Source organism: Acinetobacter sp. SWAC5, from assembly GCF_003419885.1.
In the GTDB taxonomy this organism is placed as follows: Bacteria; Pseudomonadota; Gammaproteobacteria; order Pseudomonadales; family Moraxellaceae; genus Acinetobacter; species Acinetobacter cumulans.
The window spans coordinates 1-57671 of sequence record NZ_QUWR01000003.1; the positions used below are offsets into that span (position 1 = coordinate 1).

The 57671-nt window shown below is 39.6% G+C and carries 56 protein-coding genes, 1 other RNA gene and 2 pseudogenes (1 of these 59 running past the window's edge); 33 read left to right on the forward strand and 26 right to left on the reverse strand.

All coding sequences use genetic code 11. The features are described 5' to 3' along the window. Positions 1-144: 144 nt before the first annotated feature. Both DYI81_RS02805 and DYI81_RS02810 read left to right on the forward strand, forming a co-directional pair. Positions 145-1170: pseudogene (locus DYI81_RS02805) on the forward strand (MFS transporter); the annotation flags it as partial. A 157-nt stretch (positions 1171-1327) separates the two neighbouring features. Then, positions 1328-1654, forward strand: coding sequence for a hypothetical protein (locus DYI81_RS02810; RefSeq protein ID WP_117006650.1), 327 nt, complete (start codon positions 1328-1330; stop codon positions 1652-1654). Positions 1655-1723: 69 nt separating this feature from the next. Here the strand turns inward: DYI81_RS02810 and glnG are convergent, their stop codons facing one another. Both glnG and glnL read right to left on the reverse strand, forming a co-directional pair. Beyond that, entirely contained in the window at positions 1724-3202 is a 1479-nt protein-coding gene (gene glnG, locus DYI81_RS02815; protein WP_117006651.1) for a nitrogen regulation protein NR(I), read from the reverse strand. Further along, entirely contained in the window at positions 3189-4298 is a 1110-nt protein-coding gene (gene glnL, locus DYI81_RS02820; protein WP_117006757.1) for a nitrogen regulation protein NR(II), read from the reverse strand. Before glnL ends, glnG begins: the two co-directional genes overlap by 14 nt. A gap of 352 nt (positions 4299-4650) precedes the next feature. Between glnL and rimO the strand changes: the two genes are divergently transcribed. The 12 genes from rimO (at position 4651) to lpxA (ending at position 16973) form a co-directional block, all read left to right on the forward strand. Next, on the forward strand, positions 4651-5988 hold the full coding sequence (gene rimO / locus DYI81_RS02825) for a 30S ribosomal protein S12 methylthiotransferase RimO (protein WP_117006652.1): 1338 nt from the start codon (positions 4651-4653) through the stop codon (positions 5986-5988). A gap of 40 nt (positions 5989-6028) precedes the next feature. Beyond that, a complete protein-coding gene (gene pyrH, locus DYI81_RS02830) occupies positions 6029-6757 on the forward strand; it encodes a UMP kinase (protein ID WP_106984833.1) in 729 nt (242 codons plus the stop codon). 82 nt (positions 6758-6839) lie between these two features. Continuing rightward, complete coding sequence (gene frr, locus DYI81_RS02835; RefSeq protein WP_106984832.1) at positions 6840-7394, forward strand: ribosome recycling factor; 555 nt, start codon at positions 6840-6842, stop codon at positions 7392-7394. Positions 7395-7400: 6 nt separating this feature from the next. Continuing rightward, positions 7401-8153 carry a polyprenyl diphosphate synthase gene (gene uppS / locus DYI81_RS02840; RefSeq protein ID WP_117006653.1) on the forward strand — a complete coding sequence of 251 codons (753 nt, stop codon included), beginning with the start codon at positions 7401-7403 and terminating at the stop codon, positions 8151-8153. Positions 8154-8156: 3 nt separating this feature from the next. Beyond that, positions 8157-8981 (forward strand): phosphatidate cytidylyltransferase, encoded by an 825-nt coding sequence (locus DYI81_RS02845; protein ID WP_117006654.1) that lies wholly within the window; start codon positions 8157-8159, stop codon positions 8979-8981. Then, positions 8982-10178, forward strand: a complete 1197-nt coding sequence (gene ispC / locus DYI81_RS02850) for a 1-deoxy-D-xylulose-5-phosphate reductoisomerase (RefSeq protein WP_117006655.1) — start codon at positions 8982-8984, stop codon at positions 10176-10178. 1 nt (position 10179) lies between these two features. Next, positions 10180-11535, forward strand: coding sequence for an RIP metalloprotease RseP (rseP, locus tag DYI81_RS02855; RefSeq protein WP_117006656.1), 1356 nt, complete (start codon positions 10180-10182; stop codon positions 11533-11535). Positions 11536-11576: 41 nt separating this feature from the next. Next, positions 11577-14084: an outer membrane protein assembly factor BamA gene (gene bamA / locus DYI81_RS02860; RefSeq protein WP_117006657.1), complete on the forward strand. Its 2508-nt coding sequence runs from the start codon at positions 11577-11579 to the stop codon at positions 14082-14084. A 36-nt stretch (positions 14085-14120) separates the two neighbouring features. Further along, positions 14121-14621: an OmpH family outer membrane protein gene (locus tag DYI81_RS02865; RefSeq protein ID WP_106984842.1), complete on the forward strand. Its 501-nt coding sequence runs from the start codon at positions 14121-14123 to the stop codon at positions 14619-14621. 3 nt (positions 14622-14624) lie between these two features. Continuing rightward, complete coding sequence (gene lpxD / locus DYI81_RS02870; protein WP_117006658.1) at positions 14625-15698, forward strand: UDP-3-O-(3-hydroxymyristoyl)glucosamine N-acyltransferase; 1074 nt, start codon at positions 14625-14627, stop codon at positions 15696-15698. A 4-nt stretch (positions 15699-15702) separates the two neighbouring features. Continuing rightward, entirely contained in the window at positions 15703-16188 is a 486-nt protein-coding gene (fabZ, locus tag DYI81_RS02875; RefSeq protein WP_171356300.1) for a 3-hydroxyacyl-ACP dehydratase FabZ, read from the forward strand. Next, positions 16185-16973 carry an acyl-ACP--UDP-N-acetylglucosamine O-acyltransferase gene (lpxA, locus tag DYI81_RS02880; RefSeq protein WP_117006659.1) on the forward strand — a complete coding sequence of 263 codons (789 nt, stop codon included), beginning with the start codon at positions 16185-16187 and terminating at the stop codon, positions 16971-16973. Before fabZ ends, lpxA begins: the two co-directional genes overlap by 4 nt. A gap of 91 nt (positions 16974-17064) precedes the next feature. On the opposite strand, the gene DYI81_RS02885 is transcribed toward lpxA, so the two are convergent. Continuing rightward, a complete protein-coding gene (locus DYI81_RS02885; protein WP_106984823.1) occupies positions 17065-17961 on the reverse strand; it encodes a YbgF trimerization domain-containing protein in 897 nt (298 codons plus the stop codon). 291 nt (positions 17962-18252) lie between these two features. On the opposite strand from DYI81_RS02885, the gene ffs reads away from it, so the two are divergent. Continuing rightward, positions 18253-18349, forward strand: an RNA gene (gene ffs, locus DYI81_RS02890) — signal recognition particle sRNA small type. 67 nt (positions 18350-18416) lie between these two features. Here ffs and DYI81_RS02895 read toward each other — a convergent pair. The 4 genes from DYI81_RS02895 to DYI81_RS02910 form a co-directional block, all read right to left on the reverse strand. Continuing rightward, a complete protein-coding gene (locus DYI81_RS02895; protein ID WP_117006660.1) occupies positions 18417-19040 on the reverse strand; it encodes a regulatory protein RecX in 624 nt (207 codons plus the stop codon). 76 nt (positions 19041-19116) lie between these two features. Further along, entirely contained in the window at positions 19117-20160 is a 1044-nt protein-coding gene (gene recA / locus DYI81_RS02900; RefSeq protein ID WP_106984821.1) for a recombinase RecA, read from the reverse strand. A 140-nt stretch (positions 20161-20300) separates the two neighbouring features. After that, a complete protein-coding gene (locus tag DYI81_RS02905; protein ID WP_106984820.1) occupies positions 20301-20747 on the reverse strand; it encodes a S4 domain-containing protein in 447 nt (148 codons plus the stop codon). Continuing rightward, positions 20740-21426, reverse strand: coding sequence for an HAD-IA family hydrolase (locus DYI81_RS02910; RefSeq protein ID WP_117006661.1), 687 nt, complete (start codon positions 21424-21426; stop codon positions 20740-20742). Before DYI81_RS02910 ends, DYI81_RS02905 begins: the two co-directional genes overlap by 8 nt. A gap of 14 nt (positions 21427-21440) precedes the next feature. Between DYI81_RS02910 and DYI81_RS02915 the strand changes: the two genes are divergently transcribed. Both DYI81_RS02915 and DYI81_RS02920 read left to right on the forward strand, forming a co-directional pair. After that, positions 21441-22289: a 3'(2'),5'-bisphosphate nucleotidase CysQ gene (locus DYI81_RS02915; protein WP_117006662.1), complete on the forward strand. Its 849-nt coding sequence runs from the start codon at positions 21441-21443 to the stop codon at positions 22287-22289. Between the two features lie 53 nt (positions 22290-22342). Further along, positions 22343-23077: a phosphoglycerate mutase family protein gene (locus DYI81_RS02920; protein ID WP_106984817.1), complete on the forward strand. Its 735-nt coding sequence runs from the start codon at positions 22343-22345 to the stop codon at positions 23075-23077. Between the two features lie 102 nt (positions 23078-23179). On the opposite strand, the gene DYI81_RS02925 is transcribed toward DYI81_RS02920, so the two are convergent. Both DYI81_RS02925 and rpsT read right to left on the reverse strand, forming a co-directional pair. After that, positions 23180-23620 carry a hypothetical protein gene (locus tag DYI81_RS02925; protein WP_106984816.1) on the reverse strand — a complete coding sequence of 147 codons (441 nt, stop codon included), beginning with the start codon at positions 23618-23620 and terminating at the stop codon, positions 23180-23182. 189 nt (positions 23621-23809) lie between these two features. After that, on the reverse strand, positions 23810-24076 hold the full coding sequence (rpsT, locus tag DYI81_RS02930) for a 30S ribosomal protein S20 (protein WP_106984815.1): 267 nt from the start codon (positions 24074-24076) through the stop codon (positions 23810-23812). A 215-nt stretch (positions 24077-24291) separates the two neighbouring features. Between rpsT and DYI81_RS02935 the strand changes: the two genes are divergently transcribed. The 5 genes from DYI81_RS02935 to DYI81_RS02955 all read left to right on the forward strand — a co-directional run bounded on the left by DYI81_RS02935 (position 24292) and on the right by DYI81_RS02955 (position 29267). Further along, the gene (locus DYI81_RS02935) at positions 24292-24957 is read left to right on the forward strand and encodes a nucleoside-diphosphate sugar epimerase (protein WP_106984814.1); all 666 of its coding nucleotides are present in this window, start codon (positions 24292-24294) and stop codon (positions 24955-24957) included. 11 nt (positions 24958-24968) lie between these two features. Next, entirely contained in the window at positions 24969-25481 is a 513-nt protein-coding gene (rraA, locus tag DYI81_RS02940) for a ribonuclease E activity regulator RraA (protein ID WP_106984813.1), read from the forward strand. A 205-nt stretch (positions 25482-25686) separates the two neighbouring features. After that, positions 25687-26463: a glutathione S-transferase N-terminal domain-containing protein gene (locus DYI81_RS02945; RefSeq protein WP_117006663.1), complete on the forward strand. Its 777-nt coding sequence runs from the start codon at positions 25687-25689 to the stop codon at positions 26461-26463. A 209-nt stretch (positions 26464-26672) separates the two neighbouring features. Continuing rightward, positions 26673-27362, forward strand: coding sequence for a response regulator transcription factor (locus DYI81_RS02950; RefSeq protein ID WP_117006664.1), 690 nt, complete (start codon positions 26673-26675; stop codon positions 27360-27362). Beyond that, complete coding sequence (locus tag DYI81_RS02955; protein WP_117006665.1) at positions 27363-29267, forward strand: ATP-binding protein; 1905 nt, start codon at positions 27363-27365, stop codon at positions 29265-29267. Between the two features lie 141 nt (positions 29268-29408). Here DYI81_RS02955 and DYI81_RS02960 read toward each other — a convergent pair whose 3' ends face one another. From DYI81_RS02960 to DYI81_RS02980, 5 genes are all read right to left on the reverse strand, one after another. Continuing rightward, a complete protein-coding gene (locus DYI81_RS02960) occupies positions 29409-30578 on the reverse strand; it encodes a cupin domain-containing protein (protein ID WP_117006666.1) in 1170 nt (389 codons plus the stop codon). 82 nt (positions 30579-30660) lie between these two features. Next, positions 30661-31905, reverse strand: coding sequence for a PD-(D/E)XK nuclease family protein (locus tag DYI81_RS02965; RefSeq protein ID WP_117006667.1), 1245 nt, complete (start codon positions 31903-31905; stop codon positions 30661-30663). 225 nt (positions 31906-32130) lie between these two features. Then, entirely contained in the window at positions 32131-32922 is a 792-nt protein-coding gene (locus tag DYI81_RS02970) for a serine/threonine protein phosphatase (protein WP_117006668.1), read from the reverse strand. Positions 32923-33068: 146 nt separating this feature from the next. Continuing rightward, a complete protein-coding gene (locus DYI81_RS02975) occupies positions 33069-33662 on the reverse strand; it encodes a Maf family protein (protein WP_106984806.1) in 594 nt (197 codons plus the stop codon). Continuing rightward, on the reverse strand, positions 33662-34045 hold the full coding sequence (locus tag DYI81_RS02980) for a DUF2237 domain-containing protein (protein ID WP_106984805.1): 384 nt from the start codon (positions 34043-34045) through the stop codon (positions 33662-33664). Before DYI81_RS02980 ends, DYI81_RS02975 begins: the two co-directional genes overlap by 1 nt. Before the next feature lie 139 nt (positions 34046-34184). Between DYI81_RS02980 and DYI81_RS02985 the strand changes: the two genes are divergently transcribed. The 4 genes from DYI81_RS02985 to DYI81_RS03000 all read left to right on the forward strand — a co-directional run bounded on the left by DYI81_RS02985 (position 34185) and on the right by DYI81_RS03000 (position 37918). Next, on the forward strand, positions 34185-35372 hold the full coding sequence (locus tag DYI81_RS02985; RefSeq protein WP_117006669.1) for a phosphoglycerate kinase: 1188 nt from the start codon (positions 34185-34187) through the stop codon (positions 35370-35372). 151 nt (positions 35373-35523) lie between these two features. Further along, positions 35524-35799 (forward strand): hypothetical protein, encoded by a 276-nt coding sequence (locus DYI81_RS02990; protein ID WP_106984803.1) that lies wholly within the window; start codon positions 35524-35526, stop codon positions 35797-35799. Between the two features lie 122 nt (positions 35800-35921). Next, positions 35922-36959, forward strand: a complete 1038-nt coding sequence (gene fba / locus DYI81_RS02995; RefSeq protein ID WP_106984802.1) for a class II fructose-bisphosphate aldolase — start codon at positions 35922-35924, stop codon at positions 36957-36959. A 101-nt stretch (positions 36960-37060) separates the two neighbouring features. Then, complete coding sequence (locus DYI81_RS03000; protein ID WP_106984801.1) at positions 37061-37918, forward strand: DMT family transporter; 858 nt, start codon at positions 37061-37063, stop codon at positions 37916-37918. Positions 37919-38042: 124 nt separating this feature from the next. Here DYI81_RS03000 and DYI81_RS03005 read toward each other — a convergent pair whose 3' ends face one another. From DYI81_RS03005 to DYI81_RS03020, 3 genes are all read right to left on the reverse strand, one after another. Then, positions 38043-38273, reverse strand: coding sequence for a hypothetical protein (locus DYI81_RS03005; RefSeq protein ID WP_106984800.1), 231 nt, complete (start codon positions 38271-38273; stop codon positions 38043-38045). 453 nt (positions 38274-38726) lie between these two features. Further along, complete coding sequence (gene nfsB / locus DYI81_RS03015) at positions 38727-39380, reverse strand: oxygen-insensitive NAD(P)H nitroreductase (RefSeq protein WP_106984798.1); 654 nt, start codon at positions 39378-39380, stop codon at positions 38727-38729. Positions 39381-39420: 40 nt separating this feature from the next. Then, positions 39421-39882, reverse strand: coding sequence for a super-infection exclusion protein B (locus DYI81_RS03020; RefSeq protein ID WP_117006670.1), 462 nt, complete (start codon positions 39880-39882; stop codon positions 39421-39423). A 167-nt stretch (positions 39883-40049) separates the two neighbouring features. On the opposite strand from DYI81_RS03020, the gene hpaI reads away from it, so the two are divergent. Continuing rightward, the gene (hpaI, locus tag DYI81_RS03025; protein WP_117006671.1) at positions 40050-40847 is read left to right on the forward strand and encodes a 4-hydroxy-2-oxoheptanedioate aldolase; all 798 of its coding nucleotides are present in this window, start codon (positions 40050-40052) and stop codon (positions 40845-40847) included. Between the two features lie 399 nt (positions 40848-41246). Beyond that, on the forward strand, positions 41247-41468 hold the full coding sequence (locus DYI81_RS03030; protein ID WP_106984795.1) for a transposase: 222 nt from the start codon (positions 41247-41249) through the stop codon (positions 41466-41468). Positions 41469-41577: 109 nt separating this feature from the next. On the opposite strand, the gene DYI81_RS03035 is transcribed toward DYI81_RS03030, so the two are convergent. After that, positions 41578-42972, reverse strand: coding sequence for an LLM class flavin-dependent oxidoreductase (locus DYI81_RS03035; RefSeq protein WP_117006758.1), 1395 nt, complete (start codon positions 42970-42972; stop codon positions 41578-41580). Between the two features lie 371 nt (positions 42973-43343). Between DYI81_RS03035 and DYI81_RS03040 the strand changes: the two genes are divergently transcribed. Further along, positions 43344-44591: an SfnB family sulfur acquisition oxidoreductase gene (locus tag DYI81_RS03040; protein ID WP_117006672.1), complete on the forward strand. Its 1248-nt coding sequence runs from the start codon at positions 43344-43346 to the stop codon at positions 44589-44591. Between the two features lie 12 nt (positions 44592-44603). Next, positions 44604-45859 (forward strand): annotated as a pseudogene (locus DYI81_RS03045) (acyl-CoA dehydrogenase family protein). Between the two features lie 162 nt (positions 45860-46021). Here the strand turns inward: DYI81_RS03045 and DYI81_RS03050 are convergent. Beyond that, the gene (locus DYI81_RS03050) at positions 46022-46747 is read right to left on the reverse strand and encodes a UDP-2,3-diacylglucosamine diphosphatase (protein ID WP_106984792.1); all 726 of its coding nucleotides are present in this window, start codon (positions 46745-46747) and stop codon (positions 46022-46024) included. Between the two features lie 107 nt (positions 46748-46854). Then, positions 46855-47364 (reverse strand): peptidylprolyl isomerase, encoded by a 510-nt coding sequence (locus DYI81_RS03055; protein ID WP_106984791.1) that lies wholly within the window; start codon positions 47362-47364, stop codon positions 46855-46857. A 236-nt stretch (positions 47365-47600) separates the two neighbouring features. Here DYI81_RS03055 and DYI81_RS03060 point away from each other — a divergent pair, with 236 nt between their 5' ends. Next, positions 47601-49328 (forward strand): glutamine--tRNA ligase/YqeY domain fusion protein, encoded by a 1728-nt coding sequence (locus DYI81_RS03060; protein ID WP_117006673.1) that lies wholly within the window; start codon positions 47601-47603, stop codon positions 49326-49328. A gap of 143 nt (positions 49329-49471) precedes the next feature. Next, the gene (locus DYI81_RS03065) at positions 49472-50386 is read left to right on the forward strand and encodes a bestrophin family protein (RefSeq protein ID WP_117006674.1); all 915 of its coding nucleotides are present in this window, start codon (positions 49472-49474) and stop codon (positions 50384-50386) included. Between the two features lie 71 nt (positions 50387-50457). Here the strand turns inward: DYI81_RS03065 and DYI81_RS03070 are convergent, their stop codons facing one another. Together DYI81_RS03070 and DYI81_RS03075 are read right to left on the reverse strand one after the other, a co-directional pair. Then, positions 50458-53166: a 3'-5' exonuclease gene (locus DYI81_RS03070; RefSeq protein WP_117006675.1), complete on the reverse strand. Its 2709-nt coding sequence runs from the start codon at positions 53164-53166 to the stop codon at positions 50458-50460. Between the two features lie 177 nt (positions 53167-53343). Further along, the gene (locus DYI81_RS03075; RefSeq protein WP_106984787.1) at positions 53344-53880 is read right to left on the reverse strand and encodes a lecithin retinol acyltransferase family protein; all 537 of its coding nucleotides are present in this window, start codon (positions 53878-53880) and stop codon (positions 53344-53346) included. A 117-nt stretch (positions 53881-53997) separates the two neighbouring features. Here DYI81_RS03075 and DYI81_RS03080 point away from each other — a divergent pair, with 117 nt between their 5' ends. Then, complete coding sequence (locus tag DYI81_RS03080; protein WP_117006676.1) at positions 53998-54774, forward strand: phosphodiester glycosidase family protein; 777 nt, start codon at positions 53998-54000, stop codon at positions 54772-54774. 69 nt (positions 54775-54843) lie between these two features. Here DYI81_RS03080 and DYI81_RS03085 read toward each other — a convergent pair whose 3' ends face one another. From DYI81_RS03085 to putA, 4 genes are all read right to left on the reverse strand, one after another. Continuing rightward, positions 54844-55092, reverse strand: coding sequence for a hypothetical protein (locus DYI81_RS03085; protein ID WP_147316026.1), 249 nt, complete (start codon positions 55090-55092; stop codon positions 54844-54846). A gap of 189 nt (positions 55093-55281) precedes the next feature. Continuing rightward, entirely contained in the window at positions 55282-55506 is a 225-nt protein-coding gene (locus tag DYI81_RS03090) for a hypothetical protein (RefSeq protein ID WP_117006678.1), read from the reverse strand. 241 nt (positions 55507-55747) lie between these two features. Continuing rightward, on the reverse strand, positions 55748-56833 hold the full coding sequence (trmA, locus tag DYI81_RS03095) for a tRNA (uridine(54)-C5)-methyltransferase TrmA (protein WP_117006679.1): 1086 nt from the start codon (positions 56831-56833) through the stop codon (positions 55748-55750). A 180-nt stretch (positions 56834-57013) separates the two neighbouring features. Next, positions 57014-57671: the 3' end of a trifunctional transcriptional regulator/proline dehydrogenase/L-glutamate gamma-semialdehyde dehydrogenase gene (gene putA, locus DYI81_RS03100; RefSeq protein WP_117006680.1), read on the reverse strand. The gene runs 3089 nt beyond the window's last position; 658 of the gene's 3747 nt are visible here — the last part of the coding sequence; its start codon lies off the right edge, out of view; it ends in the stop codon at positions 57014-57016.

A 57671-nucleotide genomic window follows, 5' to 3' on the forward strand; every position in this document is an offset into this window, starting at 1 on the left:
CGTCTCAAGAAAAGTATGCCGAGTCGTAAAGCTCAGAAAGCTGTTATTGAACAAAGATATTTAAATCCTGTTCTTGACTCTTGCAGTTAAAAACAGGACATTTTAAATGGTTTATCGCATAGACATTTTAATTGGTGAATAGCAGGTATGTTATTCGGTGCATTTTTTGGTGGCCGTGTAGCAGATTATTTAGGGCAAAAGAAAGTATTAATGCTTTCAATCGCGATCTTTGGCGTATTTATGACAGTAACTGCATTGGCGCCAAGTGTAGAAATATTATATGCAGCCCGCTTTTTTACAGGCTTAGGTTTGGGGGCTGCAATGCCAACCATGATTTCAGTGGTGGGTGATGAAGCAACTGAAGCAAACCGAGGTAAATTAAACAGCTTGATGTATTGTGGCTTGCCTGTAGGTGCAATCTTTGTTGCGGGCTTGGCTATCATTTTTAAAGATATTTCTTGGCATACACTATTTTTAATTGGCGGTTTAACGCCTTTGGTATTGCTTCCATTTATGGCTGTTATCTTAAAAGATAAGCGCAAAGAAAAGGTCGAATCACTAGCGGTAGAGGCTGTGCCACCAATGGCACAAGTGTTGTTTGCAGAAAATCGCTACAAATACACATTGCCGCTTTGGGTGAGTTTCTTCTTTACCTTGATGGTGAACTACATCTTAATCAGTTGGTTGCCAAACTTACTTATGGAGCAAGGCTTAGAAAAATCACAAGCATTTATGATTATGCTGATTTTCCAAGTAGGTGCAGTGATTGGTACGCTGGGTTTAGGTTACTTACTTGACCGTTTAAAATTGTGGCAAATGGCTGTGATTATCTATATCGGTCTATTTATTGCGGTATTAATTTTATTCACAACCAAATCTATTCCATTGTTGGTATTTGCGGGCTTAATTGGTGGTATTTTCTCTACAGGCGGTCAATCGATTCTGTACGGCATTTCACCAATTTTCTATAACTCAGCGGGCAAAGTAACAGGTGTAGGTAGCGCAATTTCTCTTGGTCGTTTAGGTGCTATGACAGGTCCATTACTTACAGGTAAGATTTTGGCTTTAGGTCTTGGTACTACAGGTATCTTACTTGCAAGTGCACCAGGGATTGTATTGTCAGCGGTTGCTGTGGCAGCGTTATCTGCTTATAAATCGAGTAAAAAATAACGCGAATTATTGTTGTAAAAATAGAGATATAAAAGGAAGCTTCGGCTTCCTTTTTTTGTGGAATCTGACATTCAGGCTAAGTTAGAATATAAAAATAGCATCAGCAAATACTGAGTTTTTGCTAAAATCATTTGATTCACTCAAGATATAAATATTCATGGCTTATCAACTTATTCAACTTCCTATTCAGGCAACCGATAATATTAACTGCCCACATTGCCAGCAAGCCGTGATCAATTGGTCAGAAGAGCAATATGTACAGCCGTGTGAGCATACGTTGTTTATTGCGATGGATATTGGCTTTGAATACATTACGGATGAATTTGAGCATACTTTGCGCCGTACTGTAGATGATATGCATGCCAATGACGATCAAGTGGTGGTGATTGAGGAACTAACAGCATCAAGTTATCCAGATTTTGTTATTTATCAGTCAGATTTAGGTATTGAAGGTTACTCGCGCTATGTGGGGATTACTGCTTAATGCATTAAGGTTTCAATCAAAAAGGCTAATCCGAAGATTAGCCTTTTTTTATTGCATGAGCCGAGAGAATTAGCTTTCTAATTCTTCTTCAACTTCATCGTCGGCACTATCCATGCCTAACTCTTTTAGTTTACGTGTGAGTGTATTACGGCCCCAACCTAAAAGTTCAGCTGCATGACGTTTACGCCCACGAGTTTGCTGTAGTGCAGCATTAATCAATGTACGCTCAAACATTGGCGTAGCAATGTCTAAAATCTTCATTTCGCCATTTTTAAGTTTTTGTACCGCCCACTGGCCCAATAGTTCGTCCCAATGATGAATTGAAATACGGTCCAAAGTATTTGGCGCAGGTGAGCCTTCACCACTTTGGTGAATTGGAATCTGCTTTAACTCGGAAGGTAAATCCTCAGGATAAACTTCACGGCCTGTAATCATAACCGTTAGCCAGCGACAGGTATTTTCCAGCTGGCGCACGTTACCTTGCCAAGGCAATTTTTGCATATATTCTTGCGTTTCTGGGCGCAAGATTTTTGGACTAACACCCAGCTCTTTACCTGCACGCGCCAAGAAATGTTGCGCAAGCATTGGAATGTCTTCGCTACGATGCGCTAATTTTGGAATATGAATGCGAATCACGTTTAGGCGGTGATATAAGTCTTCGCGGAAGCGACCTTCATGGACTAATTTTTCTAGGTCCTGATGGGTGGCAGCCACAATACGTACATCTACCTTCACAGGAATATGTCCGCCTACACGGTAAAACTCGCCATCGGCCAATACACGCAATAAACGTGTTTGGGTTTCAAATGGCATATCACCAATTTCATCTAGAAATAGCGTACCACCATTGGCTTGCTCAAAGCGACCTTGGCGTTGCGTGTTCGCACCCGTAAAGGCGCCTTTTTCATGACCAAATAATTCAGTTTCAATTAAATCTTTGGGAATGGCTGCCATGTTGAGTGCAATAAATGGCTTACTGCCACGTGGTGAGTGGCGATGTAGCGCATGTGCGACCAATTCTTTACCTGTGCCCGATTCACCATTAATAAGTACAGTAATATGCGATTGTGATAGACGACCAATGGCACGAAACACTTCCTGCATAGCAGGTGATTCACCAATGATTTCTGTCGATTGAATAGGTTGAACCGTTTTTGCAGATTCTTGTTGTTGAAGCTTGGCAATGTGCAAAATCGCACGATTCACTAAGGCTAATGCTTCATCAATGTCGAAAGGTTTAGGTAGGTATTCAAAAGCACCTGTTTGATAGCTTGATACAGCAGACTCTAGATCTGAGTGGGCTGTCATGATAATCACAGGAAGATCTGGATGACTGCCTTTTACTTTTCCGAGGAAGGTCAAACCATCAATACCTGGCATACGAATATCAGTCAAAATGACATCAGGTGCATCTACGCTGAGTTGATCAAGTGCAGATTGAGCCTCTTCAAAGCTGGTAACATCAAAACCTTCTTCTTTAAATGTTTTTTCTAAAACCCAGCGCATCGCGCGATCATCATCAATGACCCATATTTTATTTCGCGACATGTCCTGACTCCCAAGGTAAATATAAGCTAAAAGTTGTTTTGCCTGGAACGGATTGGCATTCAATCATTCCGTTGTGTTGATGCATAATATTTTGCGCAATACTGAGGCCTAAGCCTGTACCTTTAGCACGTCCAGTCACTAAAGGATAAAACACAGATTCCAAGATTTCTTCAGGCACACCAGGGCCGTTATCTTCAATATCAATGCGTACTGCAGAGCGTTTAAGTACACCATTAATTGTGACAAGGCGTTGAATACGTGTGCGAAGCGTCAATTCTGGCTGATGCTCTACAAAGAAATCTTTATTTTCAGTCATGGCTTGTACAGCATTCACGCTAATGTTCAGCATGACTTGAATTAGTTGATCACGGTCTGCCATGACATCAGGTAAAGAAAGGTCATAGTCACGTGTGATCTTAATTTTCTTTTTGGTTTGGTTAGCAATCAGTGCGCGTACACGTTCTAAAGGTTCGTGTACGTTGGTTGGTTCATAGCTTGGCAGTTGTCGCGAACCTAACATGGTGTCAGCAAGATTACGTAAACGATCAACTTCACTAATAATAATGTCGGTAAATTCGCTGTACTGCGGATCGTTTAAACTACGTGCTAAAAGCTGTGTTGCACCACGGATGCCACCCAAAGGATTTTTAATTTCATGTGCAACGCCACGAATGAGTTGGCGCGCTACCTGATGTTGTTGAATGAGATTCTCTTCTTTAGAGATTTTAAGCATTCGGTCAATAGGGTTGAGTTCAATTATCAGCAACGGGTGATAAGGTTTACCTGAGCTCAATAGAGATACGGTGTAATCAACATGAATGTCTTTAAAGTTGACATTAATTGTTGCTTCGCGTCGTGTATAAGGTTGCCCTGACTGTAGTGTGTTGTTTAAAGCTTCTTCTGTATTAAATTCATCATTTGGCATGTGCAGTAAATGAAGAACAGGGAGGCCTTCAGCCCGAAGTAAACTGATATCAAAAAGTGCTTCACATGATGAATTTAAGTAATAAATATTGAGATTACTATCGACCAGTAAAATCGCTGTGGTTAAATTATCTACTAATAGCCGATAATCGATGGTCATAGGTTGATCCATTAGCGGTGGGTGTTCTGTTTTAAAATGGCGCAATGGCATCTTCATAAGGCATTCTGTTTTCAGTAAACGGACTGAATTGATGCAGAGTAAGCAAAATGCACGCCAACTTTTCTAAAAGAACGCCAAATTTGAGTGCTGAATTAAAAGAATGTGCCGAACTTGGCCTTTAATTTAAATGTATAGCGAATAAAAAAAGGGCTGTAAATAAAATATGGTTCAAAATGGTGCATTTTTAATTATATGAGTGAATTTATAGCATTATTTTGGTGCGTGATATAAAGAGTAGCCTTTTCACCTATTTTTATGTAAAGAAAAGACATACAATACGCGCATTCTAGTGGAGCGCAGATTCATGAAATCCCCCAAAGTCGGTTTTGTTTCTTTAGGTTGTCCTAAGGCATTGGTTGATTCCGAACGAATTTTAACTCAGTTAAAAACTGAAGGTTATGATGTTGCATCAGATTATGATGGTGCAGATTTAGTTGTTGTAAATACCTGTGGTTTTATTGAATCTGCAGTACAAGAGTCTTTAGACGCCATTGGTGAAGCAATGAGCGCGAATGGTCGCGTGATTGTGACAGGTTGTCTAGGTAAAGACGAAGACAAAATTCGCCAAATGCATCCAAATGTCTTAAAGGTGACAGGTGCTGCGGCATATCAGGAAGTCATGGAAGCAGTACATGAGTACGTTCCAGAGCCACCAAAACATAATCCATTCATTGACCTTGTTCCAGAGCAAGGGATTCGTTTAACACCAAAACATTATGCATATTTGAAAATATCAGAAGGATGTAACCACCGTTGCACATTCTGTATTATTCCAAGCATGCGTGGTGATTTAGTTTCACGTCCAGTGGGCTCGGTGTTAAGTGAAGCACAAGCACTCAAAAATGCGGGTGTAAAAGAAGTTCTTGTAATTTCACAAGACACTTCTGCATACGGTCTAGATACGAAGTACAAATTGGACTTTTGGAATGGTCAACCTGTAAAAACTAAGTTTTACGATATGTGTGAAGCTTTAGGGCAGTTGGGCATTTGGGTTCGTTTGCATTATGTCTACCCGTATCCGCATGTAGATGCTGTGATTGATTTAATGGCACAAGGTAAAATTCTTCCATATTTGGATATTCCATTCCAACACGCAAGTCCGAAGGTCTTGAAGTTGATGAAACGTCCTGCGCATAGTGAAAATACCCTAGAGCGTTTAAAAGTATGGCGCGAAAAATGCCCTGATCTGGTACTTCGTTCAACTTTCGTGGTGGGTTTCCCGGGCGAAACTGAAGAAGACTTTGTGATGCTGTTGGATTGGCTAAAAGAAGCACAGTTAGATCGCGTGGGTTGTTTTACCTACTCACCAGTTGAAGGTGCGACAGCAAACGATTTGCCAGATCATGTGCCTGAAGAAATTAAGCAACAACGCTATGAACGCTTCATGGAAGTTCAACAAGAAATTTCTGCAGCTAAACTGCAAAAACGTATTGGTCAAACCATGACAGTGTTGGTTGATGATTTAGAAGATGAGTTCCCAGTTGCAGTTGCACGCTCTTATGCGGATGCACCTGAAATTGATGGTAATGTCTTTGTTGAAGATATCGATAAATCATTAATTAAGGCGGGTGATTTGCTTGAAGTGGAAATCACCGATGCAGATGAATATGACTTATATGCGAAATTAATTCGTATTAAATGATTCACGAAAATAATTGAAATTAAATAATTCGGAGTTGATGATGCTTGATTCTAAAAAACCGCGTTTTGGTCGCATTCTTCTAAAGCTTTCTGGTGAAGCTTTGGCAGGCAATAAAGATATGGGTATCGATGCACAAGTGCTCGATCAAATGTCACTCGCAATTGCGCACCTTGTTGGTTTGGGTGTTCAAGTGGGTATCGTTGTTGGTGGTGGTAACTTATACCGTGGCAGTCAGTTACAAAAGGATGGTTTAGTAGGCCGTGTAACAGGCGATCAAATGGGCATGTTGGCAACTGTAATGAATGGCCTAGCATTACGTGATGCTTTGGTACGTCGTAATATTAAAACGCGTTTGATGTCTGCATTGCCAATTGGTGCTGTGGTTGAATCATATTCAAGCCGTGATGCAATTCGTCATTTAACTCGTGGTGAAGTGTGTGTATTTGTTGCTGGTACAGGTAACCCATTCTTTACGACAGATACAGCAGCATGCTTACGTGGTATCGAGATTGAAGCTAACTTGATCTTAAAAGCAACTAAAGTTGATGGCGTATACAACAAAGATCCAAGCAAATACGATGATGCTGTGAAATATGATGCTTTAACATTTGACCAAGTGTTGGATGAAAAATTAGGCGTAATGGATTTAACAGCAATTTGCTTATGCCGTGATCATAACGTGCCACTTCAAGTATTTGACATGAACAAAGCGGGTTCATTGTTATCTGTTGTAATGGGTGAAAAAGAAGGTACCCACGTTACGAACTAATGTACGTGGGGCTGAAAGCTCTTTATACTACAGATTATATTTAGTTATACCTCATTATTTAAAATTTAGTAAGGAAGATCTTATGATTAACGATCTTAAAAAAGACGCCGAAGAACGCATGAACAAGTCGCTGGAGTCTTTAGAGCATGGTTTTGGAAAAGTACGTACAGGTCGTGCGCACCCATCTATCCTAAACGGTGTTATGGTTCCTTACTACGGTTCTGATGTTCCATTAAACCAAGTTGCAAACGTGGGTGTAGAAGACTCACGTACACTATTGGTTCAACCATTTGAACGTACAATGGTTGCTGCAATTGACAAAGCAATTCGTGAATCTGATCTAGGTTTAAACCCAATTACTGCTGATGCGATTCGTGTACCAATGGCAGCATTAACTGAAGAAACACGTCGTGATATGCAAAAAGTTGCGCGTAATGAAGCAGAAAATGCAAAAGTTGCGATTCGTAATATTCGCCGTGATGTTTTAGGTGATATCAAAGCATTGTTGAAAGAAAAAGAAATTTCTGAAGATGATGAGCGTCGTGCTGGTGATGACATTCAAAAAATTACAGACAAATTTGTTGCTGAAGTAGAAAAACGTTTAGCTGCAAAAGAAGCTGAATTAATGAAGGTCTAATCTTGAATGACCGTTTCTGAAGAAAATTCCAGTCTTCCAAAACATGTTGCCATCATCATGGATGGCAACAATCGTTTTGCCAAAAAAAATCTAATGCAAAAAGGTGAAGGGCATCGCTCTGGTAAAGACGTCCTAGATCCAATCGTCGAGCATTGTCGCCAAGCCAATATTCAAGCATTAACAGTGTTTGCATTTTCTAGTGAAAACTGGAAACGACCTCAATTTGAGGTTGATTTGTTGATGAAATTGTTAGAAGAAACAATTCATGAACAATTGCCACGTATGGAAAAATTTAACATTTCGCTCCGTTTTATCGGAGATCGATCACGTTTATCTCCAGAATTACGTGCACTCATGTTGCATGCCGAAGAAAGGACTGCTAACTTCTCTAGCATGACGCTGACCATTGCGATAAGTTATGGCGGTATGTGGGATATGGCGCACGCTGCACAGCAGATTGCGGCCGATGTTATGGCAAACAAATTAACGCTTGATGCAATAGATACCGATGTATTTGGTCGCTATGTCAGCATGAGTGATTTACCTGCAGTAGATTTGTTAATTCGTACAGGTGGAGATTTCCGTCTATCGAACTTTCTATTGTGGCAAGCCGCTTATGCAGAATTGTATTTTACAGATACATTATGGCCAGAATTTACCGTTGAAGAATTAGATGATGCTTTTGCAGTATTTGCAGGGCGTGAACGTCGCTTCGGTAAAACATCAGAACAAGTTCAACAAGCGTCACTTGAGAATTAATAAATGTTAGAGCGGATTATTACCGCATTGGTGCTAGTTGCGGTTGTACTGAGCTGTATGTTTGCTTCGTCTTCGCATTACCCAATGTTTGTGCTGATGATCATTGCAGCTGGGGTTGCTGGCTATGAGTGGTTTAAACTCATGCCTAAAAAATCTAAGAATGTAAATAAACCGCTTGCATGGGGCTATGGTTTAGTCACTGCTGCGATTTCTACCTTAGCATTAAGCTATAATGATGTGGCTTTATTACTTTGGGCAGCCTCGATTTTGACGTGGTTGCTCAGTGTTTATTGGGTGAAATCTTATCCAGAATATGACGGTTGGTATAATCCAACGCTTAAAGTCATAGGTTTGGTTTTGGTTTCAGCAGCTGTTACAGCCATTTTCTCTGTTTGGCAGAGTTCACCGTGGTGGCTCATGTACTTATTCCTGTTGGTTTGGGGTGCAGACAGTGGTGCTTACTTCGTAGGACGTAAGCTGGGCAAAAAGAAACTCGCACCCGATGTGAGTCCAAACAAATCTTTAGAAGGTTTGTATGGTGGTGTGTTTACTGCAATGTTAATCGTGGTTGTAGTTGAGGTGGTTTATCTTGACTTAAGCTTAGCAGAACATGCTTTATTCCTTATTTTATCTGTGATTACCGTATTTAGCTCAGTATTGGGTGATTTATTTGAATCGATGATTAAACGTCGTGCTGGCATTAAGGATTCGGGTCGAATTCTTCCTGGTCATGGCGGTGTGCTCGATCGAATTGACTCATTATTGGCTGCTGCCCCAATTTTTGCTGCGGGCATATATGTTTTAAAACTTCTTGGCGTAGATTTATAAATGTCTCAATCTGTTTGTATATTGGGTGCAACAGGGTCGATAGGTCAAAGTACCTTGAAAATCTTGGCGCAACATTCACAAGAGTATTCCGTTTTTGCAGTGACTGCGCAGAGCAGACTTGCAGAGCTGGTAGAAATTTGCAAACAGTACCGACCGAGATACGCTGTTGTACCATCCTCTAAAGTAGATGAATTACGACAGCTCCTTGTGGCAGAGCAATTGGCTGACATCGAAATTTTGGCTGATGAGGCAGGCTTAATTGCTGTTGCTTCACATTCAGATGTTGATGTGGTGATGGCAGCAATCGTTGGTGCGGCTGGTCTGCTTCCGACTTTAGCTGCTGTAAAGGCAGGTAAGCGTGTTTTACTTGCCAATAAAGAAGCATTGGTAATGTCGGGCGATATCATGATGCAAGCTGCTTTGGATCATCATGCGACACTATTGCCTGTAGATTCTGAGCACAATGCTATTTTTCAGTGCTTACCTCAAAACTATTTTCAGGCCGAACGAAATGGTCAACCTAAACTGGGTGTGTCCAATATTTTACTGACCGCGTCTGGTGGTCCATTTCTAAACCATAGCCTAGAACAATTACATTCGGTGACACCTGCGCAAGCATGTAAACATCCAAATTGGTCTATGGGGCAAAAAATATCTGTAGATTCTGCTACGTTGATGAATAAAGGTTTAGAGTTGATCGAAGCCTGTCATTTATTTTCAATTGAAGAACATTTTGTAACAGTTGTTGTGCATCCACAGAGTATCATCCACTCTATGGTGCAATATGTAGATGGTTCGACCTTGGCACAAATGGGTAATCCAGATATGTGTACGCCAATTGCACATGCTTTGGCTTGGCCTGAACGCATACAAACGCATGTTCCAGCATTAAATGTATTTACACATTCGCAATTAAATTTTGTTGAGCCTGATACAACTCGATTCCCTGCACTTAAATTGGCACGTCAAGCCATGAAAGTAGGTGGAACTACACCTGCGATTTTAAATGCAGCCAATGAAATTGCGGTGGATGCGTTTTTAAAGCAAAAAATTGGATTTATGCAGATCCCTGCGATTGTTGAGCAAACATTGAATCAACTGGCACATCAGGCTGCAAACAATCTGGATGTGATTTTACAAGCAGATGCTGAAGCGCGTGCAATTGCACAACAATTGGTGACCAATAAAGGAAGTTAGTATGAGCGCCTTGTTTATTATTGTGGCTGCAATTCTGTTGTTGGGGCCCTTAATTGCAATACATGAGTTTGGTCATTATTTTGTTGCACGTAAACTTGGCGTAAAAGTGTTGGTTTATTCCATTGGGTTTGGGCCAACTATTCTGAAATGGACTTCTAAGAAATCAGGGATTCAATACCAGCTTTCGGCATTGCCATTAGGTGGCTATGTCAAAATGCTAGATGAGCGTGAAGGCAATGTTGCAGAAGAGGATTTACCTTTTGCATTTAACCGTCAGCATCCTTGGAAGCGAATTGCAATTGTAGCTGCTGGGCCATTAATTAATTTGGCCTTAGCCGTGGTTTTGTTTTGGGTACTTTTTTTACCTGCACAAGAGCAATTAAATACACGTGTAGGTAAAGTGTTGCCAAATACACCTGCTGCAACAATGCAGATGCATACAGGTGACAAAATTACTGCAATTGATGGTACACCTGTAAGTACATGGGAAAAGCTCAATTATGCGCTGGTTGACCGTGTAGGTGAAACAGGCAATATTTTAGTGACAGCGGATCGTGCTGGAGAAGTCAAAAACTTTCAATTGCCTATCCAAGGTTTTCTTAAAGATCAATCTGAATCACCTTTAGATATTTTAGGTTTTGTTCCATACCGTCCAGAAATTCCAGCGACTGTCACAAAATTGAGTGAGGATGGGGCTGCGATTCGCCAAGGCATGAAGGCTGGAGATCGTATTGTTGCGATTGATGGTCAAAAGATGAATGATTGGTTTGATGTGGTACAAGTGGTAAAAGCATCACCAGAAAAGTTATTAAAGATTGATGTATTGCGTGATCAAAAAATTGTGCATTTAGAAGTAATGCCACAAGGTCAACGCGATAATATGGGTAAAGTCACAGGTGTGCTTGGGGTGCAAAGTGACCCTGGTAAAGTTGTGATTCCAGCAGAATATAAGCAAACAATTCAATACACACCAGTTGAAGCGTTTACAATGGCGCTAGATAAAACAGGTCAACTTTCGAGTATGATTCTGAACTCCATTGTAAAAATGGTTCGAGGTATGATTGGTTTAGATAACTTATCTGGCCCAATCACGATTGCAAAAGTGGCAGGCCAAAGTGCAGAAATGGGTTGGCAAACCTTTATCTCATTTATGGCACTCATGAGTGTGAGTTTGGGAATTTTAAACTTATTACCTATTCCGATGCTGGATGGTGGTCATTTAGTTTACTATTTTATTGAATTAATTCGTGGTAAACCTGTTTCTGAACAAATACAATTGGTTGGACTAAAAATTGGTATGGTACTGCTGGGTAGCATGATGCTACTCGCACTCTTCAATGATTTTATGCGTTTATAAGCGTAGATGATGAAATAAATTTAACAGCGGAAAAGACTGGCATGCAGCACACACATTTATTTATGCCTTTGGCACTCGTTAGTGCAATGGCAGCTACACAACAAATATATGCAGCGGATGATTTTGTAGTACAAGATGTAAAAGTAAACGGACTTGTCCGTTTAACACCAGAAAGTGTGTATGGCATGTTGCCAGTCACTAGTGGTGATCGTGTCAGCGATTCTTCAATAGCAAATGTAATTCGTACTTTATACGCAACAGGACTTTTTGATGATATTAAAACATCACAAGAAGGCAATAACCTGATATTTACAGTTGTAGAACGTCCTGTTATTTCTAAAATTGAGTTAAAAGGCAATAAGCTGATTCCTAAAGAAGCCTTGGAAGAAGGCTTAAAAAAAATGGGTCTAGCTGAAGGCGAAGTACTGAAAAAGTCTGCATTGCAAATTGTTGAGACTGAGCTTGAACAGCAATATATGCAACAAGGCCGCTATGATGCTGATGTTAAAGTAACAACGACTGCAAAACCAAATAACCGTGTTGATCTTTTACTGGAATTTACTGAAGGTAAAGCTGCAAAAGTTTTTGATATTAATATTATTGGTAATACAGTATTTAAAGATGCTGATATCAAGCAAGCCTTTGCTGTGAAAGAAAGTGGTTGGGCATCTGTTGTTTCACGTAATGACCGTTATGCACGTGAAAAAATGGCAGCCAGCCTTGAATCATTGCGCGCAATGTATTTGAACAAAGGCTACATCAATTTCAATATTACCAATTCAAGTTTGAACTTGAGTGAAGACAAAAAGAACGTCTTTATTGAAGTATCAGTAGATGAAGGTGAGCAGTTTAAATTTGGCGAAACTAAATTCTTAGGTGATGCGCTTTACTCTGAAAAAGACCTTCAAGCATTACAAATTTATAAATCGGATGAGCTGTATTCACAAGAAAAAGTGAACGCAGTGAAGCAACTATTACTGCGTAAGTATGGTAACTCTGGTTATTACTATGCTGAAGTCAATGTGGTGCCACAAATCAACAATGAAACAAAACAAGTTGATTTAAACTACTACATTAATCCAGGTCAGCAAGTTACAGTTCGACGCATTAACTTTACCGGGAATAGTAAAACTGCGGATTCTGTATTGCGTCGTGAAATGCGTCAGATGGAAGGTGCATTGGCAAGCAATGAAAAAATTGATTTGTCAAAAGTACGTTTAGAGCGTACTGGCTTCTTTAAAACTGTAGATATTAAACCTGCCCGTGTACCAAATTCACCAGACCAAGTGGACTTAAACATTAATGTTGAAGAACAGCACTCAGGTACAAGTACACTTGCTGTTGGTTTCTCGCAAAGTGGCGGTGTAACTTTCCAAGCAGGTTTAAGTCAAACTAACTTCTTGGGAACAGGTAACTCAGTTGCGATTGATTTATCACGTTCAGAAACACAAGATTACTATAACTTAAGTGTTACAGACCCGTACTTCACTATTGATGGTGTACGTCGTGGTTATAACATGTACTACCGTAAAACCAAGCTAAACAATGACTATAACGTAAACAACTACGTTACAGACAGTTTTGGTGGTGGTATTAACTTTGGCTATCCAATTGATGAAAACCAAAGTATTAGTGCTGGTTTAAACATTGATAGTACTAAAGTGACAGCAGGTGCGTATGTATCAACTTATGTGCGAGACTACTTATTAGCCAATGGTGGTAAGACCACAAATACTTCAACCTATTGTTTGGTTGAATTGGAAAAAGATCCAACTACAGGTGAAATGGTATGTCCACCTGGTAAATTGTCACCGAAGTATGGCTCAGCATTTGAGGGTGATTTCCTAACCTATAACTTAAACTTAGGTTGGTCATATAACACATTAAACCGTCCAATGTTCCCAACCAGCGGTATGTCACATCGTGTGAATGCTGAAATTGCGGTACCGGGCAGTGATGTTGAATATCAAAAACTAACTTATGATGCGCAAGCCTTCTTCCCGCTGGGTAAAGACTTTGTATTACGTGGTTATGGTAAGTTGGGTTATGGTAATGATTTACCGTTCTTTAAAAACTTCTATGCAGGTGGTTTTGGTTCGGTACGTGGTTATGATAATAGTACTTTAGGCCCTAAATATCCTGGCGTTCAATACAGTGAAACACATCAGAAAGATTGGGATCCTGAAGAAGTTGGTGGTAATGCCTTGGTGCAATTTGGTACAGAGCTAGTGCTTCCAATGCCTTTTAAAGGTGATTGGGCACGTCAAGTTCGTCCTGTATTGTTTGCTGAGGGTGCACAAGTCTTTGATACACAGTGTAATGTGTCATCAGAAAAGATTTATCTCGATGCAACACTTGCAGTGGATGCTAAAAAGTACTGTGAAGACAATTTTGGCTTTGATGCAAAAAATATGCGTTATAGCGTAGGTGCAGGCTTTACATGGATTACCATGATTGGTCCATTATCGTTGAGCTATGCATTCCCATTGAATGAAAAAGCAGGCGATAACACGAAGAATATCCAGTTTGAAATTGGCCGTACGTTCTAAGTACGGTCCATTTCGGAATAAGTGATGGAAGTTAAAATGAAAATAATACTTAAAAGCCTATTCGCCCTTAGCGTATTGGGCTCTACTGCTGTACATGCCGCAGGCTATGGTGTGGTAGATCTAGAGCGTATTGTTGAGCAAAGTGCATATTTGAAACAGCAAAATATGTCTTTTCAGCAACAAATTAAGCCCCAAACAACACAGATTGAAAATCTGAGCAAAGAGCTTGAAGCTATGCAATTAAAAGCACAACAAAGTGCAAATAAATTGTCAGATGCGGAAAAGCAAAAACTTGCTCAGCAATATCAAACTAAGTTAAGCACTTTAAATGCTTTGCAGCAAAAAGTTCAAGCTACGGTACAGTCGAATATTCAATCGATTAACCAAGTTATGGACTCAAGAATTAAGCAAGCAGCTGAACAATTGCGGAAGGAAAATAATCTGGACGTGGTTTTGAATAAAAATTCAGCGTTAGCTTATGACGCTAAGTATGATTTAACTGATAAAATGATTCAAAAGGTTAATGCAATTAAGTAATCGATGAATCCTGAACAGTTAAGTTTAAAACAGCTCGCCGGCCTCGTGCAAGGCGAAGCTGTTGGTAATGCAGATTTACGACTCAAAGGTTTGGCTAGCCTTGAGCATGCACAGCCAGAGCATATCGCATTTGTAAATGCAGAAAAATATCTTGATCAAGCTAATCAATCTCAAGCCGGTGCACTGATTGTCACGGCAGAGCTTAAAGCACATCTCAATTCAGCCCAGCAAAACTTTATTGTGGTGGCTAATCCATATCTTGCCTTTGCCATATTGACCCATGTGTTTGAAAAAAAGAACACAAAAACGGGTATTGAAGCGACAGCCCAAATCCATCCATCTGCCATGATTGCCGAAACAGCCTATATTGGTCACTATGTTGTCATTGGTGAGCATTGTGTTGTGGGTGAGCATACTGTTATTCAAGCACATGCAACTTTAGATGATGATGTTGAGGTGGGGAGGGATTGCCTAATTGAATCACATGTTACCTTAATGGGTGCGTGCAAATTGGGTGATCGTGTTCGTATTCATGCAAATACAGTGATTGGTAGTGAAGGTTTTGGCTTTGCACCTTATCAAGGCAAATGGAACCGAATTGCACAATTAGGTTCAGTACGTATCGCAAATGACGTACGTATTGGGTCAAATTGCAGTGTTGATCGTGGTGCAATGGATGACACAATTTTGGAAGAAGGTGTCATTATCGATAACCTTGTGCAAATCGCACATAATGTTCATATAGGTGCGCATTCGGCTTTAGCTGCAAATATTGCAATCGCAGGTAGCACAACCATTGGCAAAAATTGTATCATTGGTGGTGCTAGTGCAGTCTCAGGGCACCTTAAAATTGCGGATAATGTGACTTTGACAGGAATGTCAATGGTGACAAATAATATTTCTGAAGCTGGAAAGTATTCTTCTGGTACAGCGTTGTTTGAAAATCAGAAATGGAAACGCACAGTTGTTCGTATGAGACAATTAGCAGATGTGCCATTGACCCAGCTGGTCAAACGACTTGATCATATGCAAGCTCAAATTGAGTCCCTTGAATCAACTTTTAAACTGCGTAAATAATATGATGACTGAGTCGAATACACCTGCATTCACGAAACCAGAGTTGCCAATGAGTGCACAAAAAATTCGTGAATATCTTCCACACCGCTATCCATTTTTGTTGGTTGATCGTGTTACTGATATCACTGAAAATAGCATTGTTGGTTATAAAAACGTTTCAATCAATGAAGAGTTTTTACAGGGACATTTCCCAGAATTTCCGATTATGCCGGGTGTGTTAATTGTTGAAGCAATGGCGCAAATTTCAGGTATTCTTGGCTTCGTAATGAACAATAAATTACCAACCCCGGGTAATCTATTTTTATTTGCTGGTGCCGAGAAAGTGCGTTTTAAAAAGCCAGTCGTTCCAGGTGATCAATTGGTGTTAAAATCTGAACTTGTCATGCAAAAACGTGGTATTTACAAATATAATTGTATTGCTACTGTGGATGGCATAGTCGCAGCAACTGCGGAAATTATGATTTCGCATCAGAAAATAGAGCAAGCATGAGTAATAACGAATTCATTCATCCCACCGCTATTATTGACTCATCAGCAGTCATTGCTCCAGATGTGAAAATTGGCCCTTATTGTATTATTGGTCCAAATGTCACAATTGGTGCGGGCACCCACCTGCATTCACATGTTGTGGTTGGTGGTTATACCCGTATTGGTGAATACAATGAAATTTTCCAATTCGCAAGTGTTGGAGAAGTCTGTCAAGACTTAAAATATGCAGGGGAAGAAACTTGGTTGGAAATTGGTGACCACAATTCGATTCGTGAGCATTGCAGCTTGCATCGTGGCACAGTTCAAGATCAAGGTCTGACAAAAGTGGGTAGTCATAACCTATTAATGGTGAATACACATATTGCACATGATTGTGTGGTCGGTGATCACAATATCTTTGCAAACAATGTAGGTGTTGCAGGGCATGTGCACGTGGGCGACTATGTTGTAATTGGGGGTAACTCAGGTATTCACCAATTCTGTAAAATTGATTCTTACAGTATGATTGGTGGTGCATCACTTATTTTGAAAGATGTCCCAGCGTATGTCATGGTGTCAGGAAATCCTGCACATGCATTTGCAATGAATATCGAAGGCATGCGTCGTAAGGGTTGGTCGAAGAACGTGATTCAAGGTCTTCGAGAAGCATTTAAGTTGATTTATAAATCAGGCTTAACCACGCAAGAAGCTTTAGATAAAATTCGTGCAGAGATTTTACCTGAAGTATCTGAAGCGCAATTACTAATTGATTCATTAGAGCAGTCAAAACGTGGTATTACACGTTAAGCTTTAATCTAAAAAAGACCGCCATGAGGCGGTCTTTTTTATGGGTGTTTAACAGAAAATTTAACGTACATTATCTGCTATAACATCTAAATTATTTAAAGTATTTGGCTTCTTCAGACTGCGGGTAGCTCTTAAGTAACTTTTGTTTGTACTGCGTTGCTTGTGCTGTGTTGTGATCGACATCTTTTGCAATGCTATACAGCTGATAAAGTGCTCTAGAAGCACGTGCTGAATTTGGGTATTGGTTTGCGACAATGCTGTAATTTCGCTTAGCCTCGCTAAAATTAGATGGCTCTATCGCAACGTTAAACTCGGCCAGCCAGAAATGAGCATTACTGATATAAACGCTGTTTGGATTGTTTTTGATAAAGTTTTGCATTGGTGCAATGGCTTTTTTAGCTCCGCCTTGTTTATAGGCATCTAATGCTACTGTATATGCAGCTTTATCTAACTCATCGGATTTAACTGCAATTGGAGCAGTTTTTGTTGTTGTAGGTGTAACGGTTGATTTTGCAGGAACAACAACAGCCGATGTTTTAATCGTTGGGGTTGGTGTATTGTTCACTGGCGCAGTTTTTAAGGTGTTGCTGGTGCTGGGTGCAGTACCTTGTTGGTTATCCTCCTCGGGCGTAGCGCTTTCTTCTGAAGGCTCTACTTTTTGTTGTAATGTTTCTAGGCGTTGATCCAAATCAGCATAACGGTTATTTAATTCATTTTTAAGTTTTTCAATTTCGTTATCATGCTCTTCAATTTTACCGCGTAAAGTACGAATGTCATTTTCAAGCTGTTGATTTTTCTGCATGAGTTGCCAATTTAGATTGGTGGTTACCGTTTCACCTGAGCCTGTAGAAATAGCGGCTTGTGTATTGTTAGGTGCGTAACTCGCCGAATTTTGGCTTAAACCCCGTGATTCAATTGGAATATTGGCAAAAACGGGTGCGGTGCAGCAAAGAAGCAGTGTGCCGAGCGCATGTTTTTTTAACATAATTTAAGTTCCATATAGTCTTTTCATTAGCTACTCAACTTCAGTTGAGTCAGGCATCATGTTGATTTTCAATAGACACATTAAAAACGCCAACTTCATTAAATGCAATACGCATTTTCATGCTTGTTGTGATGAAAGGTAAATAAAATTCATTATGATGGAGATGGTATTTTTCTAAAAAATCCTTATTTTGATTTAAAAATAATCAAACGAATAAATGGTTTAGCTAATTTATGTCAGAGTGCTTGCAAGTTTAATAAAAATCTCTATACTCTGTTCTTGCAATGGTAGCCCTGCTGGTTACTTCGCAATTGTACTCTACGAACCCCGCCAGGACCGGAAGGTAGCAACGGTAGTAGAATTATGATGTGCCGAAGTTTTGCTGGTAGGGTTGCCACCAGTTTCTTTTATTATTATAAAAATTAAATCCTCTCTTTTATTTTCTCAATTTTACTTCTTTAATCAAAGTCTGTATCTGATTTACGTTTAATTGCCTTCATAATCGCATCCATTTCAAAACCTCGATACATTAAGAATCTAATTTGCTTTGCTTTTAGCTTTTGATCTGTCGCGACATCAGTTCCATACTTTTTTACTTTAAGTTCATAGGCCTGCTGTACCCAATCGGTTTCTTTTAGTTCATCTTGTATCAGCTGATGATCAACCTTTTTATTTTTTAATTTCATTTTAATTTGATTCGGGCCTTTGCCTTTACGCATTTGGCTCGAGAGCATCATTTCTGCAACACGCTGGTCGCTCTGATAGTTTTCACGTGAGAGCTCATCGACCAGTGTAATGACCTCATTGCGATCTTTTGCATATAGGGCAAGCTTTTCAATTAATTCGGCTTTAGAGAACTCTTTACGTGTAAGCACAGCAAAGGCGTAGGAGCGTAAGCGTGTGCCTTTTAGTCCGGGCTTAGTTTCCTTCACTGGGTCTGCAAATAAGCCATCTTCTGCTTTAAATGATGGGTTATCTGTTTCTTTGGGGTTATTTTGCGTTGTTGTGGCGGATTCTTCTTCACCAAACTGTTGTTTGAGCGCTTCATAATCGAGGAGTTTAGGAAATTTTGGATCGGTCATATCAAAAGTGGCATATTGCTGAACAATGAAAAACGCCCCGTAGGGCGTTTTATAGTTTAACCTGATTTAGATGTCATTATGCATCTAGAAAATCTGGTTCTTCTTCGTCTTTATCTTCAACAACAGGAGTACCTGTGGTCAGAAGTTGCTCACGGATTAATTTCTCAATCGTTTGTGCTAATTCTGGATGTTCTTCAAGATGGCGAATGGTATTGTTTTTACCTTGGCCAATCTTGTCGCCTTGGTACGAATACCAAGCACCCGCTTTATGTACGATGTCTTGTTGTACAGCAAGATCAATCAATTCACCAAGGTGGTTAACACCTTTGCCGTACAAAATTTGGAATAGTGCTTCACGGAAAGGAGGCGCCATTTTGTTTTTTACTACTTTGACTTTAGTTTCAGAACCGATGATTTCATCACCTTCTTTCACTTGGCCAATACGACGGATATCTAGGCGTACAGATGCATAGAATTTTAATGCATTACCACCAGTTGTAGTTTCTGGGCTACCAAACATCACACCAATTTTCATACGAATTTGGTTAATGAAGATAACCATACAGTTTGAGCGCTTAGCATTACCTGTAATTTTACGTAGTGCTTGGCTCATTAAGCGTGCTTGTAGGCCCATGTGCGAATCGCCCATTTCACCTTCAATTTCAGCACGTGGCGTTAATGCAGCTACAGAATCGACAACGATTAAGTCAATTGCACCAGAACGTACAAGCATGTCTGCGATTTCAAGGGCTTGTTCGCCATTGTCTGGTTGAGAAACCAATAGGTTGTCAATATCTACGCCAAGTTTGCGTGCATATTGAGGGTCAAGTGCATGTTCGGCATCGATAAATGCACATGTACCACCTGCTTTTTGACATTCAGCAATGGCTTGAAGTGTCATGGTGGTTTTACCTGATGATTCAGGACCATAGATTTCAATAATACGGCCTTTTGGTAAGCCACCAATACCTAGCGCAATATCAAGTGTAAGCGAGCCCGTAGACACTGCTTCAACTGCTTGTGTGGTATTGTCGCCTAAGCGCATTACTGTGTTTTTGCCGAATTGCTTTTCAATTTGGCTTAAAGCTGCGTTTAACGCTTTGCTTTTATTATCATCCATCTTACAACCTCAATACGATGTCACTAAACAATATACTCAAGTGGATGTATTTACTTTAAACCTTTTCCACCAGCGTATAGTGACAGAATTCATCCTGATTAACTATACCTATCACAGTGTGTGCGACACATTGTGACGCGTCATTCTACATCATCATGATACGACCATTGCTGGTCAAACATCTGATCATTTTCTTTTTTAAATTTACCAATATCACGACGATCTTTTTTGCTAGGTCGGTGATCTGGTCGAGCTAGATTATGCAACTTTCTTTGTGATGCAAGCAATTCCCGTTTGGCTAAACTCACTTCCGTTTCATCATAAAGTAGCTGAGCAACAGGAGCAGGGCCACGTACATCAGAGAGTGATTTTACTACAACGGTCTTTTTCTCAATGCCTTGTTGAATGGTGAGTTCCATTCCTACACGTACTTCACGTGAGACTTTTACGCGCTCACCATTTTGGTGGACTTTACCACCTTCTATGGCATGTTTAGCAATAGAGCGGGTTTTAAAAAACCGTGCAGCCCAAAGCCATTTGTCTATACGCATTCCAACCGCATCTTCGGCTAGGTTTGATTTACGCATATTTTTTGAGTTCCTCAGCTTGTTGTAAAATAGGGATGAGATCTGTTAATGCATCGAGCATTGGATAATTGAATGAATCGCGTGGTGCTTTTTGTGAAGACGGTTGGCGAATACTAAACAAAGCATCTATTCCGTAGCCTTGCGCACCTTTTAAGACTTTTTCGGTATCATCAATAAAATAGCAATGTTTTGGGTTAAAAGGGTGACGTTCATGCAAAGCTTGCCAAAATTCATTAAATTCTTTGGCATGACCAACGGTTTCACTACTGATAATGACATCGAAGTAGGCGGCAAGCCCTGTTTCTTCTAACTTAAAAGCAAGACCAGCTGTATCAGCATTGGTGGCCAGCCAAATCGGGTACTGATGCTGTTTTAAATATTCGAGTAATGCGATACAGCCTGCACGTTTTGCGACCTTATGTTTCTGTTCAATTTGCATCGCTAGCACATCTACGCCAACTTGTGAGGTCCAAAAGCGTGATGAGTACCATTTTAAGGTATGATTATGTTGTTGATAAAAATTGAATAAAGTCTGAGTGCTTTGCTCTAGACTACATTGGTGTAGCTCGGCATAACGAATGGGTAAGAGCTCATTCCAAATAAAGTCATCGTAGGCAAGATCAAGGAGCGTGCCATCCATATCAAAGATGATCGTTGGCTTTTCTGAATAATTTGACATATATAGGGCATTCTATGTTTAAAACTACAGCAATACCGCAAGACCCGACAATCTTACAGTTGATGCCCATTGTGACACAGGCATGTGAAATTTTGCGAGAAGAATATCGCCAGTATTGTGTCGGTGGTAATTTTGAGGTGCTGAAAAAGTCTGATCAATCACCTGTCACTCAGGCGGATTATCGGGTAAATGCTTATATTTGTGAGCAGTTAATGAACTTGTCTGACTTGCCTATTTTGTCAGAAGAAGGTGAGCAAGATTTACGTCGGCAATGGTCTGAGTTTTGGTTACTTGATCCTTTGGATGGAACCAAAGAGTTTTTACATCAACGGCCTGAATTTACCATTAACCTGAGTAAGGTCTCAGGTGCAAATACGGTTTTTGCAATATTGGTCATACCAGGTGCAGGAGATGTTTATATCTGCCCAGAACAGGGAATGCCTCTAAAATATAATATTGATAGCCAACAATGGTTTGAATACGATGTTCAAACAACAACTGTAGTGCAGGTTGGTTTAAGTCAAAGCAGTCAAAACAAACCTAAGTATGCAGAATATCTGCAAGCTTTGTCGCAATTGACAGACTATGCGGTATTTAAGGCGGGAAGTGCGTATAAGTTTTGCATGATGCTAGAAGATCGTGTGGATATTTATCCGAGATTTCATCCAACCTGCGAATGGGATACCAGTGCGGGTCAATGTTTGATCGAACGCATTGGTGGTGGCTTACTTGATTTTAAAGGTCGTCCCTTTGTTTATAATCAGCGTGAGAGCTTGTTAAATGGCGGTTTTATCGCTTTTAAAGATGACAATATGAAAAAACTTGCTTTACAGGCACTTGAGTTAATGCAGAACAGCGATTGAGCTAAAAACTGTTCATGCTATAGTAATGCAAACGATTGTGCATTTGATGTGTTATGGCTTTAGATCTGCTTCCTCCTAGTATGCTCAAGGCTCTAGATTTATTGCCTGATGCTAAAACACCAGTGACTTTATTTACACGACACTCGATTCGTGAAGTGGTTACTGGTCAAGGATTAGCAGGCTATGATTTACAATTGACCAATCAAGGCCGTGATTTGGCACAAGCTTGGGGTGAGTATTTAATTGAAAATACGGACCGGGTTATTGAGCATTGCATTTCAAGTCCTATTCAACGTTGTGTAGATACCGCTGCGCTGATGATTGAGGGTGCGGATGCAAAGTCTGTTGCAGTAAATACGCATCATATTGAAATTATTGAGCAAGGCTTATTGGTCGAGCCAGGAAGTTTTGTTTTAGATATTAAACAGGCAGGCCCATACTTTAAAAAGCAAGGTGCATTAGGCTTTATCAATAGTTTTGTAAATAATGCTTTACCAGGCATGAAACATCCTATTAATGGTGTCGTGGATGTACTGGAATTGATATATAACACGCATCCAAGTAATCATTCGGGTTTAAGCCTAGCGGTGAGCCATGACACGATTTTGGCGGCTATATTGGCGGTTATTTCGGGTAAGCATGGGATTACACGTGAAGAATGGCCAAAGATGATGGAAGGGCTATTTGTGTGGTTTGAGGGAGATATTTTTCTCGAATCCAAGCTGAAGTGGATTTGGCGTGGCCAATTAAATGAACTCAATATTGCAGATTTTCAACCGCAAACCTAATACATGTATTAAAGCGCATTAAAAATCTAGTGCTTCATTCTAAAAGTAATGTAAAAAGCTCAATATATATCTATTGAGCTTTTTTTATAGTTGATGATTCATTTAAATTTTAGCTTTGATTCGTTTTGGATAATCATTCAGGTTAATGTAGCGTCCAGTATCATTTAAAGGCCAAATCGCTGTATTGGTTGCGGTGTTTTGCTGATGAATGCGGCTGTATTTATCAGCGGCAATCAAAGTCGCAATCTCATGCTCAGCAAGGGTATAAGCCTCGACAACCTCTTGCGGGTATTGGGTGCGTTGATAAAACTGGCTTTCTGACTCACCTGAATGTAAGGCAAATATACGTTCAATTGCAGGTAAATAAACGCCATAAGCCAACCATGCATCAACCCCTTGTGAGGCTTGTATTTCGGCTGTGCCTTTCATATTAGAAATGACTTTGGATAAAATATCTTTTTCGCCTTTGGCACTAAAATAGTTGATGTATTGCTGTTCGGTCTGTTGAAATTTTTCAAGTGTGGGTAGAAATTTGTCAATCATGCTATGAATATCCCAGAGGATGGTGTTATCAACATACAATAGATCGATTTGGAATACCATAAAAAAAATATGGGATTATTGGGTTTGGAATGATATTGGTTTGATTTAAATTATGAGGGAATAGCTTGGTTTTTAGATGATACAAAAACAAAAAAAAGCCCAAAAATGGGCTTTTTTCACTGCGACAAATTAGTTAGCTAGCGCTTTAACTTGTGCATTTAAACGGCTCTTATGACGAGCAGCTTTGTTTTTATGGATGATGCCTTTATCAGCCATGCGGTCGATTACAGGTACAGCTTTTTTGTAAGCTTCTGTAGCAACAGCATAGTCACCAGCAGCAATAGCAGCTACTGTACGTTTAAGATAAGTACGAACCATAGAACGTAAGCTAGCGTTGTGTTTACGTGCTTTAACGTTTTGACGAGCACGTTTTTTTGCTTGAGCAGAGTTTGCCACTCGTGCACTCCTTGAATTAGATTGGTCTGGGCGGGCTGAAATTACATCTGAAAACCAACATCAGAAGAACTATCACCAGCCCGTAAACAAGTGCCATATTGTGATTAAACTAAGTGCTTAAGTCAAGTCTTGACATGCTTTGACAACATTTTAGATGAAGAAAATGTCCTAAGAAAAGCGTAGATTAGTCATGTTTAGAGGATATTGTATAAAAAATGAGTAAATCTATAGAAAATGCAATCGTGATCGGGGCAACAGGTTTGGTGGGTCGACGACTAATTCAGTCGCTGAGTTTGTTGGACGACTGTAGCAATATTACAGCTGTTGTTCGAAAAAGAGATACGCAACTGAATCAAACGGCTAAAGTGCAACAATTAGTGCTAGATGATTTTTTAAAACTCAATAAACAAGATGTGATGGCATATACACATGCATTTAGTTGTTTGGGCACCACAATGAAACAGGCAGGAAGCAAAGAAAAATTTTATCAGACGGATTTTAGTATCAATGCACATTTTGCGGAATTACTAGAATATTCGCCAACACATTTTATTTTGCTCAGCGCTTTAGGTGCAAATAGCCAATCGCCATTTTTTTATAATCGGGTCAAAGGCGAGCTAGAGTATTATGTAAAAAGTTTAGATTTGTGTTGTACCTCCATTATACAGCCCTCATTGCTTTTGGGAGAGCGAGAAAGTTCACGTACCTTAGAAGATGCTGCACAAAAACTGTATAGACGCTTTTCGCATTTCGTACCCGATTCTTTTAAATATAAGCCAGTGACAGCCGATCAAGTGGCTCATACTATGGTCGAGGTAGCACATACGCAGACCGAAAAATTTCAGATTTATGATAATTTACGCATACAAAAAACCAAATGAGGGGAAATATTGTGTCTACAGTGCCATTTGTGACGTGTGACTTACTCGATGACAATCCAGAAAAAAATATTCAAGTGATGTGCCCATCATTAGACGGAAAGTTTTTTAAGAGCTATGGCGGGCGTAAAAGCTTTAGTGGCCAAGTGGTTACAGTGAAATGTTTTGAAGACAATTCGCGTGTAAAAGAACTATTGGCGACGAATGGGCAAGGTAAGGTGCTGGTTGTTGATGGTGGTGCTTCCATGCGTTGTGCACTGATGGGTGACATGATTGCAGAATCAGCAGTAGAAAATCACTGGAATGGCGTGATTATTTATGGTTGTGTCCGTGATGTAGATGCAATTGCAACTTTAGATCTTGGTGTACATGCTTTGGCTGCGATTCCACAAAAAAGTAACCGTAAAGGCTTAGGTGAAACGGATGTTGCACTCAGCTTTGGCGGTGTTGTTATACAGTCAGGCCAATTTATTTATGCAGACAATAACGGAATTGTGATTGCAGAAGAAGCTTTGGTTCAACTTTAAGTTGTAGAAGTGGATGTGGTCTGTCAGGTCTACGATGTATATGCCTGATTATAAATTGAATGTAAGCGCTCAATAAAATTTTAGATAGCACAGTACTGAAGTGGTGCTGTGCTATCAGTCATTAAGTCATTTTCTGCTGAGCGTCACCTTTTAAAGTGACCTGCCATAAAAATACCAATACATAAAACGAAAAAGGATGAGATCTATGCTCCATCAAATTAAAGTGATTCAAGCAATTGCCTCTGCTGTATTAGAAGGTGGGCGGGGTACCAATGGAACAGCTCATCCTAAACAACCAGAAAAGGCCCTGAAACTTTATGAATTTGAAGGTTCACCGTTTTGTCGCCGTGTGCGTGAGGTAATGACGACACTCAATTTAGATTATGAAGTATATCCTTGCCCCAAAGGTGGTGAGCGTTATAGAACTGAAATGAAAGCATTGGGTGGGCGTCGCCAATTTCCATTTTTAGTTGATGATAATACGGGGACGCAACTATATGAATCGCAGGCGATTATTCATCATTTATTTAAACATTATGGCAAAACAGGCCAAACACCAAAACAATATTCACATTACCCTAAAGTACCTGTACTCGCTTTAGCGGGAACTGTGGTAAATGGCGCGCGTGGTGTTTGGGTTAATAAAAAGATATTAAAACGTGAAGCCCCTGAAAAGTTACTAGAGTTGTGGGGCTTTGAAGCGAGCCCATTTACGCGTATTGTGCGTGCAGAGCTGACTGAGTTAGAGCTGGCTTTTAAGTTTCATAACGTATCCAAAGAACGCTGGCAAGATCAAGGTATGGCGATTTTACGTTTAAAGCCAGGCCAATATGTGCCACTCGAAGGTGGAAAACGTGAGCAAGTGTTGAAATTAATGGGGGATAATATTCAAGTCCCTTATTTGGTCGACCCAAATACAGGTGTAAAATTATTTGAGTCTGCGAAAATAGTAAAGTATTTGCGCGCACAATATGGTGCCTAAATCAAATACAGGCGTAGAATAAAATACATTGGCAATTTAGGGCAGTAAGAAACGTCTATTTCAACTTTTTATATGTCATCGCTTTAAAGCTGTAGATAAAAAGAACGTTTCGCAATATTGCTCCTTAAAAGTAATTAAATACTTATTTCTAGGGATATTCTTAGAGCAATAAATTGATTACTTTAAGAAAATTTTGGGGTGATAGATAAATGGCTGTTTCTGATGTGATATTACCAGTTCCTGTATTAGTGGTCGAAGACGAAGAGATTATTCAATTTAGGCTACGTCAAATTTTAACGGAATTGGGCTATAAGCCCGCTGATTTGCTCTTTGCAAAGAATGTGAAGGAAGCTTTTCAGATCATTGAGGAACAGCCTATTTCATTGGCTTTGGTCGATTTAGGCTTACCTGATGGGAATGGCCGACAAATTATTGAAAAGCTTCGTGCTATAGAAAGCAGTGCGATGATTTTGGTGATTTCTGCATGGAGCACTCAAGAAAGTTTGTTTGGTGCAATTAAGGCAGGAGCGACAGGTTATGTGCTCAAAGAGCGTGATGACGCTGAAGTGCTGTTGTCGATTCGGAGTATTTTGCGTGGTGGTGCGCCAATTGATCCGTTTATTGCCCGTGAAATTTTAAAGCAAATTGCAGTTGAGGAACAAGGACAGTCTGAGCCTGAGCAGATTGGTTTAGTTGATGCGGAGCAGGTATTGCTCACTGTACGCGAAACAGAAATTCTTAACTTGGTTGCACAGGGCTTGAGTAATCGAGAAATTGCAGAGAAATTGTGTGTCTCACGGTATACCGTTGAAAGCCATATTAAGCATATCTACCGTAAACTTTCCGTAACAAAACGAACGAAGGCCGTGAGCGCTGCTCGCTCTTTAGGAATTTTATAAATGAGCAAGCTAAAATTTACATGCTTACTGTTATGGTTTATTTGTAGTTTTAGCTTTGCTAGTGAAAATTTTGTTATCAATCAACAATGCCAAGTCATTGTAAAGAACATTCAAAAAGCACAAACACCCTCTATAGATTCGATTCCTACTCAAGGTTGGGAAGAAGTCGCGAAATTACCTGATCGATGGTCAAATAAGGGACCATGGAAAGATTATGTTGGCGGAGCATGGTATCGGGTGCAGTGGCATTGGCAATGCCAAAATCATGAAAAATTAAAAGAACCCATCGCATTTTCGCTCGATTATATTAATGTTGCAGGCGCCGTATATCTGAATGGGGATATGTTGTGGCGGGACCAAAACTTGGTCGAACCTTTATCTAAGAGTTGGAATATTCAACGCTCTTGGATTTTACCTATCTCAGGCTTACGCACACATGAAAATGAGATCATGATTTATGTCACAGGCTATTCAGACTTGGGTGCAGGGGTTGGGAAAATAGATTTTAATAATGTTGTTGGAAATAGTGCGATGATCCGGCAAAAAACATGGGACCATCGCACACTTTTTCAAATCAATTCGATTTTATCGAGTACTCTGGGCATTATTTGCTTAATTATTTGGCTATTTCGCCCAAAAGAAACCAGTTTTGGTTGGTTTGCTTTAAGTTCATTGTTTTGGGTGCTTTTCATTACCAATATTCTGATTTCAGAAACGGCGCCATATCCAAATACTGTGGTCATGATTAAATTTAACATGATCTGTTTGGTTTTATATTTACTCACTTTTAGTACTTACTTGGTTCGTTTTATTGAGCAAAAACATCCTAGGTTTGAAAAGGTGCTCTTGTGTATTACTGCAGTGAGCCTTCTTGCAATGGCTTTGACGGGGTTAAGCACACTTAATTTAGTGGTTGTAGTGGTATTGCTCTTTTACATACTCTTGTTTTTATGCGTCTATTTTTATTTATGCATAATGGCATTTCGTAAAAAGCGAGGCGATTTTATATTTTTAGCCTGTTGTATGACGGTTGTATTGCTATTGGGTTTATTTGATTTGGTGGTGTTTGTGGTGGGTGTACCTTATGAGGTTACATCACTTACGCCGTATACTTCACCCATTGTCACGATTTTTATCGTGGTGATATTGGGGGGCAGGCTCAACCGAAATATTAAAAAAGTCGAAGATTTTAATAATTATTTAGCAACTAAAGTAGAAGAAGTCAGTGCAAACTTGAGTAAAAGTTTAAATGAACAACATCAGCTCGAATTGAGTAATGCGCGTTTACATGAGCGTATGGATTTATCTCATGATTTGCACGATGGTTTAGGTGCATCACTGGTACGTTCTATGATTATTGTCGACCAGTGTGAACATCAAATACCGAATCAACAGTTTTTATCAATGTTAAAACTTTTGAGAGATGACTTACGTCAAATTATTGATACTGGATCAGCTGAAGGGAGTCGAGTGCCTGATTCACCAGTTTTATGGCTTGCACCTGTACGTTATCGTTTTAATTTACTGTTAGATGAGTTAAATATTCGTGTTGCATGGCATGTTGCGCCATCTTGGGTATTTCAGCCTACCGCATTACAATGTTTAACACTCATTCGAATTTTAGAAGAAAGTTTGGTGAATGTCGTTAAGCATAGCCAAGCAACGTCAATTGTGGTGAGCTTAAACTTTACAGCAACGCAACAACTTGAATTAACGGTGCAAGATGATGGCGTTGGTTTTGATGTAGAGTGTGTGAATCAAAACGGTATGAGTATTGGTGTACGTAGTATGAAAACTCGCGCTGAACGCATGGGTGCAACTTTTTCAATTCAATCTGCATCTGGTTGTACTCGTATACAAGTACTAATTGACGCCCCCATTGATGAGAATGATTCATCTGTATAAATGATGATATTGATGTCTAAGTTGAACGATTGAAGTGATTTGAGCTTAAAAATGAATCCAATGAAGAGAATGGCCCTTCATTGGATGATTCCTTTAGCTTAGAACAAAATATGTAATCGGCTAAATCGTCAATGCTGTTATTTATTCGGCATCGTCCGTTGGAGCAAGCATAACAATCGATTCATTCAGTAAATGTGCGATATCTTCCAAAATGTCATTATCTGCAAGATTTTCATCTAATAAAATGAGTTCACCATCGGCAAGGCGTTTTAAGTAGCTTGCAGAAGCATCTGAAGTACATATAGCTTCGCCATTGGCCCAAAATAGCAATTGGCCATCTTGTTCGGTATAAAGTAGGCGTGAAGCAGGTTCCATCAGCAATTGATAACCTTGCTCAAGTACGGCCTCTAAGTCACCTGTACCAATTTCTTCAGCTTCAGGAATGTTGTCTAAATATTTTGGTTCAGACATCAAGCTCATGATGGCATCTTCTAAAATATTTGAGTTTTGCAAATGCTCAAAAAGTTTAGTTTTTAGATATTCCAGTTCATTTTCAGTCACTTGACCAATCGCACTTTGTTGATCACGAATAATATCAAGCAATGGATTTTTTAAAGCACTATTTTCTGAAAATTTATCGCTCACACGATCCATCATGTCGGTTACATTCGGCATGCGGAAGCCAAATGAGTAGGTGAGGCAGTCATCTTCAGCAACGCCGTAATGTGCCAAACCTGGTGGTACATACAATAGATCGCCAGGTGCTAAAACTTCATCAAAATGAATGTCCATTTCTGGTAATAGGCGTAGAGGCTGGCCTGCAACAAACTCTGTATCTGCATTACACATTTGACCTAACTGCCAACGGCGATGCCCATAGCCTTGAACTAAAAATACATCATAAAAGTCAAAATGCTTGCCCACTGAGCCACCTTGCGGTGCGTATGACACCATAATGTCATCACGGCGCCATTGTGGAATGAAGGGGAATTTTTTCCATAAAGCCGCCAAATCAAAAGAATAATGATCTACAGCTTGGATGAGTACAGACCAAAGCTTGGGCATTTTTTGGAAGTCAGCTTTGATTAAAGGTGAAGATTTTACAGACCATTGATTTGGGTCTTTGTCTTTTTGCTTAATTAGACGTGCATTGACGTTTTCATCAAGTGCCAATTCCATAATATCGCTTGGCTCTAAAATATCAGCAATTTCAGGAAGCGCATTACGTACAAGGAGCGGTTTTTTTTGCCAATATTCGGCAAGGAATTGCTCAGCGCTAATACCGCCGAGCACGTCTAAATGTTGGGACATAAGAAAAACCATAAATTAAATTTCCCATATTGTCCCTTGTGTCTTTGGCTGGTGCAAGTAAAAGCTTTATTTTAAGAATTATTTACAACTTACTCAAAAGATCCTGCTTTTTGAGGAGCTGATATGTTTCTTCGGCATAATACATCACGCGATCACATAACTCGCCAGATAAGATCATGGGCCATGCTTCATGATGTGATTGCCAATTAAAAGGGTATTTTTGATCGATATAAAATGGCCACCATTCACTGTGTTGAATTTTGTCCGTACTAAAATGTAAAGACGCATTTTGATGAATTTCTTTCCATAAATCAGGATCATGGTAATCAGATATTTTTTTAGATAAGCCCCAGAAGAAATCTCCATAGTTTTTGGCATAAAATTGAATAATAAAATCAATATGCGTGTGTGGGTTGTCAAAGTTGATTGTGAGACCTGTGGCTTTTTCTCTAGAAAAATGACCTGTAATGTGCCAGTTTTTTTGTTTACATGTCTGAATTAATTGTGATTCAAATTTTTTGATCAGTTGATCTTGTAGCTCATTTTGATATTTTATTATTTCAAAAGCAGACGCCATATATTGATCATTTGAGCTGATGAGATTAAGTAAATGTTGCTGTTCAGACATGTCTTGTATTCCTAAAAAACTTTTTCGAATAAAGGTGTTAAATGCATTTAGAAAGTTATTTACGCGTTCATTTTGGCATCGGAGCATGCACTGATTAAGCCATTCAATTAATTCCGGATACGAGATTAAGGTGAAGTGATTTTTAGATTTCCATTCTTCTAATTGACTCGGTTCAACACTTTCAGCACTCGGTTCGTTGCCATAACCAGCCAAATAAACCAGATGCCAATGGTGTTGCATATCTTGGTTTCTATCATGCCGTTTAGATAGTTCAGATGCGTAGTCTTTTAACTGATTTTTTTGATCAGCGGCATAAGGTTTATTTTCAATACAAATACCGAAGCTTTGTGCGCTGTCTATATATGGAATTTCTAAATAAATATCCATGCGACGTTTCGTTTGGTTGCGAAAGGTTAAGACTTCGATAGCTACTTTGGCACGTTGAATATCTAACAATAAATAGTGCGATGCGTTGGTCAGTTGCTGTAAAAATAAGGACAGAAAAATATGTCCTTGAGCGTGATCTCCTTTTGGATCAAGCAAGTCAGCAATCATGCGACTGAGCATTAACTCATCGGTATAAATATAATTAAAAATAGAAAAATTGGGTGCGAGTTGTTGCACATATTTGCTTTTGGCAAGCGCTAAGGCTCTGAGTTCATCTGAAACTGAGCGGAGTAAATGTTCGATATTTTGCATGGGAGTATTCCAATTTTAATATTCTACAGCACGCATGTACTATAAGTTTTATGCACACCATTTCTAATAAGTAAAAGTACTAATTGTTTGTTTTATCTAAGTATATCTGAAAATTTCAAACCCATGTTAGCTTAATGGTGGCCCAATATGCTTGGGTATACACGATGAAATAGCGCTTTAAAATAATCAGATTTATTGTGCTATTTGGCTACCAGCACATGCTTTCTATTGTGGATGTACCTTGCTCGACGTCAAACGAACAATCACAATACTGGCATTATCATAAGGCTTATGTTGTTCGAGTTTTTCTTTGAGTTGTAGTAACCAATTTGCCAAAGATAGATTGGGCTGAAGCAATGGCCAGTGAGAACAGGCCAATGATTGATAGATGCCATCTGTACAAATGACCAAGGCCTCATTTTCAGTTAAAAACTGCTCTTGTAACGGTGAGAGGCATACCTCATGGCTGTCATCAGCACAAAAGTATTGGGTGAGCATGTCATAACAACTGGCATAGGACACTCTATTTTGAATGTCGGTTGGTGCAAGAAGTTCTTCAATAAAACTATGGTCACGTGTAAGTTGACGCCATTGGGGCGTTGCTTGTGCGAGTGAATAAAGATAGGCACGACTATTGCCCAAATGCTGTATCTCAATAAATTGTGATTGACTGTGTGTGAGCGTAATCAGTGTTGTACTGGTGCCGTGGTGCTCAGGCAGTTGCGAGAAATATTGGCAAAATTGTTGCTGTAAAAGGGCAAAGTTGAAAGGGACTTGCATCGACTGATTTTGATCGACCAATTGTAGAATTTTTTTAGAGGCGAGCTGTGCCTGAGGGCTTTGGCTGACACCATCAGCAAGTGCCGTACACCATGCTTCATGTATGGGATATATACGACGTTTACTCAGGATACGGTCATGTTGTAGCACTTTATGCGCAATCAACATGGCATCTTGTTGTTGTGGTGATTTGAACTTGAGTGAAAAACCTTGTAATTCAAAGTTCAGGTCGTTCATAAATTACTCCGCATCAAAATATGGCAGAGTGGTTACGCCTTTGCGCTTTGCTTCGCGGCCTAATTTATAAAAATAATTTAAAAAAACAGCGCACTTAAATACTAAGGCGCTGCCTATTAATTTGTTTTAGACGTCGTACTTAGAAATTAAGGTACTAAAATCTTCAGTTCACGCAAAATCTGACAAAGTTTAATCATTGGCATGCCCATTAACGTGGTTTGATCATGGCCAATCATTTCTTCAAACAAACTAATCCCCAAGCTTTCACACTTAAAGCTACCCGCGCAGTGTAAAGGTTGTTCAACGTCTACATAGCGTTCAATTTCAGGCAAGCTCAGTTTGCGGAACTTCACTTTATAATGTTCGATCAAGGTCTGTTCAAAGCCAGAACTCGCATGTTGTACGCTGAGCGCCGTACTAAAGTAAACAATTTTGTCCGAGTTGGCTTGTAATTGTTTAATGGCTTTTTCTGTGCACAGTGGCTTGCCAATAAAAATATCGGGAGCGCCTTCACGCCAAGCGACTTGGTCCGAACCAATCACGATCGCATCTGGATATTGGCTACTAATACATTTGGCTTTTTCAAAAGCCAGTCGTTTTGCCAAATCATCCGCATGGTTTTCACCGCGCGGCGATTCATCTATATCAGGTACGATTGAACGGTAATCAATCCGTAAACGATCCATTAAATCCTTACGGGTTTGGCTAGAGGAGGCCAAAATGATTTCGGGAGTACTCATTACACTGCATATTCCATAAGTACATCAAGCGGTACATAAGACAGCACAGCTTGATGACATGCTTGTATTTTGACAGGTGGGGCAATGCCAGCTTGGTATGCTTCCACCCAACGCGTCACACAGATGCACCAAAAGTCGCCGGGTTGTAAACCTGGAAAACCAACTTCTGGTAATGGGGTGATAAGGTCATTTCCCGCTTTTTGCGAAAAATTAAGAAATTCAGAGGTCATTTGTGCGCACATGGTGTGCTGGCCTAAATCCGAAACGGCTGTATGACAGAAACCATTACGAAAAAAACCGGTAATGGGATCAAAACAACAGCTGGCCAAAGGCTCACCTAAAGCGTTAAGACGATTAAGATGCGGGTCTGGATGAATAGACATAGGCTTTGAATCTTGCTCTGATTTTTCCCTATGATAGCAAAACTTTAAGTTTGGATGCCTTTTCTGCAAAAGAAGCTAACCTTTTTTCACATAATCATTTAAAATCTTCGCGTTTTGATATCAATAAAGAGAGCAATGCATGAACTTTCAGCGTATGACTGATCTTGATTTAGCGGGTAAGCGTGTTCTAATTCGTGAAGACTTAAACGTACCTGTTAAAAATGGCGTGATTACAAGTGATGCCCGTTTACGTGCGGCATTACCAACAATTAAAGCAGCCCTTGCGCAAGGTGCAGCTGTAATGGTGTATTCACACCTTGGTCGTCCTGTTGAAGGTGAACCTAAAGCGGAACAATCGCTTGCTCCTGTAGTGGCATACTTAACAGAAGCTTTAGGCCAAGAAGTTAAGTTAATCACTGAATACTTAGATGGCGTTGAAGTTGTACCAGGTCAAGTGGTATTACTTGAAAACTGCCGTTTTAACGTTGGTGAAAAGAAAAACAACCCAGAATTATCTGCAAAATATGCAGCACTTTGTGATGTCTATGTAATGGATGCATTTGGTACGGCTCACCGTGCAGAAGCATCAACTGAAGGCGTTGCACGTTGTGCAAAAGTTGCAGCTGCAGGTCCTTTATTGGCAGCTGAATTAGATGCTTTGGGGCGTGCGCTACAAACTCCTGAAAAGCCAATGGTTGCGATTGTTGCGGGTTCTAAAGTATCAACTAAGCTTGATGTATTAACATCACTTTCAGATATTTGCGATCAATTGATCGTTGGCGGTGGTATTGCTAATACATTCTTAGCTGCTGCTGGCTTTAACGTGGGCAAATCACTTTGCGAAAATGATTTGATCGACACTGCAAAAGCAATTGCTGCCAAAGTATCTGTACCACTTCCTACAGACGTAGTTGTGGCAGATGCGTCAGAAATTAATTTTGATGACTTCTTAGGTTCATTGGCTGCAGCGAAAGCAGTTGTGAAAAAAGTTGAAGATGTAACTGACAACGACATGATTTTGGACGTTGGCCCAGAAACAGCGAAAGCATTTGCTGAAATTTTAAAAACTTCAAAAACAATTCTGTGGAATGGCCCAGTAGGCGTATTTGAAGTTGATCAGTTTGGCGAAGGTACTAAAACATTATCTTTAGCGATCGCTGAATCTGCTGGTTTCTCAATTGCTGGTGGTGGCGATACTTTAGCTGCGATCGACAAATATGAAGTCGCAGACAAAATTGGTTATATCTCTACAGGTGGTGGTGCATTCCTTGAGTTTGTAGAAGGTAAAACACTTCCTGCAGTTGCTGCGCTTATTGAGCGTGCATAAGCATTTCGTCTTTGATTAAGACTGAAATACAAAAAAGGGCTGACAATTGTTAGCCCTTTTTTTATGGCCGTTCATTTTTCAGTCATAAAAATGCAATATTTCTGCAATAAAATTTTCTACGAAGTTAATCATCAACCCGTAGGACAATGTGATGAACCTAAAACTGGCACTTGCAGCAGTATTAATTGCGCCTTTAGCATTAACAGCGTGTGCAAAAAAAGATGCAGCTCCACATGATGCGACTGAAGCATCTGCTGCAGTTACAAATGACAAAGTGACGCCAGAGCAACAAGCGGCAATTGACTCTTTAGATAAACCAGTCTTGGACGAAAAAAATACGGATGTACCTGCAGAAATTGCGAATGCACCTGCAGATGAGGCGACAGCAGACACTGAGCAAACAGAAGCTTCAGCAGCAGCTCACTAAAATTGCTGACATTATTTTAAAAGTCCCTGCATAAGCAGGGATTTTTTATATAAAAGTTGGTTTTTTTGCTGAATTGAAATGATTGTGCATGTAGAATATGTCGCATTACCTGGGAGGACATTATGGCTCTTATTTCATTGCGCCAGCTCTTGGATCACGCCGGCGAACACAACTACGGCGTACCAGCGTTTAACGTAAACAACTTAGAACAAATGCGCGCTATCATGTTGGCCGCAGACGAAACGAATTCACCTGTAATCGTACAAGCTTCTGCTGGTGCGCGTAAATATGCAGGCGCTCCATTCTTACGTCACCTTATTTTGGCAGCAATTGAAGAATGGCCGCATATTCCTGTTGTAATGCATCAGGACCATGGTACAGACCCTGACGTATGTCAGCGTTCTATCCAATTAGGTTTCTCATCAGTAATGATGGACGGTTCTTTGGGTGCAGACGGCAAAACACCAACAACTTACGAATACAACGTAGACGTAACTCGTCGTACAGTTGCAATGGCGCATGCGTGCGGCGTATCAGTTGAAGGTGAAATTGGCTGTTTAGGTAGCCTAGAAACTGGTATGGCTGGTGAAGAAGATGGCGTAGGCGCAGAAGGCGTTCTTGACCATTCACAGCTTTTAACTTCTGTTGAAGAAGCAACTCAATTCGTTGCGGATACGAATGTAGATGCGCTTGCTATTGCAGTAGGTACGTCACACGGTGCTTACAAGTTCACGCGTCCACCTACAGGCGACATCCTAGCGATTGACCGTATTAAAGAAATTCATGCGGCATTGCCAAACACGCATCTTGTAATGCATGGTTCAAGCTCTGTTCCTCAAGAATGGCTTGCAATCATTAACCAATATGGCGGCGACATCAAAGAAACTTATGGTGTTCCTGTTGAGCAATTGGTTGAAGCAATCAAACACGGTGTTCGTAAAATCAACATCGATACAGATTTGCGTTTAGCGTCTACTGGTGCAATGCGCCGTATGATGGCTGAAAAACCAAGCGAATTTGACCCGCGTAAATTCTTTGCTCAAACTGTTGATGCAATGAAACAAATCTGTGTAGACCGTTACACAGCATTTGGTACAGCTGGCAACGCTGACAAGATCCGCCCGATTTCTTTAGAGAAAATGGTTGATCGTTATAAATAATTTGTCATAGATTATTTATCAGCAAAAGCCCACAATATGTGGGCTTTTCTTGTATTGATAAGAAAAAATATAAAATATCGCTTGATAGAGGATACACCATCATGGAATTGATATTTGCAGCTGCGCTGTGCAGTGTGGCGGTATCTATAATCTTAAAAATATGCCGAGATCGAGGCTTAGTTCCAATGCAAATGATTGCATGGAATTATGCGATGGCCAGTGTATTGACCTATTTATGGTTTAAGCCAGATTTAGTCCATGTGTCAGTCGAGCATACACCATGGTGGTTGATTACCGTTTTAGGCATATTGCTCCCTGCAATTTTTTTCTGTTTGTCTAAATCATTGCAAAGCGCAGGTATTTTAAAAACCGAAATTGCCCAGCGTTTATCGGTGGTGTTGTCATTGCTGGCAGCGTATTTCATTTTTCATGAAGCCTTTAATCAGCTGAAAATTTTGGGCATTATCATGGGGGTTTGCGCCGTATTTTGTATATTAGATTCACATAAAAGCAAACAGTTGAATCATGGTGCAAAACCGATGGCTTTTATTTCGCTTTTAGCGGTTTGGGTAGGTTATGCACTCATAGATGTATTGCTGAAATATACGACAGGCTTGGGTTTACAATTTTCAGTGACACTGAATTTGATGTTTATTTTTGCCTTTGTTTTGTCCATGCTATACATCATTGTTAAATATAAAAGTATGGGAACATGGCAAAATATTGGAGCAGGTTTACTACTTGGCGTATTAAATTTTGCCAATATTGCCTTATATGTGAAAGCACATATGTTATTGAAAGATTCGCCAGCAGTCGTATTTGCAGGCATGAATGTATTGGTGGTGATGCTCGGTGTGCTCAGTGGATTATTTATCTTTAAAGAGCGTGTGAAGCCCATTGTTGCTTTGGGTTTAGCTTTAGGCTTAAGTAGTGTTTTGTGCTTGGCCTATGCGATGTAAAAAATCATGCATAACTGGAGGAAGTTATGCATGATTTACTGTAGGCTGTTACATTTTCTAGATTATTCTTTTTGCATTATTTTTATTGTCGTTAAGCATTAACTCAACGCATTACTTAAGTCATTTAGTGACTATGTGGCGTTAATTTACTTTTGACCCATGACAAGTAGCTGTTCATCGCATGAATAGGATTTTGTATTAAATCGCCTGTTTCAGCAATGCCAAGTAATTGACCTTGTGCCTTACATTGAGGGCAAGCAGGGTAATGGTGTTCTTGTATTTGATAAGGGTGCATATAGCAGGTATTACAATGGGTACATTCAAACTTCATTGGTAGGTTAAACAGCATAGACATGAGTATTCCCCTTGATTGAATATAAAAGTATTTAATAAAAAGCAAAATATAGGCCAAAAAATAAACACATAGATTTATGTTTTGGCTAAAGCATTATTTTTAAAAGAATATTTTAACTATTTAAAGATCGGCTGAAGCCTTGTAAATAGCTTTTGATGAGGGGGATGGGGTGTTTAATAAAGTCTTGTGTCTCTACTGTGCCTTGTAATTGTCCAGGTTGCTGACATTGAGGGCAGTGTGGATAAAAAAGGCGCGCTTTTGCTTGGTAGGGTTGTAGATAAATGGATTTACATGAAGCGCAATAAAATTTCATCGGTAATTTAGGTGCAACAAACATGATAATTGACCAAGATATTAAGTTGCGCAAAATATACTCGATTTATGTTTAAAAAATAAGTCCTAAAATGACATGAAAGAGGGAATAATCCCCCTTTCGTCGCTTTATTGAAAATATTATAGCTTGGTGAATATTTCTTCTTGGCTCAGGCGTGATTTAGGTAGTTTGGCGTTGAAGTCTTTTTCACTGCGGTAGCCCAAGGTTAATAATACGGAGGGAATTAAACCTTTCTCAACAAGCTGTAGCTCATCGCTTATAATATCCTCATCAAAACCACCAATTGGTGTTGCATCCACACCTTCAATACCTGCAGCTAAAAGCATTTGGCCAAGGGCAATAAAGGTCTGATTTTCGGCCCAGCGCTGAATATCACCTTTTTCGTTGCGATAAAAATTCACATAGCCCGTACGGCTGTCTTTTTGCCCTTGTTTGGCTTGCTCATCTTTAAAGCGTCCGCTTGCTTCATCACGGCTCAGTAAGTGCTCAAGGTGCGTTTCGCTAATATCGGCTTGGGTACAAAATAAAATGGTATGTGATGAGTCGAGTACTTTTGGTGCATTGTAGGCATATTTACCCACCAAGGCTTTTGCAATACGTTCTTTCGCGGCACTATGATCGGCAATAAAAAAGTGCCAAGGTTGAATATTGATAGAAGAGGGTGTCAAACGAAGAATTTCAAGTAAACGTGCAAATTGTTCTGGTGGAATTTTCTTGTTTGGGTCGTAAGCTTTAGTGGTATAACGACTTTTTGAAATATTGAGCAAATCCATGATGAAGCCTTCCAGAACGGTCTAAAATAATGATTTTATTTTAATATAAAACTTTGGGGTGAGTTCTTAAATATCTATATACATTTGGATGAATTCGGTAGTGTTTTTTAGCACCTTCAAATTTATTTAAATCAATGATTAATTTTTGGCTTAGTAATATTTGAATCGTTGGATTTTTAGGGTCAAAACCCAGTTCAAGTACTTGTTTTTCTGTAAATAGAGACAAAAAGTATTTTTCATCATGACTTAATTGGTTCAATGTATCTTGTATATCTTTATGTGCGCTTTTTAGTCGGTTTTTTTCATTCAAATGGCCGTGAAATTTATGTAAAAATTCATACAGTATTAAAGCTGTGCTTACTAAGTAAATGAGTAGCAATGGGGTTTTAATGATTGAGATCACGTATGTGAGTGCAGGGTCGAGATCAATAAGTATGACAATAAAAAGCAGTATTAGAAAAATATTGAAAATTTTATTGGTTTTAGAAAAGTCTAATTTCATTGTTTCAATGATAAGTTTGATTTTTCTAATAATCTCAATATTTACAGTTTACTACAAGTATTCTATTAATAACTTTGAGCAATGAATTGATATAAAATCTCTATTGGCAGAATCTACCAAAAGGCGTTTAATCAAAGGATGTCTCTTCTCCTGCACTGAGCAAGTAAATGATAGATTACACAAACCACTTTAAACGTAAATTAAAAACTCAGCAGCAAATTGGCCTCTGGGTTGGGCTTGCAGATGCTTATGGGGCAGAAATTGCTGCCAATGCCGGCTACGATTGGTTACTCATTGATGGTGAGCATGCGCCGAGTGATTTGCGTACAACCTTATCACAGTTGCAAAGTATTGCAGCCTATCCTTCACAAGCAGTAGTCCGCCCGCCGATTGGTAGTGTGCAATTGATAAAGCAATTATTAGATATTGGCGCACAGACTTTGTTAATTCCAATGGTGGAGTCGGTTGAGCAAGCTGAACTGATGGTTAAAGCAGTTCGTTATCCGCCAGAAGGTGTGCGTGGCGTAGGGGCTACATTAGCACGTGCAACACGCTGGAACAGTATCCCTGACTATTATGCAACTGCACATGAAAATATTTGTTTATTAATTCAAATTGAGTCTGTAGAAGGGCTTGCCAATTTAGACGATATTTTAAAAGTAGAAGGGATTGATGGTATTTTTATTGGTGCAGTAGATTTATCTGCAACAATGGGCTATGAAGGTAATCCGAACCACCCTGAAGTACAAAAAGCCGTGATTGATGCTATTCAGTGCATTCGTGCATCTGGTAAAGCAGCAGGTATCTTGTCTACACAACATGAAGCAACCGAGCAGTATTTAGCCTTAGGTACAGAGTTTGTAGCAGTCGGTGTAGATACCAGTGTATTAATGCAGTCGCTAAGAACTTTGCTTCAGCGTTACAAACCAGATGTAGAAGAGGTACAAGTTTCTGCAGGTTATTAAGCAGTCGAGCGTTAAAATTGTAATGCTGAATTGCACACATTATGCGCTTTCATGTCTTGAATTTTAGGCATGAAAGCACCTGTAATAAAACACAATATTTTTTAAAGCGATTGAATAAAACAGTGAAGAATAAGAAAAAAATAAGCGCTTTTATACTGATTGTTTAAAAAATGTTACAAGTTAAATTTGCTTTGTTAAGTTAAAAAATGTATAAAAGAATAACTAATAGGCGGGTATTGTTCCTGCTTTTCTATTTATATAGCGGTTTGTGATTTATATAAAATCTAAGTGAGTTGCTTAGATTGCATCTAGTAGTTAGTAATACAGAATAATTCCTCTATCTGCGTTAATTTATCTCTTTGCGTGATTGTCACAAATGCTCAACTTTGAGTAATTGTAATGAAAAAATTAAATGAATGGCATATTGCCAGCCAGTCAAATGGCGGTCAAATTAATGTGAAATTGGTACCTATGCAACGCCAACAAAATACACCGAATGGTTTTGTTTGGGTGGATGTAGGTCAAATGATTGAATTAGAAACTGGCGAAACTTTTGCTTTAAATTTGGATGGTAAAAGTTTTTATACTGGTCCAAATCAATTGTATCGCTTAAGTCATTAATCTGATATCAAAATACTGTTTATACAGTATTTCAAAAAACGGTAACTTGAATAGTTACCGTTTTTTTATGCTTGAATTTATGTCGTGCTATACGCTGACAGTATCCGCTTCAAGGCTTGGTGTTTGTTTTGGGTGCTGAATTACGGTGGCGATATTGCGCTGCACGATGCTCATCTGGAAGTCTTGGTCCTTGTGCAAACAGCTTCTCGCGTAAGGTGCCTTCACGATATGCTGTTGGATAAACGCCTCTACGTTGCAATTCGGGAACAATATAAGTCACAACATCTTCAAAGCTCTGATGAGCCAAAATATATGCGAGGTTAAAGCCATCAATTCCTGTCACATCAATCCACTCTTGCAGTCGATCTGCAACCGTTGTTGGTGAGCCAACAATGACAGGCCCATTACCACCGACACTGGTCCAGTGTGCAATTTCTTCAATGGTCCACACTTTATTTGGATCTGCTTCAACATAAGACTGCAACATTGATTGAATGGCATTGGTCTGAATATATTCGACTTGGTCTGTGGCTTTAAATTGAGCAAAATCGACACCTGACCAACCCGATGCAAGCGTCAAGCCACCATCGTAACTGCCATATTGTTGATATTCACGAAATTTAGCTTGAGCTTTTTCATCAGTTTCATCTACCACAATTGCCAACATGGTGTAGATCAGTACAGAGTTTGGATCTTTGCCTTCTTGGGCTAAATTATGGCGAATACCTGAAGCTAATTTTTTAACAGCGACTTGTGTTGGTGCAGAAATAAACACACATTCAGCATTTTGACTGGCAAATTTTTGCCCACGTGCTGATGCGCCAGCTTGATATAAAACGGGAGTACGCTGCGGTGACGGTTCACAAATATGAATGCCTGGTACGCTAAAATATTGCCCTTCATGTTGAATAGGGTGAACTTTTGTATGATCTGCAAAGATGCCTTTTTGCTTATCACGTAAGACAGCATCATCTTCCCAAGAACCTTCCCAAAGCTTATATAAAACCTCTAAGTATTCATCCGCAATGTCATAACGATTGTCATGGCTGACTTGAGTTTTTAGGCCTAAATTTTTTGAGCCACTTTCTAAATAAGATGTCACGATATTCCAGCCAGCACGGCCTTTGGTAAGATGGTCTAAGGTACTCATACGCCGTGCAAATGGATATGGATGTTCGAATGAAATAGAGGTCGTTACCCCAAATCCTAAGTGCTGAGTTACGGCAGCCATTGCTGGTACAATTTGCAAGGGATCATTGACAGGGACTTGTACTGCACCTGTTAAAGCGTGTTCAGCTGAACCATGATAAACATCGTAAATACCTAAGACATCGGCAATAAAAACACCATCAAAGATGCCACGTTCTAAAATTTTGGCTAAGTCAGTCCAGTATTCTAAATCTTTGTATTCGGTAGAGCGGTCAAGCGGATGTCGCCATAAACCAGGCGATTGGTGGGCAATGCAATTCATTTCAAAGGCATTAAAGCGAATTTGTTTTGTCATCATGTAATCTATATGTAGAGCTTGCTTTTATATTAAGAAAAATATACGGATACGTTATGAATAAAAAAATGAATGTTTATCATATAATTGATATAGCAATAATTGTGATTTATAAATAAGTCTTTAAAATTAACTTAATATTTATTTAAGATATTGAAATATATGTTTAATTTGTGGATTGTTGTTTTTTGGTTATTTGAGATTTATGTTTAATTATTATTAAATTGTAAGGAAGAATGACATTATTATGAAATAAAATATATCGGTATTTTGTATTTTAAATAAAGTGATTTGGTTTGAAGATTAATATATAAAAAATCAAAATAAAAAGTGCTAGCTTAATTATAAATAACCATTTGAGCATTGAAAAAATGACATCAAAAATTGAAATTAAATTAAAAGATGCACAAAATATTCCTCGTGATTTTTATCATTCTGACGATTTAGCCAATGTGGTTCGTAGCGATGAAGAAGCAATAGCAATTGCTGAAACTTTGGCACATGAATTTGCCAAAGAGGCTTCAAAGCGTGACCATGAAAGACGCTTACCTTTACAAGAGGTACAACGCTATTCTGCCTCTGGGCTATGGGGGATTAACGTACCACGTGAGTTTGGCGGTGCAGGCGTAAGTTATAAGACGCTGGCAGAAGTCGTCAAAATTATTTCGAGTGTAGACTCTTCTTTGGGGCAAATTGCCCAAAACCACTGGGCTTTTGTAGAGCATATTCGCTTAGATGCTCAACCTGAGCAACAAGCTTTTTTCTTTGAGCAAGTATTACAAGGCAAACGCTTTGGCAATGCATTTTCGGAAAAAGGTTCAAAAAACGTGGCTGAGCTCACTACGCGTATCGATTTTGAAGCAGATCATGCCCTTATTAATGGGCAAAAATTCTTTGCAACAGGGGCCTTACTTGCGCATTGGGTTCCCGTGGTTGCAGTTAATGATGGAAAACCTTATGCAGCCTTAGTGCCACAACACACACCAGGCTTAACTATCATTAATGACTGGAGTGGCTTTGGGCAACGTACAACTGTCAGTGGTTCAGTGCTTTTAGACAATGTGAAAGTTGATTTAAAGTATGTTGTACCAATCCATCAGGCATTTGAGCGTCCTACAGTTGCTGGTGCAATTTCACAATTTATTCAATCTGCGGTCGATGCAGGTATTGCACGCGGTGCGATTCAAGAAACCATTGACTACGTGCGTCAGCATGCTCGTCCTTGGATTGATTCGGGTTTAGAGCAGGCTGTACAAGACCCATATACCATTGCCAATATTGGTGAAATAAAAATTAAATTACGTGCAGCAGAGGCTGTATTAGATTTAGCTGCAGTGGCAATTGATAAAGCTTTGCAAGAACCTACAGAAGAAACGGTGTCTCAAGCGACTTTACTCACGGCTGAATCTAAAGTGCTGACCACTGAAATTGCACTTTTGGCAGCCAATAAGCTGTTTGAGTTGTCAGGTACACGTTCAACTTTATCTGAGCTGAATTTAGATCGTCATTGGCGCAATGCCCGTACCCATACGCTACATGACCCTGTACGTTGGAAATTAAATCTTGTTGGAAATTATTATCTTAATGGTGTTGCTTTACCCCGTCATGCTTGGAGCTAAGAGGAATTAAATATGAGCATTCAAAATAATCAAAATTTATCACTCGGTGCTGATTACGAGCAGGTTGCGACAAAATTTCGTCCTATTTTTCAGCAGATTGCTTTAGTGCATTAGAGCGTGAAACGCAGCGTAAGCTACCATTTGACGCTATTCAAGCTCTAAAGCAAGTAGGCTTTGGTGCAGTACGTGTACCAACGGCATTTGGTGGTGACGGACTATCTCAACAGCAACTGTTTCGCCTATTGATTGAATTAGCGAAAGCCGATTCAAATGTGGTGCAAGCACTGCGTGGGCATTTTGCCTTTGTCGAAGACCGATTAAATGCGCATAAAGATCAAGATCAAACGATATGGTTTAAGCGTTTTGTACAGGGTGATTTGGTGGGCAATGCTTGGACGGAAATTGGCCAAGTTGAAATTGGTGATGTTGCTACACGAGTGACGGCCAATCAAGATGGACAATTAAGTGTGAATGGGCAAAAGTATTATTCAACCGGCACTATTTTTGCGGATTGGATTGATCTTTTTGCTTTGGATGAAACCCAAAATCAGCATGTGATTGCAGCAGTTGCTACAAAGGATGCAGGGGTAAAAATTAGCGATGATTGGGATGGTTTTGGCCAGAAAACCACGGGGAGTGGTACTTTAACCATTCAAGATGTGGCCATTGAACGCGATCACATTTTGCCATTTGAGCAACGTTTTAAGTACCAAACTGCATTCTATCAAGTGGTGCATCTCGCGACTTTGGCAGGTATTGCACACAGCGCAGTGGCAACCTTTAGCGAAGAAGTTCGTCAGCGTACACGAATCTTTAGTCACGGTAATGCAGACTTGGTCCGTGATGATGCGCAAATTTTACAAGTCATTGGTAAAGCTTCAGCTCAAGCCTATGCCAGTGAAGCCATTACATTAGCCACAGCAAAAGCTTTGGATGATGCTTATCTGAGTCATTTTCAGTCGGATGTCACCTTCGAGCAACAGGCCAATGACCGTGCTGAATTAGAGTCATCCCAAGGTCAGGTTGTTATCTCTGAATTGGTGCTTAATTTAAGTACAGAATTATTTAACAGCTTGGGTGCATCGGCCAGTAGTACGGCTAAGCAACTGGATCGTTTCTGGCGTAATGCACGTGTGGTATCTTCACATAACCCACTTATTTATAAGCAAAAGGTGATTGGGGACTGGGTGGTTAATCAAACGGCCTTACCTTATGTTTGGCAAATTGGTAATAGCCCTGTAGCGAAGCAAGCTGAAATTGCAGCTTAATCGTACACATTTGAATAAGCAATAAAAACTGTCATTCGGCAGTTTTTATTGCTTTGAGAACTTATGACTCAATTTTTGAATAGTAGTAAACGCACTGTTGAATTTAAAGCATTTAGATACGAAATTTGCTATGTGATGAGGAATGTCGAAACTGGTGTAAATTTAATACGACCATGTGCTGAGTTTTAAGGATGGTGGGCTTGTATGATTTTGAGGGGATATTTCTAAAATTTGCGCCTCATGTGCACGCCAGTCGCCTAATACAATACGTTGTTTATGTGCAACTTGGTGAATGGCTGGGCGGTGTGTATGACCATGAATTAATACATCGACATGAGCCAAAGCATTTTCAACGGCCTGTTGATTCACATCCATCACTTCATAGCTTTTAATTTGATTGGCTTGTTGGCTTTTTTTGCGAAAGCCATGTGCTAATTTTTGTCGGAAGCTTAAAGGTGTTTTTTTGAGTAAGCCTAAAATGAGTGGGTTACGAATTACTTTACGAAAGCGTTGGTAGGATAGGTCATCGGTGCAAAGGAGATCACCATGTTCAATGCGATACCGTGTATTGCCAATTTGTAGCGTAGAGATTTCTTTGAGCAAAGTACCATGGAATTGGTTCAGAAACTTTTGCCCTAAGGCGAAGTCACGATTACCTACAACAAAATAAACCTGATTGCCTGATGCATGAAAACTTTGCAAGGCTTGTACAATTTCATCTAGCCATGGGGCACTGTAGTCATCGCCAATCCACGCATTAAACCAGTCGCCTAAAATATACAGCTGGGTTTGCTGGGTTTTATAGTGTTCTAATAAATCCAAAAACCCCCGAACGAGTCGAGGGTGATCGGGTGACAAATGTAAATCAGCGATAAACAGATAGGTCACAAATCTTTTCCTTATCATCCTCAAGGTTTCTCTAAATAGAGAAACCTTTTCATTACTCCATTTTAAAGCGATGCTTTAAAACTCATAAAGAATGGAGAGGACGTTTTTTATTCAGCAATGATTTTTGCAGATTCGATCACTACGTTTTCAAGCGGAACGTCAGCGTGGTAACCACGGTTACCTGTACGAACGCCTTTAATTGCGTTAACTACGTCTAGGCCTTCAGTTACTTTACCAAATACTGCATAACCCCAACCTTGAGCATTTTTGCCAGAGTGGTTAAGGAAAGAGTTGTTGCCAACGTTAATAAAGAATTGTGCAGAAGCAGAGTGAGGTGCTTGTGTACGTGCCATTGCAATTGTACCAAGGTCATTGGTTAAGCCGTTGTCAGCTTCGTTTTCAATTGCATCGCGTGTTGCTTTTTCTTTAAAGTTTTCATCCATACCGCCACCTTGGATCATGAATCCGTCGATTACGCGGTGGAAAATCACGCCGTCATAGAAACCGTCACGAACGTATTCTAAGAAGTTAGCTACAGTTTTTGGTGCTTTTTCACTGTTAAGCTCAAGAACAATACGACCTTTATTGGTGTTTAATTCGACTTGAGGAAAACTCATTGTGTAATCTCCTAATCATGGACAACAAAGCCATGGGTTTTTTGGTTGTGAGAAGCATAAGCAAACTGTAAACTACAAGGCAAGTAAAAACGTTATTTTCTTTGTAAAATAGATCAAATATCGTTTAAGGGGCTGTAAAACATTCATAAATCATCTGGCAGATCAGCTAGAATGATGAAGGTTTAACAAACCCAATTTATCCCTATATTTTTTTCATCAAAAGTGATTTTTTAACTATGAAGCCGAATGATGTTGTTTCAACACTGCCAAATAACCCGACACCAAGTAATAATGCGTCTGTCGATGCTGCGCAGCAAGAACAACAGCCTGGCTTAGATTTTGTTCGTCAAATTATTACGGACGATTTGGCTACTGGCCGTTCAAAACAAGTTGTTACGCGCTTCCCACCAGAACCAAATGGTTATCTACATATTGGCCATGTAAAAGCAATTTGCTTAAACTTTGGTATTGCACAAGAGTTTGAAGGTTTATGTAACCTTCGCTTTGATGACACTAACCCTGATGCAGAAGAGCAAGAATACGTAGATGGTATTGCCAACGACGTAAAATGGTTAGGTTTTGATTGGAATGGCGAACCACGCTATGCATCAAGCTATTTTGACCAGCTGTATACATGGGCTGTGCAACTGATTGAACAAGGCGATGCTTACGTAGATTTGCAAAGCCCTGAAGAAATTCGTTTAAATCGCGGTAATTTTGTCGATTTAGGCAAAAACTCTCCACAACGTGATGCGTCGGTTGAAGAAAACCTTGCACGTTTTGAGCAAATGCGTAATGGCGAACTTGGCGAAGGTAAAGCTGTACTGCGTGCCAAAATTGATATGGCATCTCCAAACGTTCACATGCGTGATCCAATTTTGTACCGTGTACTGCATTCTGAACATCACCAAACAGGTGATAAATGGAAAATGTACCCAATGTACGATTATGCGCATCCTTTATCCGATGCGATTGAAGGCATTACGCATTCATTGTGTACATTAGAGTTTGTAGATCACCGTCCATTCTATGACTGGGTTGTAGAAAAAGTTAAATCACCTGCAGTACCACGTCAGTACGAATCTAGCCGTTTAAATGTCGACTACACCATTACTTCTAAGCGTAAATTACGTCGTTTAGTGGATGGTGGTTTTGTAAATGGTTGGGACGATCCACGTTTACCAACAGTTGTGGGTATGCGTCGTCGTGGTTTTACAGCAGAAGGCTTACGTGAGTTCTGTAAGCGCGTTGGTGTAACTAAAGTGGATGGCAGTATTGTCGATGTTGCCATGCTTGAATTCTGTATTCGCCAATCTTTAGAAAATACAGCAAGCCGTGCAATGGCGGTGTTAAATCCACTGAAAGTGACGTTAACCAACTTGCCACAAGACATGGACTTGGTACATGCACGTCATCCAAACCTAGATATGGGCGAGCGCGTAATTCCGTTAACGTCTGAGCTTTACATTGACCGTAAGGACTTTGAAGAAGTTGCACCAAAAGGCTTTAAACGTTTAATTCCGGGTGGTGAAGTTCGGTTACGTCATGCGTACGTGATTAAGTGCGACGAAGTGATTAAAGATGAAAATGGTGAAGTGGTTGAGCTGAAATGTTCAATTGATCCTGAAACTTTAGGTAAAAACCCTGAAGGGCGTAAAGTGAAAGGCGTTGTACATTGGGTTTCTGCAACCAAAGGTGTAACAGCAGAAGTTCGTATTTACGATCGTCTATTTACAGAAGCAGATCCTGAAATCAGTGAAGATTTCTTAGAAAACTTAAATCCAAATTCGTTAACGATTGTGGAAGCTGTAGTTGAACCTTCATTGGCACAAGTACAAGCTGAAGATCGTTTCCAATTTGAACGTGAAGGTTATTTTGTTGCAGATCAACACGATTACAGCAATGAAAAACCTGTGTTTAACCGCATTTTGGACTTAAAAGACAGCTTCAAGCCAGGTAAATAATTTACACCATCAAATGAAAGGGTAGCCAAAGGCATGATGAGTGAAAACTAGTGTACAACATGTATGAGGTTTACCTCCGATCTTGATTCAAAAGCTCAACCTCGGTTGGGCTTTTTTGTGGAATCTTAATCTAAGGTGAGCAGATGATTGTTCGAGATAAAGCCAATAGTTTTAAACTGTTATTTGCTTGGCATGGCACAATTTTACCCAAAGTTGTGCCTGCACTGGCTATTGTGGTCCTAATATCGGCTAGTTTGGTGTATTTAAATGCACGCCATTATGTGAATATGCCTGAAGTACCTGCCATTGGATTTACAATTTTTGGTGTGATTCTTTCGATTTTTCTGAGTTTTCGAAATACAGCTTGCTATGACCGTTGGTGGGAAGGCCGTAAATTATGGGGAGCATTGATTGCTCAAACGCGTCATATCTGTCGCGATAGCCATGTGTTGCCTGAGACTTCACGCCAATTGATGATGCTGAGAGTCATGCAGTTTAGTGCTTTATTACGTGATCGTTTGCGTAAGCAAGATATGTACTTTAGCCAAACGCAAGTGGCCTTAGGATTGAATGATCAGCAATGGCACAAACTTCAAAACCATTTTAATGCACCCCAATATTTACTTGAATTGGTGCAGCAGGACTTAGCCAATTTATATCAGCAAGGCACTATCAGCGATATTATTTACCAAACCATCAGCCAGCATGTGGTGGCTTTGGGGGATATTCACGCTGGTTGCGATCGGATTTCATCAACACCTTTACCATTTTCATATTCGGTGTTGTTGCATCGCGCGGTATATTCATTTTGCTTTATTTTGCCTTTTAGTTTAGCCACTAGTCTTGGCGTATGGACACCCATTATCGTGGCGCTGATCGCCTATTTGTTTTTAGGTCTAGATGCATTAAGCGCAGAGCTAGAAGAACCCTTTGGTGTGCAAGAAAATGACTTGGCTTTGGATGCCATAGTGCGTGGGGTAGAGCGTGAAATGCTGAGTTCCTTGGATTTGGAGCTACCACCACCAGTGAGTGCGACAGCCAAAGGAAATCTACTTTAGGGTTTATGGTGAGCGAAATTGAGCGATTTTGGTATCGCTCAATTGAATGCGTTCAAATTTAGATATATGGATTAAATCGACTCAAAGTTAGCTTGATGTTTATGCATGAAACTAGTGATTTTATAGTGTCGCGGCTTATACCAGCTTTGTTCAATGCTTTTAAGATTATAGCTACCAATGGTCAGGCTCTGTTTGGCGCGGGTAATGGCGACATATAACAAGCGCTTTTGTTCTTTATACAGCTGATGACCTTCATTTTGATGGAGCTGTGATTCACTATTTTGTTTTTTGACGACCATATAGCCAGGGAAATTTTGATGGGTTAAGTCTGGCAAAATGACATGATCAAACTCAAGCCCTTTGGAGCGATGAATCGTACTGACAATTAGTTGATCATTTGGAGTGATGAGATCAGACTCTTTTGCGGTTTGATAGAAGGGAATCGCTTCATCAAAATATTGATACGGGTTATGAATATGCTCAAAATGATAATTTGCATGGTTGAGCAGTTTGACTCGAAGTTGTTCAATACTTGTATCTATATGCGCTTCATAAAGCTGAGGATTAAATGCTTGCATATAGTGTGTATAAAGCTTAAATAGTTGCTGAATTTTAAAATTACCATTACGCCGTATACTATATTGTGCCAAATTCCAGAGCGGGCTAAAGTTTTGGTTAAATACGTTTAAGCATTTTTCAGCTTGTGCGATATAAGCACTTAGCGCTGTTTCATTCTGTTGAATTTTAGCCAGTAAGGGGTTTAATAGTGCGCGACCTGCTTTTACATCATCTAAGGCATTGTGGCTGTTTTCGCCGTCTAATTTAAAATGTGCCAATAAATGCCCAAGTTTATAGCTGTCTAAATTTGGAAACAGCTGGCGCGTCAGTTCTAGCGTACAAAATTTATGTTGGCTAAAAAATATGTCTGATAATTCGGGTGCATAACGCTTTAAATTCTCAGTCAGCATGGCCTGATCAAACTTTAAATTATGAGCAATCAGTGCTTTGTCATGACTAAATTGCATAAATGTATGTAGCTGTTGTTTGGCATCTAAACCATGTTTTGCCAGTACAGACGCATCAATCCCATGAATTTTATAACTTTCGCTTAAGTCCTGATCCGATAGGCAATATAAATTAAGCTCTTGATCTTGCGTAACAGCTGCAATTTGAACAATATCATTTAGGGCGAGATCAAGCCCGGTGGTTTCTGTATCAAAATAGGCAAAGCTGTTGTTTTGTATATGTTGGATTAAACACTGCTGTTGATGCTGATAGCAGTCGCTAATGTTAATGAAATTATTGAGCCAACAACCATGCTCGCGTAGTTCATGAACCAACTGAATAGTAGCAAATTGTGCTTCAGTCTCTTTTAAATGTGTAGGTTTATAGTGCTGAATATTGCCAAAGCGCCACAACAGACGCGCCCAGGCCAAACGATTTTCAGGGTCTTTTAATGCACTCACAAAGGCCATAAAGTCTAAATAAAACTCACGGCTTAACAAATCATTTTGTGCAACAAAAAAATGCCTTAACTCTTGCTGATTGAGTTGATCTGAAAAGGCATCGGCTTGACGATTGGTCGACAGCAAAACGGCGGTAGATTCATCTTTTTGGTTGAGCATGTGAATATGACGAATGAGGTCGGCTGTATGTTCAGTATCAAATTCACGGTGCAAGTGCAGTAAGGCACGTGGATGTGCTTTTTTGTGGGCACGTGCTGTGATTTTATAGGTTGAATCTAGGCTAGATGCCATGTACTGATTAGACAGTTGAACGAGATTGTCTGGACTACGGTAGTTTTCTTCCAATACATGTACATTTTGCCCTAAGCGCTCTTGGGTTAATTCTACAGATGCACCTTGAAAACGATAAATCGATTGATTGACATCACCTAAAATTAAAATATGGGCATCTTTGGCAGTGAGATGGTCGACCAAAAGCCAATGCAAAGGCGAGAGGTCTTGTACTTCATCAATTTGAATCCATCCATAGCGTTTGGCCTTAGGCTGATTTTGTAGCACGAGCGCATCTATTATAAGGTCATCATAATCATAAAAATGATAGTGTTTTTTGAGTGCTTGATAAGCCTCATTAAAATATACCGCCAAGACAAATGCATATTTAACGCAGTGATCAGGAATGTTCTGATCAAGGGTACGTAAGCGGCTTCGAATATAACTTTTCTGTTCAGGTTTTAAAAAATGCCGTGCTTCAGAGATTAAGGGCAAACATAAATTGCGAATCGCTTCCATATTCCATAGAGCGTATGGATCTTCATTTTTAAAAATACTGTAATGGCAGTAGTTGAGTGCTTGAGGATCAAAGCCATCGAGTGCATTTGCTTTAAGCTCATAGCGGGTTAAACAATGTTGTAACTGAACCAAAACCTCATGATGTGGCTGAATGAGTAATGCATTTAATTGTTCTAAGGCTTGGCGTATGAGGCGTTTTTGCAGTTCTTCATTGATTAAGTCACGATGCTGGCTGTCATAGTGCTTCATTAATAATTTGAAGCAAAAGGCATGTAGATTGCCAATAAACAATTGTGGAAAATTTTTAGCCAAGCGAGCAGTGACTTTCTCTCGCATATTTAAGCCTGCACGGTTGGTAAAAGTCAGACATAAAATATCATCGGCTTTTACATTACGCGCTAGAGCTTGCACAATACGCTCGGTGAGGACTTCAGTTTTACCACTTCCTGCAGGGGCTAAACATGCATGATAGCCTTCGCGCAGTTGAATAACTTTGAGCTGATCTGCATTAAACTGAAGCATCATAAAAGACCCAAACGCTAAAACTACAATGTCGATAGCACAAGCTTATGATTTTAAGTGGAATCAGTCTATAAAACTTAAGAAAAATAAGGCATTTTAATCGTCATGATGTAACGGATATTTGGGCTATACCTATTCAAAAATAGTAGGTGAATAGTTGCAGTATAATTCGAATGTGACTTAGCGATTCTTTTGTTGCTGATTGCGAAAATCGAAATACTGTTTCAGTCTATGATTGGCTTTATCGCGTAATTTTTTCTTAATATACAACACAAGTGCAAAGCTAGTTGTAGTAAGCGTTAAGAACATGCTATTCATAAAGCTCATTGCAGAGCTGACATAGCCAATCGTCGTGAGGCGATTCATCATACGGTACACTTGTGGGCTACTTTCGACGCCTGTGATTGCCCATGTGCACAAATGCTCACAGTTATTGGTAATGAGGTGATAATGGTTTTCGTGCATACGTGAACGCATACGGCGAACAACTCGACGACCAGTAAACTTAGGTTGGCTATAGTGCTGAACGTCGATATGTTTGCCACGGCTAAATTCATCAATTGAAGTGATTTCAATGGGATGCTTTTTAAATAGATGCGCGAATCCAGAGTAATGAATTACTCTGCCACGACCTGCGTAAATGCCGTGATGACTATAACCAAAATGTTTGACGATTAAATGTGCCCCTAAAGGAAACCGTCTGCTCTGCTGATGCATGTCTACGTTCGCCAATAAAGTTACAAGTGTATTGTTAGGCTTTTAGTCTACTTCTTTTTTGTGAATTAATCGACTCTTTAGGCTAGACTTTGTTTGAGCATTTGACAGGTGAACAGCATGTATAAACCGACGCTATGGTATGGCCTTGTGTTGAGTTGGGTCGGCATAAGTATGGCGCTACAAGCAGATGCTGATATAGAGCAGTGGCGTGTGTCTGAACCTATTCAGGCAGATGTTGTGAAAGTCAAAAATTTTAAAGCCCTCAGCTTACATTTGTATCAGAGCAATGGTGAGCCTTATGCGACTTTAACGCATTTGGCTAAGCGAATGCGTCAAGCATGTCAGCCCTTAAGTTTTGCAATGAATGCAGGAATGTTTCACAGCGATTATTCGGCAGTTGGATTATATGTTGAAGATGGCCAGCAACTTCAAGCCTTAAACAGAGCCACGCAGGGCTATGGTAACTTTCTGATTCAGCCGAATGGGGTGTTGGCTTGGAATGATCAGGAAGTTCGTTTACAGAGCACTGCGGAATATGCAAAAAATACTTTTAATCCACGTTATGCAACGCAGTCAGGCCCAATGTTGGTCCATCAAGGGCAGATCAATCCTAATTTTTTAAAAGATGCCAGCTCATATAAAATTCGAAATGGTGTCGGATTGAAAAATCAGCAGTTATATTTTGTAATTAGTAACCAGCCTGTGACTTTCTATCAGTTTGCAACTTTCTTTAAGGAAGCACTGGGCGTTGATGATGCATTATATTTAGATGGGTCATTATCTAGTGCTTATATTCCTGCATTGAACAGACATGATGCATGGAGGCGATTGGGGCCAATGTTGGCTTATAGCGAATTTGAGCCATGCAATAAGGTGTTTGTAGACTCAAACTAAAGAAATTTATGTACATGGAAGCAAAGTATCGAAGTTCGAAGATTTACTTTGAGAATTGCAGGTTGGTGGCTATTCTTTCATTAAATTAAGAAAACTACTTTGTCGGCTACAGTATTCGATTGCTTCTTGTTTATTCATGGCTGTGACTTGCTCTTTAAACTGTTGTTTACGTGTTTTAATTTGAAGATCAGACATTTGCATCTGCTTGGATATTTTTTCGATGTTAGTCCAATAGTTTTGGCATTCTTCGGGTAGTCGTTGGCATCCAGTCAGTATAAAACTGAGGCTTCCGAGTAACATCAATAGATTGAGTTTCATTGTAAATATCCCTGATTTATTAGAATTTTTCATTATTAGGCATCATCATAACAAAAAGATGAAAAAAATGATAAACAAAGCAGTCATTTAGCAAGGAAAGCACAAGCATTTAAGTTTGAGTTGCCAAAAATGCAGGTATTAAAAAAGGCATTTCATGGGGATGAAATGCCTTTTTGTACAATCTACAATTTAGTACAATGGTAGATGTTGTAGCTCATTGAGCTCTTTACGACTATAGCCACGAGAAGCTAGAACTTTCTTTATGCCAAGAATGACATCTTCATCGGTTGCTTTTGCAAGCGCTTCTAGAAGTTGTTCATTAGATTTGCATGAGCAATCATTTTCAACGCAAGCAATTTGGTTTTTATGCCCGTTTTCCTGTTCAGTTGAGAACAATTTTTGCCAAAAACTCATAGAGCCTTCATTAACGACCTTCGATAGAACGAAATATAGTCAATCTGTAAAATAATACAAGTCTACCAAAGTGATAAAAGCACCAGTTGAACTCTAGATTTTCCGATTAATCTAATGAACATGAACGAAATAAAGAAAGTATAGGGGGCTTGTATATTTTAACTTGCTTATTTTTAAGTAATAAAAAAGAGCTTAATGTTAAGCTCTTTGGGTAATGTTTTGATGACATGAAATAATTTGTTTAAATCTTTTCGAGCAAAACACCAGATTCAACATGATGCGTATAAGGGAATTGATCGAACATTGCGAATTTTGTCACTTTGTGAGTTTTTGACAAAGTTTTTAAATTGTCATGTAAAGTGTCTAGATTACATGAAATATAAATAATGCGTTCGAAGCGTTGAATCAGTTTTAATGTTTCATCATCAATACCCGCACGTGGTGGATCAACAAAAACTGTGTCGAAGTCATAAGTTGAAAGATCAATATTGGCTTCTTGTAAGCGACGGAATTCACGTTCGCCATTATAGGCTTGTGTAAAGTCTTCGGCAGATAAACGTGCAACTTGGATGTTGTCTACGCCATTTTGCTCGATATTCCACTGTGCTGCATATACAGATGATTTTGCTAATTCGGTTGCTAATACGCGGTTAAAGCGCGAAGCCAAAGGCAGGGTAAAGTTACCATTACCACAGTAAAGCTCAAGTAGGTCTTTATCGGACTGCTGAGCAACATTACATGCCCATTCCAACATTTTTTGACAAACCTTGGCATTTGGCTGCGTAAAGCTATTTTCAATTTGTTTGTATTTATATTGGCGATCGAATACTTGTAATTCTTCTACGACAAATTCATTTTCTAAAACAAACTTTTGACCACGGCAACGGCCAATCAGTTGAATGTTCAATTCTTTAGCCAAAGCTTTGGCAGCCACTTCCCATTCTGGCTCAAGCTTACGATGGTAAAGCAAAGATACCAGCATTTCGCCACTGAGCGTTGCGAGGAAATCGACTTGGAATAAACGTGCAGATAACATTGGATCTGCTTCCAATGCAGTAAGTAACTTCGGCATTAAGTCATTAATGCTTTGATCTGCAATAGGGAACTCTTTAATCTCTACAACTTTTTTCTTGTCATCTTCAGTACGTTCAAACATTGCATAGAACATACCGCCTTCTTTACGATGCCAAATACGGAATTCTGCACGCATACGAAAGTTTTGCTCAGGCGAGTCAAAAACTTCTAATGAAGGAGGATTAAATTCGGCAAATTGCGCTGAAATACGCTCAACTTTTGCATCAAGTTGTTGCTGATAAGAAGAAGTCATATACAGAAAAAATCACATGTATGTTCAAAACAGGGATGGTAACAAAGTTTGAACTTGAAGAGTCAAATTATTCTAAAAATGTTGTAAGAAACTCACTACTTTAGGATTTAACTGAATAAAAAAACCGAAGCTGTACGTATACAACTTCGGCGATCCTTGCTCTGAGGAAGCGTGGATAAGTTAACTCATGGTCATGAGGCTCGCATTACCACCAGCAGCTGCGGTATTAATACTAATTGCACGCTCAATGACAAATCGCTCGAGTGGAATGTCATATTGACCCGGTTCTAAACGAGTAATACCAATAATTGCACCATCACGGTTGGCGATATGTTGTTGTAGGCTTAGTAGTTCGTTCTTTGTTCCGTGGAGTAGCACCGCATCAAATTGTCCATTTTGGATGTCTCTAACAACGGCAATACGATTTGCTACAGCCTTTGGCATACTAGATAAGTACTTTAATATAAAAGTATTATCTGGAAGTACAGCAGGTTGGCATCCGACTTTAAATAGCGCAAGTAACTGTTGGATCTGATCCTGTTCTTGAGCTGCTATTGTTAGTACACGATGTCTAGGTAGTACCACATATTGGTTACTTTCACCCGTAGGACCTTGTAGTTCATAACTATGGCCTACACAAAAGGCAGCAGGAGTCTGAAGTTTAAATTGAGGGAAGGTTTTTTCTGCCCAAAGTTTAAATGCATCGTACAGTTCTTGCTGATTTGGCAAACTTTCAGCTGAGCCAACCGCGTATGGTGTTGCCAACTGTTTTTGGCTGCACTGTTGCATTAGTCGGTACACATAAATTGGACCACCAGCTTTTGGGCCAGTTCCAGAA

Coding starts and splice junctions, on each gene's coding strand:
- trmA (WP_117006679.1), bottom strand. CDS start 56,833: ATGACTTCTTCTTATCAGCAACAACTTGATGCAAAAGTTGAGCGTATT.
- DYI81_RS02935 (WP_106984814.1), top strand. CDS start 24,292: ATGAGTAAATCTATAGAAAATGCAATCGTGATCGGGGCAACAGGTTTG.
- hpaI (WP_117006671.1), top strand. CDS start 40,050: ATGATAGATTACACAAACCACTTTAAACGTAAATTAAAAACTCAGCAG.
- DYI81_RS03080 (WP_117006676.1), top strand. CDS start 53,998: ATGTATAAACCGACGCTATGGTATGGCCTTGTGTTGAGTTGGGTCGGC.
- DYI81_RS02975 (WP_106984806.1), bottom strand. CDS start 33,662: ATGAGTACTCCCGAAATCATTTTGGCCTCCTCTAGCCAAACCCGTAAG.
- DYI81_RS03075 (WP_106984787.1), bottom strand. CDS start 53,880: ATGCATCAGCAGAGCAGACGGTTTCCTTTAGGGGCACATTTAATCGTC.
- DYI81_RS02945 (WP_117006663.1), top strand. CDS start 25,687: ATGCTCCATCAAATTAAAGTGATTCAAGCAATTGCCTCTGCTGTATTA.
- DYI81_RS02810 (WP_117006650.1), top strand. CDS start 1,328: ATGGCTTATCAACTTATTCAACTTCCTATTCAGGCAACCGATAATATT.
- pyrH (WP_106984833.1), top strand. CDS start 6,029: ATGCTTGATTCTAAAAAACCGCGTTTTGGTCGCATTCTTCTAAAGCTT.
- DYI81_RS02925 (WP_106984816.1), bottom strand. CDS start 23,620: ATGATTGACAAATTTCTACCCACACTTGAAAAATTTCAACAGACCGAA.
- DYI81_RS02965 (WP_117006667.1), bottom strand. CDS start 31,905: ATGCAAAATATCGAACATTTACTCCGCTCAGTTTCAGATGAACTCAGA.
- glnG (WP_117006651.1), bottom strand. CDS start 3,202: ATGTCGCGAAATAAAATATGGGTCATTGATGATGATCGCGCGATGCGC.
- recA (WP_106984821.1), bottom strand. CDS start 20,160: ATGGATGATAATAAAAGCAAAGCGTTAAACGCAGCTTTAAGCCAAATT.
- DYI81_RS02955 (WP_117006665.1), top strand. CDS start 27,363: ATGAGCAAGCTAAAATTTACATGCTTACTGTTATGGTTTATTTGTAGT.
- DYI81_RS02915 (WP_117006662.1), top strand. CDS start 21,441: ATGTTTAAAACTACAGCAATACCGCAAGACCCGACAATCTTACAGTTG.
- DYI81_RS02920 (WP_106984817.1), top strand. CDS start 22,343: ATGGCTTTAGATCTGCTTCCTCCTAGTATGCTCAAGGCTCTAGATTTA.
- fba (WP_106984802.1), top strand. CDS start 35,922: ATGGCTCTTATTTCATTGCGCCAGCTCTTGGATCACGCCGGCGAACAC.
- DYI81_RS03055 (WP_106984791.1), bottom strand. CDS start 47,364: ATGAGTTTTCCTCAAGTCGAATTAAACACCAATAAAGGTCGTATTGTT.
- uppS (WP_117006653.1), top strand. CDS start 7,401: ATGACCGTTTCTGAAGAAAATTCCAGTCTTCCAAAACATGTTGCCATC.
- lpxA (WP_117006659.1), top strand. CDS start 16,185: ATGAGTAATAACGAATTCATTCATCCCACCGCTATTATTGACTCATCA.
- DYI81_RS03085 (WP_147316026.1), bottom strand. CDS start 55,092: ATGAAACTCAATCTATTGATGTTACTCGGAAGCCTCAGTTTTATACTG.
- DYI81_RS02950 (WP_117006664.1), top strand. CDS start 26,673: ATGGCTGTTTCTGATGTGATATTACCAGTTCCTGTATTAGTGGTCGAA.
- DYI81_RS02845 (WP_117006654.1), top strand. CDS start 8,157: ATGTTAGAGCGGATTATTACCGCATTGGTGCTAGTTGCGGTTGTACTG.
- nfsB (WP_106984798.1), bottom strand. CDS start 39,380: ATGGATTTGCTCAATATTTCAAAAAGTCGTTATACCACTAAAGCTTAC.
- DYI81_RS02970 (WP_117006668.1), bottom strand. CDS start 32,922: ATGAACGACCTGAACTTTGAATTACAAGGTTTTTCACTCAAGTTCAAA.
- DYI81_RS03070 (WP_117006675.1), bottom strand. CDS start 53,166: ATGATGCTTCAGTTTAATGCAGATCAGCTCAAAGTTATTCAACTGCGC.
- fabZ (WP_171356300.1), top strand. CDS start 15,703: ATGACTGAGTCGAATACACCTGCATTCACGAAACCAGAGTTGCCAATG.
- frr (WP_106984832.1), top strand. CDS start 6,840: ATGATTAACGATCTTAAAAAAGACGCCGAAGAACGCATGAACAAGTCG.
- DYI81_RS02910 (WP_117006661.1), bottom strand. CDS start 21,426: ATGTCAAATTATTCAGAAAAGCCAACGATCATCTTTGATATGGATGGC.
- DYI81_RS03060 (WP_117006673.1), top strand. CDS start 47,601: ATGAAGCCGAATGATGTTGTTTCAACACTGCCAAATAACCCGACACCA.
- DYI81_RS02895 (WP_117006660.1), bottom strand. CDS start 19,040: ATGACCGATCCAAAATTTCCTAAACTCCTCGATTATGAAGCGCTCAAA.
- DYI81_RS03000 (WP_106984801.1), top strand. CDS start 37,061: ATGGAATTGATATTTGCAGCTGCGCTGTGCAGTGTGGCGGTATCTATA.
- DYI81_RS02980 (WP_106984805.1), bottom strand. CDS start 34,045: ATGTCTATTCATCCAGACCCGCATCTTAATCGTCTTAACGCTTTAGGT.
- DYI81_RS03020 (WP_117006670.1), bottom strand. CDS start 39,882: ATGAAATTAGACTTTTCTAAAACCAATAAAATTTTCAATATTTTTCTA.
- DYI81_RS03030 (WP_106984795.1), top strand. CDS start 41,247: ATGAAAAAATTAAATGAATGGCATATTGCCAGCCAGTCAAATGGCGGT.
- lpxD (WP_117006658.1), top strand. CDS start 14,625: ATGAATCCTGAACAGTTAAGTTTAAAACAGCTCGCCGGCCTCGTGCAA.
- DYI81_RS03065 (WP_117006674.1), top strand. CDS start 49,472: ATGATTGTTCGAGATAAAGCCAATAGTTTTAAACTGTTATTTGCTTGG.
- DYI81_RS02865 (WP_106984842.1), top strand. CDS start 14,121: ATGAAAATAATACTTAAAAGCCTATTCGCCCTTAGCGTATTGGGCTCT.
- DYI81_RS03005 (WP_106984800.1), bottom strand. CDS start 38,273: ATGTCTATGCTGTTTAACCTACCAATGAAGTTTGAATGTACCCATTGT.
- DYI81_RS02905 (WP_106984820.1), bottom strand. CDS start 20,747: ATGCGTAAATCAAACCTAGCCGAAGATGCGGTTGGAATGCGTATAGAC.
- DYI81_RS03090 (WP_117006678.1), bottom strand. CDS start 55,506: ATGAGTTTTTGGCAAAAATTGTTCTCAACTGAACAGGAAAACGGGCAT.
- DYI81_RS02990 (WP_106984803.1), top strand. CDS start 35,524: ATGAACCTAAAACTGGCACTTGCAGCAGTATTAATTGCGCCTTTAGCA.
- ispC (WP_117006655.1), top strand. CDS start 8,982: ATGTCTCAATCTGTTTGTATATTGGGTGCAACAGGGTCGATAGGTCAA.
- DYI81_RS03035 (WP_117006758.1), bottom strand. CDS start 42,972: ATGACAAAACAAATTCGCTTTAATGCCTTTGAAATGAATTGCATTGCC.
- glnL (WP_117006757.1), bottom strand. CDS start 4,298: ATGGATCAACCTATGACCATCGATTATCGGCTATTAGTAGATAATTTA.
- DYI81_RS03040 (WP_117006672.1), top strand. CDS start 43,344: ATGACATCAAAAATTGAAATTAAATTAAAAGATGCACAAAATATTCCT.
- bamA (WP_117006657.1), top strand. CDS start 11,577: ATGCAGCACACACATTTATTTATGCCTTTGGCACTCGTTAGTGCAATG.
- rimO (WP_117006652.1), top strand. CDS start 4,651: ATGAAATCCCCCAAAGTCGGTTTTGTTTCTTTAGGTTGTCCTAAGGCA.
- DYI81_RS02985 (WP_117006669.1), top strand. CDS start 34,185: ATGAACTTTCAGCGTATGACTGATCTTGATTTAGCGGGTAAGCGTGTT.
- DYI81_RS02960 (WP_117006666.1), bottom strand. CDS start 30,578: ATGTCCCAACATTTAGACGTGCTCGGCGGTATTAGCGCTGAGCAATTC.
- rseP (WP_117006656.1), top strand. CDS start 10,180: ATGAGCGCCTTGTTTATTATTGTGGCTGCAATTCTGTTGTTGGGGCCC.